The organism is Dechloromonas sp. ZY10, assembly GCF_041378895.1.
Lineage (GTDB): Bacteria > Pseudomonadota > Gammaproteobacteria > Burkholderiales > Rhodocyclaceae > Azonexus > Azonexus aquae.
Window position 1 is genome coordinate 613,440 of the sequence record NZ_CP144212.1, and the last position, 57,671, is coordinate 671,110.

At 63.9% G+C, this 57,671-nt stretch carries 47 protein-coding genes (2 of these 47 cut by a window edge); 21 read left to right on the top strand and 26 right to left on the bottom strand.

Annotated elements, in window-relative coordinates:
* Positions 1-1,128, bottom strand: partial view of a M3 family metallopeptidase gene (locus VX159_RS02865; protein WP_371324484.1) — the 5' portion only. 930 nt of this gene lie to the left of the window's left edge; 1,128 of the gene's 2,058 nt are visible here — the first part of the coding sequence; it begins with the start codon at positions 1,126-1,128; the stop codon falls past the left edge of the window.
* Positions 1,129-1,198: 70 nt separating this feature from the next.
* Positions 1,199-1,972, bottom strand: coding sequence for a DUF2189 domain-containing protein (locus tag VX159_RS02870; protein WP_371324485.1), 774 nt, complete (start codon positions 1,970-1,972; stop codon positions 1,199-1,201).
* A 100-nt stretch (positions 1,973-2,072) separates the two neighbouring features.
* Here VX159_RS02870 and VX159_RS02875 point away from each other — a divergent pair, with 100 nt between their 5' ends.
* Positions 2,073-2,543 carry a hypothetical protein gene (locus tag VX159_RS02875; protein ID WP_371324486.1) on the top strand — a complete coding sequence of 157 codons (471 nt, stop codon included), beginning with the start codon at positions 2,073-2,075 and terminating at the stop codon, positions 2,541-2,543.
* Between the two features lie 677 nt (positions 2,544-3,220).
* Here the strand turns inward: VX159_RS02875 and VX159_RS02880 are convergent.
* The 7 genes from VX159_RS02880 to VX159_RS02910 form a co-directional block, all read right to left on the bottom strand.
* On the bottom strand, positions 3,221-3,556 hold the full coding sequence (locus tag VX159_RS02880; RefSeq protein ID WP_371324487.1) for a hypothetical protein: 336 nt from the start codon (positions 3,554-3,556) through the stop codon (positions 3,221-3,223).
* A 22-nt stretch (positions 3,557-3,578) separates the two neighbouring features.
* Positions 3,579-4,511 carry a phosphoribosylaminoimidazolesuccinocarboxamide synthase gene (locus VX159_RS02885; protein WP_371324488.1) on the bottom strand — a complete coding sequence of 311 codons (933 nt, stop codon included), beginning with the start codon at positions 4,509-4,511 and terminating at the stop codon, positions 3,579-3,581.
* Positions 4,512-4,548: 37 nt separating this feature from the next.
* On the bottom strand, positions 4,549-5,862 hold the full coding sequence (locus VX159_RS02890) for a DUF3422 family protein (protein ID WP_371324489.1): 1,314 nt from the start codon (positions 5,860-5,862) through the stop codon (positions 4,549-4,551).
* Positions 5,863-6,427: 565 nt separating this feature from the next.
* On the bottom strand, positions 6,428-7,492 hold the full coding sequence (gene fba, locus VX159_RS02895; protein ID WP_371324490.1) for a class II fructose-bisphosphate aldolase: 1,065 nt from the start codon (positions 7,490-7,492) through the stop codon (positions 6,428-6,430).
* Positions 7,493-7,538: 46 nt separating this feature from the next.
* Positions 7,539-8,972, bottom strand: coding sequence for a pyruvate kinase (pyk, locus tag VX159_RS02900; protein ID WP_371324491.1), 1,434 nt, complete (start codon positions 8,970-8,972; stop codon positions 7,539-7,541).
* A 108-nt stretch (positions 8,973-9,080) separates the two neighbouring features.
* Complete coding sequence (locus VX159_RS02905) at positions 9,081-10,265, bottom strand: phosphoglycerate kinase (RefSeq protein ID WP_371324492.1); 1,185 nt, start codon at positions 10,263-10,265, stop codon at positions 9,081-9,083.
* Complete coding sequence (locus VX159_RS02910) at positions 10,262-11,347, bottom strand: type I glyceraldehyde-3-phosphate dehydrogenase (protein ID WP_371324493.1); 1,086 nt, start codon at positions 11,345-11,347, stop codon at positions 10,262-10,264. Before VX159_RS02910 ends, VX159_RS02905 begins: the two co-directional genes overlap by 4 nt.
* Positions 11,348-11,516: 169 nt before the next feature.
* On the opposite strand from VX159_RS02910, the gene VX159_RS02915 reads away from it, so the two are divergent.
* Positions 11,517-13,736, top strand: coding sequence for an ATP-binding protein (locus tag VX159_RS02915; protein WP_371324494.1), 2,220 nt, complete (start codon positions 11,517-11,519; stop codon positions 13,734-13,736).
* 130 nt (positions 13,737-13,866) lie between these two features.
* On the opposite strand, the gene gap is transcribed toward VX159_RS02915, so the two are convergent.
* The 4 genes from gap to VX159_RS02935 all read right to left on the bottom strand — a co-directional run bounded on the left by gap (position 13,867) and on the right by VX159_RS02935 (position 20,793).
* Positions 13,867-14,895, bottom strand: a complete 1,029-nt coding sequence (gene gap, locus VX159_RS02920) for a type I glyceraldehyde-3-phosphate dehydrogenase (RefSeq protein ID WP_371324495.1) — start codon at positions 14,893-14,895, stop codon at positions 13,867-13,869.
* 33 nt (positions 14,896-14,928) lie between these two features.
* Complete coding sequence (gene tkt / locus VX159_RS02925) at positions 14,929-16,932, bottom strand: transketolase (RefSeq protein ID WP_371324496.1); 2,004 nt, start codon at positions 16,930-16,932, stop codon at positions 14,929-14,931.
* 207 nt (positions 16,933-17,139) lie between these two features.
* Positions 17,140-18,153, bottom strand: coding sequence for a class 1 fructose-bisphosphatase (locus VX159_RS02930; RefSeq protein WP_371324497.1), 1,014 nt, complete (start codon positions 18,151-18,153; stop codon positions 17,140-17,142).
* Between the two features lie 162 nt (positions 18,154-18,315).
* Entirely contained in the window at positions 18,316-20,793 is a 2,478-nt protein-coding gene (locus VX159_RS02935; protein WP_371324498.1) for an EAL domain-containing protein, read from the bottom strand.
* Positions 20,794-20,954: 161 nt separating this feature from the next.
* Here VX159_RS02935 and VX159_RS02940 point away from each other — a divergent pair, with 161 nt between their 5' ends.
* Genes VX159_RS02940 through VX159_RS02955 form a run of 4 tightly spaced genes read left to right on the top strand, consistent with a single transcriptional unit; the run spans position 20,955 to position 24,825 of the window.
* Positions 20,955-21,695, top strand: coding sequence for a 16S rRNA (uracil(1498)-N(3))-methyltransferase (locus VX159_RS02940; RefSeq protein WP_371324499.1), 741 nt, complete (start codon positions 20,955-20,957; stop codon positions 21,693-21,695).
* Positions 21,696-21,698: 3 nt separating this feature from the next.
* A complete protein-coding gene (gene pap / locus VX159_RS02945; protein WP_371324500.1) occupies positions 21,699-23,207 on the top strand; it encodes a polyphosphate:AMP phosphotransferase in 1,509 nt (502 codons plus the stop codon).
* Positions 23,204-24,523, top strand: a complete 1,320-nt coding sequence (gene argA, locus VX159_RS02950) for an amino-acid N-acetyltransferase (RefSeq protein ID WP_371324501.1) — start codon at positions 23,204-23,206, stop codon at positions 24,521-24,523. The genes pap and argA overlap by 4 nt, the downstream gene beginning before the upstream one ends.
* Before the next feature lie 29 nt (positions 24,524-24,552).
* Positions 24,553-24,825: an oxidative damage protection protein gene (locus tag VX159_RS02955; protein WP_371324502.1), complete on the top strand. Its 273-nt coding sequence runs from the start codon at positions 24,553-24,555 to the stop codon at positions 24,823-24,825.
* Between the two features lie 75 nt (positions 24,826-24,900).
* Here VX159_RS02955 and VX159_RS02960 read toward each other — a convergent pair whose 3' ends face one another.
* Both VX159_RS02960 and VX159_RS02965 read right to left on the bottom strand, forming a co-directional pair.
* Complete coding sequence (locus VX159_RS02960) at positions 24,901-28,200, bottom strand: PAS domain S-box protein (RefSeq protein WP_371324503.1); 3,300 nt, start codon at positions 28,198-28,200, stop codon at positions 24,901-24,903.
* A 13-nt stretch (positions 28,201-28,213) separates the two neighbouring features.
* Positions 28,214-29,365, bottom strand: a complete 1,152-nt coding sequence (locus VX159_RS02965) for a two-component system response regulator (protein ID WP_371324504.1) — start codon at positions 29,363-29,365, stop codon at positions 28,214-28,216.
* 194 nt (positions 29,366-29,559) lie between these two features.
* On the opposite strand from VX159_RS02965, the gene VX159_RS02970 reads away from it, so the two are divergent.
* Positions 29,560-31,392, top strand: coding sequence for a GGDEF domain-containing protein (locus VX159_RS02970; protein ID WP_371324505.1), 1,833 nt, complete (start codon positions 29,560-29,562; stop codon positions 31,390-31,392).
* Between the two features lie 163 nt (positions 31,393-31,555).
* A complete protein-coding gene (locus tag VX159_RS02975; protein ID WP_371324506.1) occupies positions 31,556-31,861 on the top strand; it encodes a hypothetical protein in 306 nt (101 codons plus the stop codon).
* A 298-nt stretch (positions 31,862-32,159) separates the two neighbouring features.
* Here VX159_RS02975 and VX159_RS02980 read toward each other — a convergent pair whose 3' ends face one another.
* Positions 32,160-33,845 carry a methyl-accepting chemotaxis protein gene (locus VX159_RS02980; RefSeq protein WP_371324507.1) on the bottom strand — a complete coding sequence of 562 codons (1,686 nt, stop codon included), beginning with the start codon at positions 33,843-33,845 and terminating at the stop codon, positions 32,160-32,162.
* A 160-nt stretch (positions 33,846-34,005) separates the two neighbouring features.
* A complete protein-coding gene (gene rpiA, locus VX159_RS02985) occupies positions 34,006-34,674 on the bottom strand; it encodes a ribose-5-phosphate isomerase RpiA (RefSeq protein WP_371324508.1) in 669 nt (222 codons plus the stop codon).
* Between the two features lie 228 nt (positions 34,675-34,902).
* Here rpiA and VX159_RS02990 point away from each other — a divergent pair, with 228 nt between their 5' ends.
* The 11 genes from VX159_RS02990 (at position 34,903) to VX159_RS03040 (ending at position 44,727) form a co-directional block, all read left to right on the top strand.
* Positions 34,903-35,337, top strand: coding sequence for a hypothetical protein (locus VX159_RS02990; RefSeq protein WP_371324509.1), 435 nt, complete (start codon positions 34,903-34,905; stop codon positions 35,335-35,337).
* A 121-nt stretch (positions 35,338-35,458) separates the two neighbouring features.
* A complete protein-coding gene (locus tag VX159_RS02995) occupies positions 35,459-36,460 on the top strand; it encodes a PstS family phosphate ABC transporter substrate-binding protein (RefSeq protein WP_371324510.1) in 1,002 nt (333 codons plus the stop codon).
* 75 nt (positions 36,461-36,535) lie between these two features.
* Positions 36,536-37,486, top strand: a complete 951-nt coding sequence (pstC, locus tag VX159_RS03000; RefSeq protein WP_371324511.1) for a phosphate ABC transporter permease subunit PstC — start codon at positions 36,536-36,538, stop codon at positions 37,484-37,486.
* A 1-nt stretch (position 37,487) separates the two neighbouring features.
* A complete protein-coding gene (gene pstA / locus VX159_RS03005; RefSeq protein WP_371324512.1) occupies positions 37,488-38,423 on the top strand; it encodes a phosphate ABC transporter permease PstA in 936 nt (311 codons plus the stop codon).
* Between the two features lie 14 nt (positions 38,424-38,437).
* Entirely contained in the window at positions 38,438-39,214 is a 777-nt protein-coding gene (gene pstB / locus VX159_RS03010) for a phosphate ABC transporter ATP-binding protein PstB (protein WP_371324513.1), read from the top strand.
* A 37-nt stretch (positions 39,215-39,251) separates the two neighbouring features.
* A complete protein-coding gene (gene phoU / locus VX159_RS03015; protein ID WP_371324514.1) occupies positions 39,252-39,941 on the top strand; it encodes a phosphate signaling complex protein PhoU in 690 nt (229 codons plus the stop codon).
* Positions 39,938-40,624 (top strand): phosphate regulon transcriptional regulator PhoB, encoded by a 687-nt coding sequence (gene phoB, locus VX159_RS03020; protein WP_371324515.1) that lies wholly within the window; start codon positions 39,938-39,940, stop codon positions 40,622-40,624. Before phoU ends, phoB begins: the two co-directional genes overlap by 4 nt.
* A gap of 3 nt (positions 40,625-40,627) precedes the next feature.
* Positions 40,628-41,920 (top strand): phosphate regulon sensor histidine kinase PhoR, encoded by a 1,293-nt coding sequence (gene phoR / locus VX159_RS03025; protein ID WP_371324516.1) that lies wholly within the window; start codon positions 40,628-40,630, stop codon positions 41,918-41,920.
* 143 nt (positions 41,921-42,063) lie between these two features.
* Positions 42,064-42,639 (top strand): DUF4337 domain-containing protein, encoded by a 576-nt coding sequence (locus VX159_RS03030; RefSeq protein ID WP_371324517.1) that lies wholly within the window; start codon positions 42,064-42,066, stop codon positions 42,637-42,639.
* Positions 42,640-42,735: 96 nt separating this feature from the next.
* The gene (locus VX159_RS03035; RefSeq protein ID WP_371324518.1) at positions 42,736-43,530 is read left to right on the top strand and encodes a UDP-2,3-diacylglucosamine diphosphatase; all 795 of its coding nucleotides are present in this window, start codon (positions 42,736-42,738) and stop codon (positions 43,528-43,530) included.
* Positions 43,531-44,727, top strand: a complete 1,197-nt coding sequence (locus tag VX159_RS03040) for a glycosyltransferase (protein WP_371324519.1) — start codon at positions 43,531-43,533, stop codon at positions 44,725-44,727.
* On the opposite strand, the gene VX159_RS03045 is transcribed toward VX159_RS03040, so the two are convergent.
* From VX159_RS03045 to glyQ, 9 genes are all read right to left on the bottom strand, one after another.
* Positions 44,713-48,102 (bottom strand): PAS domain S-box protein, encoded by a 3,390-nt coding sequence (locus VX159_RS03045; RefSeq protein WP_371324520.1) that lies wholly within the window; start codon positions 48,100-48,102, stop codon positions 44,713-44,715. The two genes, VX159_RS03040 and VX159_RS03045, sit on opposite strands and share 15 nt — an antisense overlap.
* 27 nt (positions 48,103-48,129) lie before the next feature.
* Positions 48,130-48,918 (bottom strand): ABC transporter substrate-binding protein, encoded by a 789-nt coding sequence (locus tag VX159_RS03050; protein ID WP_371324521.1) that lies wholly within the window; start codon positions 48,916-48,918, stop codon positions 48,130-48,132.
* Positions 48,919-48,984: 66 nt separating this feature from the next.
* Positions 48,985-49,599 (bottom strand): hypothetical protein, encoded by a 615-nt coding sequence (locus tag VX159_RS03055; RefSeq protein WP_371324522.1) that lies wholly within the window; start codon positions 49,597-49,599, stop codon positions 48,985-48,987.
* Between the two features lie 60 nt (positions 49,600-49,659).
* Positions 49,660-50,043: a lactoylglutathione lyase gene (gene gloA / locus VX159_RS03060; protein ID WP_371324523.1), complete on the bottom strand. Its 384-nt coding sequence runs from the start codon at positions 50,041-50,043 to the stop codon at positions 49,660-49,662.
* A 51-nt stretch (positions 50,044-50,094) separates the two neighbouring features.
* Complete coding sequence (locus VX159_RS03065) at positions 50,095-50,772, bottom strand: M48 family metallopeptidase (RefSeq protein ID WP_371324524.1); 678 nt, start codon at positions 50,770-50,772, stop codon at positions 50,095-50,097.
* Between the two features lie 40 nt (positions 50,773-50,812).
* Positions 50,813-51,565 carry a lysophospholipid acyltransferase family protein gene (locus VX159_RS03070; RefSeq protein WP_371324525.1) on the bottom strand — a complete coding sequence of 251 codons (753 nt, stop codon included), beginning with the start codon at positions 51,563-51,565 and terminating at the stop codon, positions 50,813-50,815.
* Positions 51,562-52,113 carry a D-glycero-beta-D-manno-heptose 1,7-bisphosphate 7-phosphatase gene (gene gmhB / locus VX159_RS03075; protein WP_371324526.1) on the bottom strand — a complete coding sequence of 184 codons (552 nt, stop codon included), beginning with the start codon at positions 52,111-52,113 and terminating at the stop codon, positions 51,562-51,564. The genes VX159_RS03070 and gmhB overlap by 4 nt, the downstream gene beginning before the upstream one ends.
* Before the next feature lie 75 nt (positions 52,114-52,188).
* Positions 52,189-54,312: a glycine--tRNA ligase subunit beta gene (gene glyS / locus VX159_RS03080; RefSeq protein WP_371324527.1), complete on the bottom strand. Its 2,124-nt coding sequence runs from the start codon at positions 54,310-54,312 to the stop codon at positions 52,189-52,191.
* Position 54,313: 1 nt separating this feature from the next.
* Entirely contained in the window at positions 54,314-55,255 is a 942-nt protein-coding gene (gene glyQ, locus VX159_RS03085) for a glycine--tRNA ligase subunit alpha (RefSeq protein WP_371325484.1), read from the bottom strand.
* 154 nt (positions 55,256-55,409) lie between these two features.
* Between glyQ and VX159_RS03090 the strand changes: the two genes are divergently transcribed.
* Positions 55,410-56,030, top strand: a complete 621-nt coding sequence (locus tag VX159_RS03090; RefSeq protein WP_371324528.1) for a TetR/AcrR family transcriptional regulator — start codon at positions 55,410-55,412, stop codon at positions 56,028-56,030.
* Positions 56,027-57,671 carry the 5' portion of a PEP/pyruvate-binding domain-containing protein gene (locus VX159_RS03095; RefSeq protein ID WP_371324529.1) on the top strand. The gene runs 1,112 nt beyond the window's last position, so 1,645 of the gene's 2,757 nt are visible here — the first part of the coding sequence; it begins with the start codon at positions 56,027-56,029; its stop codon lies beyond the right edge, outside the window. Before VX159_RS03090 ends, VX159_RS03095 begins: the two co-directional genes overlap by 4 nt.

Consider the following 57,671-nt stretch of genomic DNA (forward strand, 5'->3'; position numbering starts at 1 on the left):
TTCGATCACCTGGAACAGCCCGGCGATCACCTTGGGTTCGGTGAAATACTGCTTCACCTCCTGCTCGGAGAAGGCGTAGCGCGCCTGCAGCAGTTTTTCCGAGACATAGGCGGCGTCCCAGGGCTGGAAGTCGGCGATGCCGAGTTCGTCGCGGGCAAAGGCCAGCAGTTCGGCCATGTCTTTCTCGGCGAAGGGCTTGGCCTTCTTCGCCATGTCGCGCAAAAAGGCGAGCACCTGCGCCGGGGTGTCGGCCATCTTGGGCTGCAGCGAGACTTCGGCGTAATTGGCAAAACCGAGCATCTGCGCCTCTTCCTGGCGCAGTTCGAGCAGGCGGCGCATCACCGGCGTGTTATCCCATTCCGGCTTGGAACTGCCGTCGCTGAATTCGGCGGCGCGGGTGGCGTAGGCGCGGTACATGCGGGCGCGCAGATCGCGGTTGTCGGCGTATTGCAGCACCGGGCCGTAGGAGGGCGCGTGCAGGGTGAATTTCCAGCCTTCGACTTCAGCCTTCTCGGCCACTTCGCGCGCGGCGTCCTTGGCGTAATCGGGCAGGCCGGCGAGTTCGGCCTCGTCGCTGACGATCTCGGCGTGGGCGTTGGTCGCGTCGAGCAGGTTTTCCGAGAACTTGGCCGACAACTGCGACAACTCTTCCATGATCGCCTGGAAGCGCGGCTTCTGTTCTTCCGGCAGTTCGGCGCCGGAGAGGCGGAAGTCGCGGATCTCGTTATTGACGATTTTCTGCTGTGCCACGGTCAACGCGGCAAAATCGGCGTTTTTGCGCAGCGCCCGGTATTTGTCGAACAAGGCCAGGTTCTGCCCGAGTTCGCTGTAAAAGCGCGAAATCTCCGGCAGCATCTCGTTGTAAGCCTCGCGCCAGGCGGGAATGTCATTGACCGAATGCAGGTGGCCGACCACGCCCCAGGCGCGGCCCAGGCCTTCCAGCCCATCGGACAGCGGCGCGGCAAAGTCGGCCCAGGTGGCCGGCGTGGCGTCGCCGGTCAGGCGTTCGATCAGCGCCCGGCCGTCGGCCAGCAGTTGGGCAATGGCCGGTTTGACGTGCGCCGGCTGGATCAGGTCAAAGCGGGGCAGGTCGGAAAAATCGAGCAGCGGATTGTGGTTTTGAGTCATGGTCTCGAAGCAATGAAAACGGGCGGTCACCGCCGCCCGCAGCGTGTTGCGTGGGGTGAGGAATAGCGGCTTATTCTACTAGGTCGCGATAGGCATGCCATGAGGCATGGCCGAGAATCGGCATGATCAGTACCAGCCCGAACAGCAGCGTGGCAAAGCCGAACAGCGTCAGGTCGACCAGCAGGAAGGCCCACAGCGCCAGAGGCCCGGCGTTATGGGTGCACACCCGCAGGCTGGTCAGCATCGCCGTCGCCACATCGGTGTCGTGGTCGAGGATCATTGGTACCGCGACCACGCTCAGCGCAAAGACGAACAGTGCCAGCATCCCGCCCGCCGCCAGCCAGGCCAGCGTGAACGCCAGGTGCTCGCCGCTGAGCAGAATGTCGCTGAGGTAGGCGCTGGCCTGCCCCGGGGTATCAATTGCGACCAGCGCAAAGGCCACCGCCGACACCCGCTCCCAGAACAGCACCAGCAAGCTCACGATCAGCCCGAAAAAAGCCAGCGACTGGCCGTTGCGGCTGAAGCAGCGCAAGGAGTCGATGAACAGCAGCTTCTCGCCCAGCGCCCGGCTACGGCTCAATTCATACAGCCCGGCCGCCAGCAGCGGCGCGACCAGAAAAAAGCCGGAAACCGCCACCGACAGCAGGTGCGGATGATTGAGCAAGGCGAGAATGATCAGGTCGCCACCGAGCGCGAACAACAGCCCGTAAGCCAGCGACGGCAGCGGATTCGCCCGCACATCCTCCCAGCCCTTCTTTAGCCAGACCAGCGGCTGGCTAATGGGGATTTGCCGGATCACCGGCAACGGTAGCCCGTGGGCAGGCAAGTCGAAACGGGGATGCATGGCGGTCTCCTCGGTCGGGGTGGTAGGGGTTGGACCGGGGAGAGGGGGAGGGGTTCAGTGGGGGGGGCAATTGGCCAGAAGTGGCCTGTGGATATGCGATATGATTTACTCTTTTCTTGGGTGCATAATTCCGATGGGAACGTGGAAAAAAATATTGCTCTGGTTAGGTGCTGCCGTGGTTTTGAGTTTCGGCGGTTGTATTGCCATCATGGAATATTTGTTTTCTGACATGTGCGCAAACACTGTCTTTGACCAAGTTCAGTCACCCAGCGGGAAATACAAAGCGGTGCTGTTTCAAATTGATTGCGGTGCCGCCACAGATTTCAACTCGCAAGTCGTTATCGTAGATGGTGGTTTTGATACATCAGAACCAAAATCTCTTCCCAAAAGCTTTTTTGTGGCTGACAGGGACCATGGTCGAGCCCCGGCCGGTCTTACCCGAGGGCCAGAAGTAAAACTAACTTGGCTTTCAGATGAGCGGCTTGAACTGCAGTATCACCAATTTGCACGCATCTTCCGTTCGGAAAGCGACCAGCGCGGGGTTGCAGTCAAGTACATAACTTTTCAATAAGCCATCAATATCGGCTTGGGGTTGCTCGAGAAAAGGGGTTAGGTTGATTTTTCGACCCAACCTAGCAGGGCAAGGGAAAATGCCGTGAAAATTACGGTTTTTTGCGGTTGACCGTGGCGTAGGGGTTGGGCCGGTGGGTTTGGTGTTTTGCAGCGGGAAATGCTGGTTTCCGCGCCTGACGCGCGGGCGTACTTTTCTTGTCTTGCCAAGAAAAGTACGCCCGCTGCGGCGCCCGGCTTTGCCGGGTGCTCTGCGCTGCTCGGACGGTCGGGCGGTTCGCATGAACTCGCCTGCGGCTCAAACAATGCGAACCGAAATCCCCCGCCCGTCCTGCGCTGCTCGACGCCGCAGAGGGCCGGGGGAAAAACGTCTCGAAGTTACGGTCGACGGGAAAAAATGATGCTTTTCCCGGTCGACCGTAAAAACCAATCAGCTGCATTTTTTGCTCCAACCTTTCCGCCGCGACGCCTCTGGGTCCCATGTGGGGCGCCGAGCAACGCAGGCGGGCCGGGGGATTTCGGCGAGGACTGTTTGAGGCCCGTAGGGCCGAGTTCCGCAGCCGCGCCCTGAGCGATGCTACGCATCGCGAGGAAGTACTCTTGGGGTGCCCGGCTCGACGAGTAGCGCAGGGGAGTCGGCGCAGCCGACCGCGTAGCCTGGGGCGCCTTTTAGCTGCGCTAGCAATAGCCTTTGGCTACTTTCTTTTGGCGAAGCAAAAGAAAGTAGGCCCGCCGGTCAACGGCGGAAGCCAGCGCCTGCCAGGCCGCCAAGCTTTCTGCCGCCGCATGGCAGGTCGCCCGAGAGCCCGCAGATTCAACGAGAAAAAGCGAGAAAAGAGGTCCGGTTGATTTGTCGCCCCAACCTATCAGGGCAAGGAAAAATGCCTCGAAATCACGGTCGACCGCAAAAAAGGGCGTTTTTTCCGGTTGACCATGGTCGACAACCTGAGGAGGCCACCAGCGCAAACCGTCGGCTCGCCCCCAGAATGAAAAACGCCCGCAGCAAGCGGGCATTTTTCATTGCAGCGTTAGTCGCTTACAGCGTCTTGCCGGTCAGCTTTTCATACGCCTCGATGTACTTGGCGCTGGTGCGGGCGATGACTTCGGCGGGGAGTTGGGGGCCGGGGGCGACTTTGCCCCAGTCCAGGGTTTCCAGGTAGTCGCGGACGTATTGCTTGTCGTAGGAGGGCGGGTTCTTGCCTTCTTCGTACTGGTCGGCGGGCCAGAAGCGCGATGAGTCGGGGGTCAGGGCTTCGTCGATCAGGTGCAGGGTGCCGGCGCCGTCGATGCCGAATTCGAACTTGGTGTCGGCGATCAGGATGCCGCGCCCCTTGGCGTAGACCGAGGCTTCTTCGTAGAGGCGCAGGGCGGCGATGCGGGCTTCGTCGGCGAGCTGGGCGCCGTTCTTGCCGGTGCCGGCCAGCGCCTCGGCGAGTTCGGCGGCGCAGTTGGCCTGGGCGACGGCGAAGGAGACGTTTTCGTCGTGGTCGCCGACGGCGGCCTTGGTCGCCGGGGTGAAGATCGGGGCCGGCAGCTTGGCCGCCATCTTGAGGCCGGCGGGCAGGGCGATGCCGCAGATGGCGCCGGTTTCCTGGTAGTCCTTCCAGCCCGAGCCGATCACGTAGCCGCGGACCACGGCCTCAATCGGCAGCGGCTTGAGGCGCTTGACGACGACGGCGCGACCGCGCACCTGTTCGCGTTCGTTCTCGGCAACCACCGATTCGGGATCGACGCCGGTCAGCTGGTTGGGGACGATGTGGCCGAGCTTTTCGAACCAGAAGTTGGCGACGGCTTGCAGCACTTCGCCCTTGCGCGGGATCGGGTTCGGCAGGATCACGTCGAAGGCGGACAGGCGGTCGGTGGTGACGATCAGCAGCTTGTCGGCGTCAACGGCGTAGATGTCGCGGACCTTGCCTTTGGAAAGGAGCGGCAGGCTGGTGATGGTGGATTCGAAGAGCGGAGCGGTCACGGTCGTGGTCCCGAAAAGGCAAAAGCGAAATTATAAATCAGTGTGCGCCCGCGTCTTCGGCGGCGAGCTTTTTGCGCATGCGGCGGGTGCCCCAGGCGACCAGCCCGGCGATCAGCGGGATCGACGCGGCGGTGATCAGGTCGGTGTTGAGGTGGTGCAGATCCTTGGTGCCCTTGGCCAGGTATTGCACCAGCTGCGAGCCGTAGTAGGTGAGCACGACCACCGACAGGCCTTCGACCGCTTCCTGCAGGTGCAGCTGCAGCTTGGCGCGGCGGTTCATCTGGCCGAGCAGTTCCTGGTTCTGGCGCTCCAGTTCGATATCGACGCGGGTGCGCAAGAGTTGCGAGTTGCGCGCGACGCGGGCGGAGAGTTCTTCCTGGCGGCGGCTGATTGCCTCGCAGGTGTTCATTGCCGGCAGCAGGCGGCGTTGCATGAATTCGGCAAAGGTCGGCAGGCCGGAAATCCGTTGTTCGCGCAGTTCTTCAATGCGCTGCATGACCAGCCCGTGGTAGGCGCGGGCGGCGCCGAAACGGAAGGTGGTGCGCGCCACCGAATGCTCGACTTCGGCGGCCAGGCGCGACATGTTGGCGAGGATGTCGCGCTCGTCGTCGCCGCCCTTGGCCAGGCCGATCCGGTCCATCAGCGCGGCGAGTTCCTTTTCGCCGGTGTACAGCCACTTGCTGACTTCCTTGGCCACCGGCAGGCCGAGCAGCGCCATCATCCGGTAGGTTTCGATCTCGACCAGGCGCTGCACGGTGCGCCCGGCCTGGCGCTGGGTCATGCCTTCGTTGATCACCAGAAAGCGCGAGAAGCCGTTGTTGATCTTGAAGTCGGTAAAAATCCACGCCGTGTTGTCGGCCACCCGCGAGGCGACCATGGTCCGCCCATCCGGGCTGAGCCCGGCGAGCACGCTGTCGGGCGGCAGTTCGTCGGCCGCGCGCATTTCAACGTGGGTGGCGACGATCAGCTTGCCGGGAATGCCCTTCAGCCATTCCGGGTTGACCGCGTCGAAGGCGGTGGCTTCCGGGTCAAGTTCCTGCCCCGGCATCAGTGGCTGGAAGAAGGTGTAGCTGGAAAACTCGGTATGCAGTTCCCAGCGCATGCGGAAGGCGCCGGTTTCGATCAGCACGTGCGAATCCGAACTGTCGATGGCGGTGCACACATGGCCCTGGCAGAGCTTGGAGAGATTTTCCTTCTCGGCCTGGGCGACGGTCGCGCTGTGCTTGAACACCAGGTGCGAGACCAGCATCGCGCCGAGCAGCGGAATCGGCGGACGGGCGTGGAACTCGTTGTTCAAGCGTTGACGCAGGGGGTGTTCTTCCAGATCGGCGAGGAGCAGGCGCGGGTGCATGGCGTGGCGGGTGGTGTGGGTGGAGGGAGGCGGGCTGCAGGGCGCTGTGGTTTTTTATGTTGCGCTGCAGCAGATTGTAGCCGAAGCGCTGGATTGCGCCAGCCAATGTGACGGGAACTTTTCAGCGGCACAGTTGCCGAATGCGCCCCCAACAATAAACTCAACGGAGAAAAACATGGACGAACTGTCCTCCCTCGGCATGGTCTTCACCGGCCTGATCCTGGTGCTGGCTGTGACCATGGCGATCAAGCTGGCTTCGCGCAAGGCTTACCACTAAGTCGCTGCCGTACCGACTTGCCGTGCCGGTCGCTCCGGCCGCCGCAGGTAAAAGCCCCGCGCTGGCAACAGTGGCGGGGCTTTTTGCCTTGTGGGCTGGTCGACCGTGGAAACCGCCCGCCAGCAGTCGATTTGGCGCCAACCGGTACAGGTGAGATTGCTGCAAGCGTCGAATTGGCTACCGCAAACAAAAAATGCCGCTCACCGTGACGGGAGCGGCATTTTTACGGTCGACGCCGAAAAACGGCGGATTTGAGCGGCCGCTTTGAGCGACCGCGACCCGACCGGCTTATTTGACGATCTGGTTCAGCTCGCCCTTGGCGTAGCGTTCGGCCATCTTGTCCAGCGACAGGGCCTTGATCTTGCTGGCGTTGCCGGCGGCGCCGAAGGCTTCGAAGCGGGCGACGCAAATCTTCTTGGCGGCTTCGCGGGCCGGCTTGAGGAAGTCGCGCGGGTCGAACTTGTCCGGGTGCTCGGCCAGGTAGCGGCGGATGGCGCCGGTCATGGCGAGGCGGATGTCGGTATCGATATTGACCTTGCGCACGCCATGGGCGATGCCCTTGACGATTTCCTCGACCGGCACGCCGTAGGTTTCCTTCATGTCGCCGCCGAATTCGCGGATTTCGGCGAGCAGTTCCTGCGGCACGGAGGAGGAGCCGTGCATCACCAGGTGGGTGTTGGGGATGCGGGCGTGGATTTCGGCGATGCGGTCAATGGCGAGGATGTCGCCGGTCGGCTTCTTGGTGAACTTGTAGGCGCCGTGGCTGGTGCCGATGGCGATGGCCAGCGCGTCGCAGTTGGTCTGCTTGACGAAGTCGGCCGCCTGCTCGACGTCGGTGAGCAGGTCTTCGCGGGTCATGTGGCCTTCGGCGCCGTGGCCGTCTTCCTTGTCAGCCTTCATGGTTTCGAGCGAGCCGAGCACGCCCAGTTCGCCTTCGACCGACACGCCGATGGCGTGCGAGAACTCGACCACCTTGCGCGTCACTTCGACGTTGTATTCATAGCTGGCAACGGTCTTGCCGTCGCCCATCAGCGAACCGTCCATCATCACCGACGAGAAGCCGGACTTGATCGCGGCCATGCACACCGCCGGGTTTTGGCCGTGGTCCTGGTGCATCACGATGGGAATGTGCGGGTAGGCTTCGAGTGCGGCCAGGATCTGATGGCGGAGGAAGGGCTCGCCGGCGTATTTGCGGGCGCCGGCCGAGGCCTGCATGATCACCGGCGCGTCGACCTGGTTGGCCGCTTCCATGATCGCCCAGACCTGTTCCATGTTGTTGACGTTGAAAGCCGGCAGACCGTAGCCGTATTCGGCGGCATGGTCGAGCAGTTGGCGCATCGAGACGAGCGGCATGGGAGACTCCTGTTCAGTTCGTATTCGGTTAATTCGTTATTTTAGCTTAGTCCAGCTGGTGCTCGCCGACGCGGACGATCTTCAGCGTATTGGTGCCGCCGACGGTGCCGATCGGTTCGCCGATGGTGAGCACGATCAGGTCGCCATGTTCCACCACGCCGCGTTCGATGAGCAGGGCTTCGGCTTCGGCCAGCAGGCGGTCGCGGTCGGTATGCTGCTGCGTCATCAGCAGCGGATAAACCTCGCGGTAGAGCGCCATGCGGGCGACCGATTCGGCGTCCGGGGTCAGCGCGTAGATCGGCACGCCGCAGTTGAGACGGCTCATCCACAGCGCGGTCGAGCCCGACTGGGTCAGTGCCGCGATGGCCTTGACCTTGAGATGGTGCGCGGTCCAGATCGCAGCCATCGCAATCGACTGGTCGATGCGGGTGAACACCCGGTCGAGGAATTCGCGGTCAAGCGTCACTTCATGCGAGCGTTCGGCTTCGATACAGATTCGCGCCATCGATTCGACGGTGTCGACCGGGTACTTGCCGCTGGCGGTTTCGGCCGAGAGCATCACCGCGTCGGTGCCGTCGAGCACGGCGTTGGCCACGTCGGAGACTTCCGCGCGGGTCGGCACCGGCGAGTGGATCATCGATTCCATCATCTGCGTCGCGGTGATGGTCAGCTTGTTGCGGTCGCGCGCCATGCGGATCATCTTCTTCTGCAAGGCCGGGACCGAGGCGTCGCCGACTTCGACCGCGAGGTCGCCACGGGCGACCATGATCCCGTCGGAGGAGTCGAGGATTTCTTCGAGGTTTTCGACCGCTTCGACGCGCTCGATCTTGGCGATCAGCACCGCCTGGCTACCGGCGGCGCGCAGCAGCTGACGGGCCATGTACATGTCGGCGGCGCTCTTGGGGAAGGAGACGGCAACGAAATCGACACCGATCTCGGCAGCGGTCTTGATGTCGTCCATGTCCTTGGCGGTCAGCGCCGGCGCAGTCAGGCCGCCGCCCTGGCGATTGATCCCCTTGTTGTTGGAGAGGTCGCCGCCGACCAGGACGCGGGTGTGGATTTCCTGGCCGCGCACGCCGAGCACTTCCAGCTTCAGCCGGCCGTCGTCGAGCAGCAGGATGTCGCCGAAGCTGACGTCCTTGGGCAGGTCCTTGTAGTCGAGGCCGACACGCTCCTGATTGCCCAGTGCGCAGGCCGCATCGAGGATGAATTTGTCGTCGATGGCGAGCGTGATCTTGCCTTCCTCGAACTTGCCGACACGGATCTTCGGCCCTTGCAGGTCGCCGAGGATGCCGACGGTGCGGCCGCGTTTGGCCGCTGCTGCGCGAATGCCTTCGGCCCGCGCCTTGTGGTCGGCAGCGGTGCCGTGGGAGAAATTCATGCGCACCACGTCGATGCCGGCATCGACCAGGCGTTCGAGAACTTCCGGCGACGACGAAGCGGGGCCGAGGGTGGCTACGATCTTGGTGTGGCGGCTCATGTCTACTCCCTGTGTCTGTTTGTTTTTTGCTGTTGTGGATGGTTGACCGTGATTTTTACGGTCAACCATCGGAAAGGCCGAAAATCAGGGCCGGAAATAGGCTGCAACTCAGCCCTTGGCGCGCTCTTCGAGCACGGCAATCGCCGGCAGGACCTTGCCTTCGAGGAATTCGAGGAAGGCGCCGCCGCCGGTGGAGATGTAGCCGATGTCGTCGGCGATGTGGAACTTGGCGATGGCAGCCAGGGTGTCGCCGCCGCCGGCGATGGAGAAGGCTTCGGAGTGGGCGATGGCCGAGGCCAGCATCTTGGTGCCGCCGGAGAACTGCGGCAGCTCGAAGACGCCGACCGGGCCGTTCCAGACCACGGTGCCGGCGTTGGCGATGATTTCGGCGAGGCGGGCAGCGCTCTTCGGGCCAACGTCGAGAATGCGGTCGTGGGCGGCAACGTCGTCGACCGAGATCTTGTTGGCGCGGGCCAGGGCCGAGACTTCGTCGGCGACGACGACGTCGGTCGGCAGCGGCACTTCGGCGCCGCGTTCCTTCATCATGTCCATGATCGCGTGCGCTTCCTTGACCAGATCGGGTTCGGCCAGCGAGTCGCCAATCCGCTTGCCGGAGGCGAGCAGGAAGGTGTTGGCGATGCCGCCGCCGACGATCAGTTGATCAACCTTGTCGGCCAGCGACTTGAGGATGGTCAGCTTGGACGAGACCTTGGAGCCGCCGACGATGGCGACCAGCGGCCGCTTGGGTTCGTGCAGGGCTTTGCCCAGCGCGTCGATCTCGGCGCCCATCAGGATCCCGGCGCAGGCGACCGGCGCGAACTTGGCAACGCCGTGGGTGGTGGCTTCGGCGCGGTGGGCGGTACCGAAAGCATCGTTGACGTAGATGTCGCAGAGCTTGGCCATCTTCTGCGCCAGTTCTTCGTTGTTTTTCTTCTCGCCCTTGTTCACCCGGCAGTTTTCGAGCAGCACGACTTCGCCCGGTTTGACTTCAAAACCGCCGTCGACCCAGTCCTGGATCAGGCGGACCGGCACGTGCAGCAACTGGCCAAGACGGACGGCGACCGGCATCAGGGTGTCTTCGTGGCGCAGTTCGCCTTCGGTCGGGCGGCCGAGGTGGGAGGTGACCATCACTGCCGCGCCCTTTTCCAGGCAGTACTTGATCGAGGCCAGCGAGGCGCGGATACGGGTGTCTTCGGTGATATTGCCGGCTTCGTCCTGCGGCACGTTGAGGTCGGCGCGGATGAAGACGCGCTTGCCGGCGACGTCGAGGTCGGTCAGTTTGATGACGTTCATGGAAAACTCCTGTGCGGTTGATCGGTGTTGTTAGCTTGAGTGCCGAGCCAGAGCTGCGACCAGTGGTCGGCCAGTTCCAGCATCCGGTTGGCGAATCCCCATTCGTTGTCGAACCAGACGAACAGATTGAGCAGGTGTTGGCCCGAGGTCCGGGTCTGGCTGCCATCGACAATCGCCGAATGGGGGTCGTGGTTGAAATCGATCGAGGCGTGCGCGGCCTCGGAGTAGGCGACCAGCCGTTTCAGCGGGCCGTGGCTGGCGCTGGCCAGCAGGTCATTGACGGCGGCGGCGTTGACCGGGCGGGCGGTGATCAGAGTCAGATCGATGGCCGAGACGTTGGTGGTCGGCACGCGGATCGCCTTGGCCTGGACGCGGCCGGCGAGTTGCGGCAGGAAGCGCTCGACGCCGCGCGCCAGCCCGGTCGATACCGGAATGATCGACTGCATCGCCGAGCGGGTGCGGCGCAGGTCGTCATGGTGGTAGCCGTCGATCAGCGGCTGGTCGTTCATCACCGAGTGCAAGGTGCTGAGCAGCGCCTGTTCGATGCCGATTTCGCGGTCGAGCAGGTCGAGGATCGGGACAATCGCACTGGTCGTGCACGAGGCGGCGGAGACCAGGGTTTCACTGCCGTCCAGAGCGTGCTGGTTGAAGCCGGCAATGATCGTGGCGTCGATGTCGTCGGCACTGGCGCCGGGATGCGAAAGGAGCAGGCGCGGGCAGCCGGCAGCGGTAAAACGTTCGAGTTCGGGGCGTCGACCGTAAATGCCGGAGCACTCGACGACGAGGTCGATGCCCGACCAGTCCACTTCCTCCGGGCGGCGGCCATGGCTGATCCGGAGATGGTGGCCGGCTATCTGCAACTGCCCGTCGATGACTTCGACACTGGCGGGGAAACGCCCATGTGTCGAATCGTAGCGGGTCAGGTAGGCCATGCTTTCCAGATTGGCCGGCTCGTTGATGGCAACCACCTGCAGCGGCCGGTGGGTGGCGGTTTCGTGCAATGCCCGCAAAAAGCAACGCCCGATGCGGCCATAGCCGTTGATGGCCAGGCGTGGGGCTGGGATGGGGGGCAAATTCGGCACGGGTCGGTCTCGCTGGACAGGCAGGAGAGAAAACAGTCCGGCATTCTACCGCGAGGCGCCCGGACTGCCCATGCTCCGGCCCGTCTTGCGCGCCTTTTGCCGGCTTTCCAAGCTAGAATCCGTACTCCATCGCAACTATGTCTTTTGGCCAGGGGAATCTAGGGAATCCATGCCGCCCAGCCGTGCTGCCATGCTTCTTGCCCGTTATCGCCCGAGTGCCGTGGTGGCTGCCATCGGCGGCCTGCTCGCGCTGCTGCTGTGCGTGGGTGCGGGCGGACTGATCTGGTACTTGCGGGCGGCCGCGATTGCCGACTGGAAGGTCGAACTGGGCAATATCTCGCTGACTGTCGGTGAATATGTCGCCCAGTCGCTGGCGCCCGCAGACAAGGTCTTGCAGGGGGTCGAAGAGCGGATTCGCCAGGCAGGGGTTCGTAATGGCGAAGATTTGCGTCGGGCTCTTTCCGGAGAGGAAACACACCGCTTGTTGCGTGACCGGATCGATGGGCTGCCGCAGATTGAGGTACTGGCGATCGTCGATGCACGCGGCTCAACGGTCAATTTTTCCCGCAGCTGGCCGGTGCCGCCGCTCAATATTGCGGATCGCGAACACTTCTACGTGCACCAGCAGGATGCGAAGCAAGGCACTTTCCTTAGCCTGCCGGTACGGGCCAAGGCCAATGGCCGTTGGGTCTTTTATCTCACTCGCCGCCTGAACGATACCCAGGGACGCTTCATGGGGGTGGTGCTGGTCGGCCTGTCGGTCGATTTTTTCGAGCAGTTCTTTGGCCGCATCCATCTCGGCGAAGGCGCGTCGGTATCGATGCTGCGCCGCGATTTCCGCTATCTGGCGCGCTGGCCGCATAACGACGAGGTGCTCGGCAAGGAAAACCGCAAGGGCTCCTCCTACCAGGTGATCGAGGTCCAGAAACTCAAGGCGGCAACCGTGCTGACCGAGGGCGAACGGATCGCCAGCGGCCTGAGCAGCGATCCTCGGATGGGGGCGCCGCGCTTGCTCGACCATTTTCCGGTGATCGTCAATGCAACGATCACCGATGGCCTTTACCTCGCGGCCTGGAAGCGTTCGGCGCAGGGAATCGTGGTTGGCGCCGGGGTGTCCTTGCTGCTGTTGCTGCTGGGGGTGGTCTGGTTGGTTCACCTGCTGCGCCAGCGCGAAGAGGATGCCGCACGCCTGCTGCAACTGAAAGAGGAGGCCGAGGCCGCCAATGTGGCCAAGAGCCAGTTCCTGGCCACGATGAGCCATGAAATCCGGACGCCGATGAACGGCGTGCTCGGCATGGCTCAGTTGCTGCTGATCGATGATCTGCCGGCTGAGGACCGGCGCGAGTGCGCTGAAACCATCGTCAGTTCTGGGCGTAGCCTGTTAACTTTGCTTAACGATATTCTCGATTTTTCAAAAATCGAGGCCGGTAAGGTCGAGTTGCTGGACGAAGAGTTCAAGCCCCGGGTTTTGCTTGAGGAAACGGCATCCCTGTTTGCGCCGCTGGCGGCACGCAAGGGGCTGCAATTCGAGGTTGCCTGGCTGGGCGATGATCGCGGTTGGTATCGCGGCGATCCGCTTCGCTTGCGGCAGATGTTGTCCAATCTGATCAGCAATGCGATCAAATTTACCGACCGGGGGATGGTCCGGGTGACCGCACGGATGCGGGGGCCGAATGCCGGCGAGGAGGCTGCGGAGCTTGAAATGGCGGTCAGCGATACCGGTATCGGTGTCGCTTCCGACAAGATTGGCCTGTTGTTCCAGCCGTTCGTCCAGGCCGATAGCAGCAGCACTCGTAAATATGGTGGAACCGGCTTGGGCTTGTCGATTGTGCGCAGTCTGGCGCATTTGCTCGGTGGCCAGGTCGGGGTGGAGAACCTCCCCGGGCAGGGGGCACGTTTCTGGTTTACCGTGCGGTTGCGGCCGGAGCCTGGACATGTGGAGCATTGCCCTGAGCATCCCGCAGAGGGGCGGTCGGTCGGTCTGGCTGCTGCCGAGCGCAAGCTGTTGCTGGTTGAGGATGATCCGGTCAACCAAGCGGTGGTGCTCGGCATGCTGGAGCAACTCGGGCTGTCAGCCTATCTTGCCGAAAACGGCCGCGAAGCGCTGAGCCTGCTGCAGTCCGGACTGCGTCCGGCGCTGGTGCTGATGGATCTGCAGATGCCGGAAATGGATGGGTTGATGGCGACCCGTGCCCTGCGTGAGTGGGAGGAGGCCAACGACCTGCCGCCATTGACCGTGGTGGCGCTGACCGCTGCCGCTTTCCCGGAGGATCGCAGCCGCTGTTTTGCCGCCGGGATGGACGATTTTCTGGCCAAGCCGGTCGGGCTCAATGAGCTCTCGGCGATGCTCGCCAAGCACCTGCCGGAAGGCCTGAGCCAGCCCGAATAGCTTGTGTCAGGCCGGGGCGGGCAACTGCCGGCGGGAAATCCGCCAAATTCACGGTCGACCGTGGAAACCAGCGAAAAAGCATAAAAAAACCGCCGGCAAGGCGGCGGTTCCGATTGGCTGTGGCCAGTGCTTACTTGGCGTTCATCCAGGCGCGGGCGGCGTCGAGCATGCGGCAGGAGTAGCCCCACTCGTTGTCGTACCAGGCCAGGACCTTGACCAGGGTCGAACCGTCTTCAGCCTTCAGCACGCGGGTCTGGGTCGCGTCGAAGGTCGAGGAGACGGTGGTGTGGTTGAAGTCGGAGGAGACCAGCGGCTCGGTGTTGACGGCCATCACGCCCTTGAGCGGGCCGTTGGCGGCAGCGGTCATCAACGCGTTGATTTCGTCCTTGGTGGTTTCGCGCTCGGCGGTGAAGGTCAGGTCGACCAGCGACACGTTGATGGTCGGGACGCGCAGGGCGAAACCGTCGAACTTGCCGACCAGTTGCGGCAGCACCAGGCCGACGGCCTTGGCGGCACCGGTCTTGGTCGGGATGATGTTGGCGGCAGCGGCGCGGGCGCGGCGCAGGTCCTTGTGGCGGACGTCGACGGTGACCTGGTCGTTGGTGTAAGCGTGCACCGTGGTCATCAGGCCGGACTTGATGCCGATGTTGTCCGACAGGATCTTGGCGACCGGAGCCAGGCAGTTGGTGGTGCAGGAAGCGTTGGAGACGACGGTCATGCCGGCGGTCAGCGCGTTTTCGTTAACGCCCATGACGATGGTGGTGTCGACGTCGTCGCCGCCGGGGGCGGAGATCAGCACGCGCTTGGCGCCTTGCTCCAGCAGGGCTTGCGCCTTGGCCTTGGTGGTGTAGGCACCGGTGCATTCGAGCAGCACGTCGACGCCGTGGTCGGCCCAATTGACGCCCTTCGGGTCCTTGGTCGAGTAGAAGGCGATCTTCTTGCCGTCGATGATGATGCAGTTCTCGCCTTCGGTCTCGACCGAGGTGGTGAAGCGACCGTGGGTGGTGTCGTACTTCAGCAGGTGGGCGTTGGTCGCCAGATCGCCGGAAGCGTTGATCGCGACAACTTCAAACTCGTTCTGCAGGCCTTGTTCGTAAATCGCGCGCAGCGTGCAGCGACCGATGCGACCGAAACCGTTGATTGCAACCTTGATAGCCATGAATGTATTCCTCTCTGCGGGTGAAGTCTGAAATCAGGACAGCAGTGCCTTGGTCGTGGCGACGACGTTGGCGACGGTGAAACCGAACATCTCGAACAGCTGGCCGGCCGGGGCGGATTCGCCGAAGCGGTCGATGCCGATCACCGCGCCATGCAGGCCGACGTACTTGCGCCAGAAGTCGGAGTGGGCGGCTTCGATGGCGACGCGCGGCAGGTGGCTGCCGAGTACCGACAGGCGGTAAGCCTTGTCCTGACGGTCGAAGACGTTGGTGCAGGGCATCGAGACGACGCGCACGGCGATGCCTTCTGCAGCGAGCGCAGCTTGCGCGTCCAGCGCCAGCTTGACCTCGGAACCGGTGGCGATCAGCACCGCCTTGGCTTCGGCGGCGTCGGACAGGATGTAGCCGCCCTTGGCGATCTCGGCATCGGCAACATTCTGGGTCACGGTCGGCAGGTTCTGGCGCGACAGGGCGAGGATGGACGGGCCATCTTCACGGTCGACCGCCGAAATCCAGGCAATTGCGGTTTCGGTCGCATCGGCCGGGCGCCACACATCCAGGTTCGGGATGATGCGCATCGACGGGATGTGCTCGACCGGCTGGTGGGTCGGGCCGTCTTCGCCGAGGCCGATGGAGTCATGGGTGTAGACCATGATCTGGCGCTGCTTCATCAGCGCTGCCATGCGGATCGCGTTGCGGGCGTAGTCGGAGAAGACCAGGAAGGTCGCGGTGTAGGGAATCAGGCCGCCGTGCAGCGCGATGCCGTTGGCGATCGCGGTCATGCCGAATTCGCGCACGCCGTAGTAGCAGTAGTTGCCGCCCTCGGTGCGGGTGACGCCCTGGCTGCCCTTGACGAAGGTCAGGTTGGAGCCGGCCAGGTCGGCCGAACCGCCGAAAATTTCCGGTACCGCCGGGACCAGCGCGGCGATGGCATTTTGCGACGCCTTGCGGGTGGCGATGTTCTCGGCCTTGCTGCGGCAGGTGGCGATGTATTCGGCCTTGGTGGCGGCCCAGGTGGCCGGAAGTTCGCCCTTGATCACGCGGCGCTCGAACTCGGCAGCCAGCGCCGGGAAGGCGGCGCGATAGGCGGCAAAGCGTTCGTTCCAGGCAGCTTCAGCGGCAGCGCCGGCTTCCTTGCGGTTCCAGGCGGCGTAGACTTCGGCCGGGATTTCGAAAGCCGGGTGCGGCCAGCCGATGTATTCGCGGGCAGCGGCAATTTCATCCTTACCGAGCGGTGCCCCGTGGCAATCGTGCGAGCCCTGCTTGTTCGGCGAGCCGAGACCGATGGTGGTCTTGCAGCAGATCAGGCTGGGCTTGTCGCCGACGGCTTGCGCGGCCTTGAGCGCGGCTTCGATGGCGGCGGCGTCGTGGCCGTCAACGCCCGGCACCACGTGCCAGCCGTAGGATTCGAAACGCTTGGGGATGTCTTCGGTGAACCAGCCTTCGACGTGGCCGTCGATGGAGATGCCGTTGTCGTCCCAGAAAGCGATCAGCTTGCCCAGGCCGAGGGTACCGGCCAACGAACAGGCTTCGTGCGAGACGCCTTCCATCAGGCAGCCGTCGCCGAGGAAAACGTAAGTGTTATGGTCGACGATGGTATGGCCGGGTTGGTTGAATTCAGCCGCCAGCACCTTTTCGGCGAGGGCGAAACCGACGGCATTGGTGATGCCCTGGCCGAGCGGGCCGGTGGTGGTCTCAACGCCGGGGGTGTAGCCATATTCCGGGTGGCCCGGGGTGCGGGCGTGCAGCTGGCGGAAATTCTTGATGTCGTCGATGGTGACGTCGTAGCCGGTCAGGTGCAGCAGCGAGTAGATCAGCATCGAGCCGTGGCCGTTCGAGAGCACGAAGCGGTCGCGGTCGGCCCACTTGGGGTTGGCCGGATTGTGCTTGAGGTTGCGGCGCCAGAGGACTTCGGCGATTTCCGCCATGCCCATCGGGGCACCCGGGTGGCCGGAGTTGGCTTGTTGCACTGCATCCATGGCCAGGGCGCGAATCGCCCCCGTCAAAGGATTGAACTTGGGAGGATTGCTGACGCTCATGGGACTGAATCCGGGCTGCAAAAAAAGCGAATTATCCGGTAAAAGCCACGCTTTGTGTAGGGCGGCCAGCGTCTTGCTCCCTGCCGGAGAGGGCAGGATTGCTGTCACGGAGGGCGTCGGGAGGGGGATTGGGGTGACGAGGCCGGGGGCTGACGGCCTCGTTGCAGGGGGTGCGGCGGCCGGTGTCGGCCGCGCTCGGGGGGGCGGTCAGCCCTGGTGGTAGCCGGTCACCCGCTCGACTTCGGTCTTCGAACCGAGAATCACCGGTACCCGCTGGTGCAGATGCTGCGGTGCAATGTCGAGAATCCGCTGATAGCCAGTGGTGGCGGCGCCGCCGGCCTGCTCGACCAGAAAGGCCATCGGGTTGGCTTCGTACATCAGGCGCAATTTGCCGCCTTTGTCGCGGACCTTTTCGTCCATCGGGTACATGAAGATGCCGCCACGGGTCATGATCCGGTGCACGTCGGCAACCATCGAGGCCACCCAGCGCATGTTGTAGTCCTTGCCCAGCGGCCCGGTCTTGCCGGCGACCATTTCGTCGACGTAGCGCTTGACCGGTGCTTCCCAGAAACGCTGGTTCGACATGTTGATTGCGAATTCCTTGGTTTCGGCCGGAATCTGCACGTTTTCCTGGGTCAGCACGAACTCACCCAGTTCGCGGTCGAGAGTGAACACCGCGACGCCGGCGCCGAAAGTGAGGACCAGCAGCGTGGTCGGGCCGTAAACGGCGTAACCGGCGGCAACCTGCGCGGTGCCCGGCTGCAGGAAAGCCTGTTCGGCAGCGGCTTCACTCGACAGGTCGGCGCCATCCGGACACTTGAGTACCGAAAAAATGGTGCCGATCGAGACATTCACGTCGATGTTCGACGAGCCGTCGAGCGGGTCGAAGGTGAGCAGGTAATTGCCCTTGGGGAAACGGTTGGGGACCAGGTGCGGCAGGTCCATTTCCTCGGAGGCCATGGCGGCGAGGTGACCGCCCCATTCGTTGGCTTCGAGCAGGATTTCGTTGGACAGCACGTCGAGTTTCTTCTGGGCTTCGCCCTGAACGTTGTCGCTGCCGGCTTCGCCGAGCACGCCGCCGAGCCCGCCCTTGCCGATGGCAATCGAGATCGCCTTGCAGGCACGGGAGACGATTTCGATCAGGAACTTGAGATCGGACGGAATGCGGCCGTGCTCGCGTTGGGCTTCGGTGAGATAACGTGCCAGCGTGCGCTGTGCCATGGGAACTCCTTGAGTGGGCAGGCTCGCCGGCTGATTTTTGCCGGAATCGCGAGTCGACCGTGGAAAAGATGAAAAAAAGGCGGGGAGACTGGATAAATCCGCCGTCGCGGACGAATGGAGGCGGATTTTAACGAATCCGCCGGCGCGGCGCACCCGCAGCGCTCAGGCCGGGGCCCGTGCGTGCAGGAAGGCAAAGGCGGCGGCGCTGGTCAGCGGCTTGCTGAACAGATAGCCCTGGACCTCGTCGCAGCCGTTGCTGCGCAGCAATTCCAGCTGGTCGGCAGTTTCGACCCCTTCAGCGATCACGTTGAGGCCCAGCGAATGCGCCAGGGCGATGGTGCCGAAGGCGATGGCGCGGTCGTTGAGATCGTGCTCGATATCGGCAACGAAGGAGCGGTCGATCTTCAGATGGTCGATCGGGAAGCGTTTGAGATAGGCCAGCGACGAGTAGCCGGTGCCGAAGTCATCGACTGCCAGGGTGACGCCCATCCGGCGCAGCCGCTGCAGGATTTCGATGGCTTCCTCGGGGTTTTCCATCACCGAGCTTTCGGTGATTTCAAGTTCGAGCAGTTCGGCCGGCAGGCCGGATTCGGCCAGTGCGCCGGCAACACTCTCGCAAAAATCTCGGCGCCGCAATTGCCGCGCCGAGACGTTGACCGCCACCCGCATCGGCTGCAGACCGGCATCGAGCCAGTGCTTCATTTCACGGCAGGCGTTGCGCATCACCCATTCGCCTATCTCGACAATCAGCCCCATTTCTTCGGCCACCGGGATGAAGCGTGCCGGCGAGATCATACCGTCGCTTGGATGGTGCCAGCGCAGCAGTGCTTCTACCCCGGTCGGCCGGCCGCTGTCGCCAGCGAACTGCGGCTGGTAGGCAATGGCGAATTCGTTGCGGGCAATCGCATGGCGCAGCTTGCGTTCGATATCCATGCGCTCGCTTGCCGCCTGGTTCATCTCGGCGGCGTAGAACTGGTAGTTGTTCCGCCCCGCAGCCTTGGCGTGGTACATCGCGGTGTCGGCATTTTTCAACAGCGAGTCGGCATCGGGGCCATCGTCGGGGAAAATGCTGATGCCGATCGACGGGCTGGTGTGCAACTCGTGGGTGTCGACCTGCACCGGCGTGGCCAGCGCCGCAATGATCTTGCTGGCGACCAGCGCCGAATCCGCCGGCGTGCTGATTTCCGGCAGCAGGATGACGAACTCGTCGCCTCCCAGGCGGGCGACGAAGTCGGTTTCGCGGATGATGTTGGACAGCCGGCAGGCGACTTCGCGCAGCAGTTCGTCGCCGACCGGGTGGCCGAGCGTGTCGTTGATGATCTTGAAGCGGTCGAGATCAAGGAACATCATCGCCAGTCGCCGCTCGTAGCGGCGGGCTTCGGGCAGCAACTGGGCGAGGCGGATGGCCAGCGCCATCCGGTTGGGCAGGCCGGTCAGCGGATCGTGCTGCGCAATATGGCGCATGCGTTCCTCGACTGCCTTGCGCTCGGTGATGTCGGCCAGGATCCAGATATGGTGGGTCGGATTGCCGGTATGCGGGTCATCCACCCGGCTGACGCGGATGCCGGCCGGGAACTCGTCGCCTCCTTTGCGGGCAATGTCGGCTTCCCCGCTCCACAGGCCGCGCAGGCCCACCTGTTCGCGCAGGTGTTCGCTCGATTCGTCGGCACTCAGCGCGATCAGCCCAAAAATGTCATGCCCGACCAGTTCGTAAGTCGCATAGCCGGTCATTTGCATCATCGCCGGGTTGATCGAGACGATCCGGTGCGCTTCGTCGGTGACCACGATGCCGGCAGGCGTGTGCGTGAACACCTTTTGCGCCAGTTGTTCGCGTTCGGCGCTGGCCCGGCGTTCGCTGATGTCGGTGTAGATGGTGACGAAGCTGCCGTCGGGCAGCGGCACGCCACGGACATCGAGGGTCTTGCCGTTGGGGCGGGTACGTTCGAAATGATGCGCTTCGTGCTTGCTGGCGCGGGCCAGCAGCGAGCGGACGATGGCTTCGCAGTCCCCCGGTCCGTATTCGCCGCGCGCAGCATTGAAGCGGAAGAGCTTCTCCATCGTCACCGGCGCGTCATTGAGCAGGGCATCGGGCAGATCGAGCAGGCGGGGAAATTCGCGGTTGTGCAGGGCCAGCGTCTGCTGGCTATCGAACAGGCTGACCGCGCTGGGAATGCTTTCGATCACCGTGTTCAGCAGGTCGTGGTGGGTGCGCAGCTTTTCTTCGGCGGCCTTGCGTTCGGTAATGTCGGTATAGGTGGTGATGAAGCCGGCGAGAACGCCGTCAATGTACAGCGGCTCGCCCTGCACCAAGTGGGTGCGGCCATTCGGGCGGGTACGCTCGAAACGGTGGGCCTCGAATTTTTGCGCCAGTTCGGTGATCCGGGCCACGTGCTCGGCCGGGTCGCCCGGCCCGTATTCGCCGCGCTCGGCCGGGATGCGGATCAACTCGGAGAAGTGCACCCCTTCATAAACCGCGTTGGCCGGCAGGTTGAGCACCTCGACAAAGCCGGCGTTCCACACCCGGAGGTAGAGGTTTTCGTCGAAAACACTGATCCCTTGCGGCATGCTGGCCAGGATGGCACGCAGGTAAGCCTGCCGACGCCGGTGGTCGTCGCCGGGCAGCGGAGTGTTATCGGGCATGGTCACGAACTGAAACGGCCTAGGTTTATTGTTGTCTGCGGCCAATGATAGCCGATGCTGTTGCCGCCGGCCATGCACTGAGCGAGGGCATCGAATCGCTAGTCGCGAAAATGCGTGTCCCGGTCTCCGCTTGCCGGTAATTTCGCCGCATAATACGGCGGATGAATCAGCCTCGTTTTTATTGCCGCGAGCCTCTGGCGCCGGCTGCCCATATTGAACTGCCGGAGCCGGTGGCGCGGCACGCGGTACGCGTGCTGCGCCTGGCGCCTGGTACTGAAATCACCTTGTTCGACGGTCGCGGCGGCGAATATCCGGCGCAACTGAGCCGCATCGAAAAAGACCGCGCCTATGCCGTGCTCGGCGACTGGCGGGAGACCGAGTGCGAATCGCCGCTGGCGGTGACGCTGGTGCAGGCGGTGCAGGCCGGCGACAAGATGGACTTCACCATTCAGAAGGCCGTCGAGCTCGGGGTTGGCGGCGTGGTGCCGGTCGATAGCCGGCGCAGTGTCGTCCGCCTGGCTGGCGAACGGGCGGCCAAACGGGTAGCCCACTGGCAGGGCGTGGCCGCTTCGGCCTGTGAACAGTGCGGTCGCAATCAGGTGCCGCCGGTGACCCAGATCGAAAAGCTGGAGCACTGGCTGGCCCGCCCGGCAGCCGCCGGAACCTTGCGCCTGATGCTGTCACCGACGGCGACGCAGACGCTGGCTGATCTGGCGCCGGCGAATCGGATTGAACTGCTGATCGGCGCCGAAGGGGGGCTTGATCCGCAGGAAATGCTCGCGGCGGAACAGGCGGGATTCCAGGCCGTACGCCTGGGGCCGCGCGTGTTGCGCACCGAAACGGCGGGACTGGCGGCGCTGGCGGCGTTGCAGGTCCTTTGGGGAGACTTCAGGGAGGGGTAGGGAATGTTCGAATCCGCAGAGCTGGGCCACACCATCGACAAGGAAACCTTCAAGCGCGAAGTGCCGAAGCTGCGCGCCGAATTGCTCGATGTGCAATACGACATGCTGCAAAAAAAGGAGTTTCCGGTCGTTATCCTGATTTCCGGGGTCGACGGCTCGGGCAAGGGCGAAACCATCAACCTGCTGTATTCATGGATGGATCCGCGCCACATCTCCACCCTGGCTTTCTCGGCGCCGAGCGACGAGGAGCGTTCGCGTCCCTACATGTGGCGTTACTGGCGGGCGTTGCCACCCAAGGGCAAGGTCGGCATCTTTGCCGGCTCCTGGTACTCACAGCCGATCACCGACCGGATTCGCGGCGAAATGCGGCGCTCCGACCTCGACCAGCGGCTCGACGACATCAACCGTTTCGAGGCGATGCTGGTCAACGAAGGCGCGCTGGTCCTCAAGTTCTGGTTCCATCTGTCGCACGACGGCCAGAAGAAGCGGCTCAAGGCGCTGGAAAAGGACCCGCGAACGGCCTGGCGGGTGACCAAGGAAAGCTACGACCGGCTGAAGACCTACGACAAGCTGCAGGATGTCGCCGGCCACGTGCTGCGCGTGACCAACAGCGCGCATGCGCCGTGGATTATCGTCGAAGGCACCAATGATGAATACCGCTCGCTGACTGTCGGCCGCATCGTGCTTGATGCGATGAAGCGCCGCCTGCAGCAGGAAGGGCGGCAGCAGGTGCCGGTGGCGCCGCCGATCGTGCATGCCATTGACCAGAAAAACGTGCTTTCCGAGCTGGATCTGACGCAAAAGCTGGCGAAGAAGGAATACGCGCAACAACTCTCGCATTACCAGGCCAAGTTGTCGGAACTGGTACGGCGGCCGGAGTTTGTCGACAAGCATTCGCTGGTCCTGGTTTTCGAAGGTTCGGACGCAGCCGGCAAGGGCGGCAGCATCCGCCGCGTCGGTGCCGCGCTCGATGCGCGCCAGTACCAGATCGTGCCGATTGCTGCGCCGACCGAGGAAGAACGCGCCCAGCCTTATCTCTGGCGCTTCTGGCGGCACATGCCACGCACCGGCCGGGCGACGATTTTTGACCGTTCATGGTACGGTCGCGTCCTCGTTGAACGGGTCGAGGGCTTTTGCTCCAACGCCGACTGGCTGCGCGCCTATGCCGAGATCAACGATTTCGAGCATCAGCTCGACGATGCCGGCGCCATCGTCGTCAAGTTCTGGTTGCAGATCAGCGACGACGAGCAGTTGCGCCGCTTCAAGGAGCGTCAGGATACCGAGTTCAAACGCTTCAAGATCACCGACGAAGACTGGCGCAACCGCGAAAAGTGGAACGACTACGTGGTCGCCGTCTGCGACATGGTCGACCGCACCTCGACCGGGCAGGCGCCATGGACTCTGGTCGAAGCCAACGACAAGAATTTTGCCCGTGTCAAAGTCCTGAAAACCATTTGCGACAGGATCGAGGCCGTACTCAAGCAGGAAGAAGGGAAAAACAGCAAATCATGAGCGATACCGCCTACGACGAGAACTTCGTCGCCTGGTTCCGGGCCGTCACCCCGTACATCAACGCCTTTCGCGGCCGCACCTTTGTCATCGCCTTCGGTGGCAAGGCGGTGCAGAGCGAGTTCGCCAAGACGCTCGCCTACGACGTCAATCTGCTGGTCGCGCTGGGTATCCGCCTGGTGCTGGTGCATGGTGCCCGACCGCAGATCGAGGAAGAGTTGCGCGAAAAGAACCTGGAGTCGAAATATCATCGTGGCTACCGCGTGACCGACGCCGAGGCGCTCGATTGCGTGCTCGACGCGGTCGGCAGCGTCTATCTCGAAATCGAGGCGATGCTGTCGCAGGGCTTGCCCAATACGCCGATGGCCAACAGCCGGATTCGCGTGATCGGCGGCAACTTCATCACCGGCCAGCCGATCGGCGTGCTCGACGGGATCGACATGCAGTACGCCGGCAAGGTGCGCAAGGTCGACGCCGAGGGGATCAACGCCCAGCTCGGTCTTGGCAATATCGTGCTGCTCAACTGCGAGGGTGCGTCACCGACCGGCGAAATCTTCAACCTGCAGATGGAAGAGGCGGCCGAAGCGGTGGCGGTGGCGATCAAGGCCGACAAGCTGGTGTACCTCACCGACAGCCGTGGCGTCACCGACCAGAGCGGCGAACTGCTCGACGCGATCACCGCCGATGAGGCCGACGATCTGATCAAGGACGGCGAATGGCTGTCCACCGACTTGCGCCGCTACCTGCCGTGCAGCGTGCGCGCGACCCAGGCTGGCGTCGGCCGGGTGCACCTGATCGGCTTCGAGCAGGACGGCGCCTTGCTGCGCGAGTTGTTTACCCACGACGGCGTCGGTACGGTGATCACCCGCGAGTCGCTGGAAAACATCCGCGAAGCCAAACCGGACGATATCGCGGCGCTGATTGCGCTGATCGAGCCGATGGAAGAGGAGGGCATCCTGGTGCACCGGCCGCGCGAACTGCTCGAACGCGAAATCGATCATTTCTCGATCATGCTGCACGACGGCATCATCGTCGGCTGTGCCGCGCTCTACCCGCATTCCGAGGACGAAGCCGAACTGGCCTGCCTGGCGGTTAGCCACGATCACCGGGAATGGGGTTACGGCGAGCAGTTGATGAAGCGGATCGAGCGGCGGGCCCGGCGGCTCGGCATCAAACGCCTGTGTGTGCTGACCACGCGCACCGAGCACTGGTTCGTCGAGCGCGGCTTCAAGCTTGGCACGGTCGACGACCTGCCGGCGAAAAAACGCGACATGTACAACTATCAGCGGCGCTCCAAGGTCCTGTTCAAGACCTTATAATCCACCGCCTCAACCTGAAGGAGTGTTCCATGACCCGCATGGTCAATTGCATCAAGCTCGGCCGCGAAGCCGAAGGTCTCGACCGTCCGCCCTATCCCGGCGCACTCGGTCAGCGCATTTTCGAGCAAGTCTCGAAGGAAGCCTGGCAGCAGTGGATCAAGCTGCAGACGATGATCATCAACGAAAACCGTTTGAACCTCGTCGATGCCCGCCATCGCAAGTACCTCGCCGAGCAGGTCGAGAAGCATTTCTTCGGCGAAGGTGCCGACCAGATCCAGGGCTACGTGCCGCCGGCTGCCTGATACTACTGGCCGCTATCCGGAAAAAAGCACCTGCGGGTGCTTTTTTCCATTTTTCACGGTCGACCGTGAAAAAAACTACATTTCCTGCCCCAAGGGCGATTCCTGGCGGCAAGGCGGCTTCAGGTACTGGTCGATTTCCTTTTCCAGGTCAATGCAGGCAGCCAGTAGCTCCTCGGCCTTGCCTGCGAGCGCCGGGCAGGCTTCGTAGGCGCATTGTTCGGTTTCTCCGGCCAGTTCGGCCAGCGGCTGCGCGGCCAGGGTTGCGGTACACCCCTTGAGTCCATGCGCGATGCGACCGACAGCTTGACGGTCGGAGGCCGCAAGCGCTTGGCGTAGGTCGGCAATGCCGCTGTTCAGGGTAGTGCATCCGGCTTTCAGTAATCGCTCGATGAAGTCCGGTTTGCTGGCGTAGCGGGCTTCCAGCACCGGCCAGTCGATCCCCGGTGGCACCGGCGACGCAGATGCGGGCTTGTCCGGGAGCGCGGCTTGAGCGGCGGCGGAGGCGTGCTGGCGGGCATGGCGAAGCAGAACATGCACCAATTGGTTCTGGTCCAGCGGTTTTGTAATCTGGTCGAGCATTCCGGCCGCGAGGCAGCGTTCCCGTTCCTCGGCCAGGGCGTGTGCCGTTTGTGCTACGACCGGCGGCGCATCGGCAATCTGGCGGATCGCCCGGGTCGCGGCGCAGCCATCGAGTTCCGGCATCTGCACGTCCATCAGCACAATATCGAAATCGCGGGGGGTCGCCCGGATCCGGTTCAGCGCTTGCAGACCGTCGCTGGCCGACGTAACCGTTGCGCCTTCCGCGAGTAGCATTTCCTCCACTACCAGCCGGTTAACCTCGTTATCGTCGGCAACCAATACCCGCATTCCGGCCAGGCGCCGGCTGCCGTCGCCTCCGGCAAAGGCTGCGGCGGGCGGGGTCGGGAGCCCGTCGGCGAGAGGGCTGGGCAGCCGGACGATGAACTCGGTGCCGCGACCGACTTCGCTGCTGACGCTGATCTGCCCGCCCATCAGTCCGACCAGGCTGCGGGTAATGCTCAGGCCGAGCCCGGTGCCGCCGTAGCGCCGGGTGGTGCTGCCATCGGCTTGCTCGAACGGCGCAAACATCCGTTGCAACTGTTCCGGCGGAATTCCGATACCACTGTCGCGGACCCGGATTTCCAGTTGTTCGCGATAACTCAGCTGTAGCTGAATGCTTCCCCGTTCGGTGAATTTCACCGCATTGGCAATCAGGTTCAGCATGATTTGCGAGATGCGCAACGGGTCGCCCAGGCACGGGACTGCCAACTCGGGGGCGCAGTCCACCGTCAGTTCCAGGCCCTTGTCGCGGGCGCTTTCGGCCAGCATGGCGGCAGTCGATTGCGCCAGCGGCGGCAGGAGTACGGGAACGTGCTCGATCTGCATCTTGCCGGCTTCGAGCTTGGACAGGTCGAGGATGTCGTTGATGATGCCGAGCAGCAGGCGGCCGGAGTCGAGAATCCGGCCAAAATGGCGCTGCATTTGTGGCTGGCGGTCGCTTTGCCGGAGTCCGATCTGGGCCGTACCGAGAATCCCGTTGAGCGGGGTGCGAATCTCGTGGCTCATGTTGGCGAGGAACTCCCCCTTGGCCCGGGCCAGCCTTTCTGCCTCGGTACGTGCTGCTTCGCGGGCCAGGTCGGCTTCGCGCTGGGCGGTGATGTCGGTGAAGCTGACCACGCAGCCGATTTCGTGGCCGTCGAGAATCAATGGCCGGCTTTCACAACGGGCCGGAAAGTCGTAGCCGGCGGCATGGCGCAACATCGTTTCGCCGGCGAAGCCGGTAGTGCCCGGGGTCAGAGGGTGGTCGGGAATATCGCCGGGTAATAGCTGGCAGTCGTGCAGCGAGCGCCCGACCAGAGCGGCCGGTTCCTGACCAAGCATGATCGCGCCCGAACGGTTGATGAACAGGATGCGGCCCTGCTCGTCGATGCCATAAAGACCGGCTGCGCTGGAATCGAGGATCAGCTGGATTTTTTCCCGCGATTCCTCAAGTGCCCGGGTGCGGCTGCGCACCTCTTCCTCCAGCCGCTGCTGCTGGGCCTCCAGCGCTTGCTTGGCACGCCGGCGTTCACTGATGTCGCGCTTGATGGCGATGAAGTAGCTGACCTGGCCTCCGCTGTCATGGAAGGGGGTAATCGATTGTTCCTCGTAGTATTCGGAACCGTCTCGCCGCCGGCTGCTGGTTTCTCCCCGCCACAAGCGTCCTTCGAGCAAACCGTGCATCAGGGCCTCGTAGAAGTCCGGCTCAGCCTGCTGCCAGTAGTCGAAATCGTGGTAGCGCCGACCGATGGTCGCGCTTTTTGGATAACCGCTCAGCCGGTTGTAGGCCGGGTTGGCCCAGACCACCTTGCCGTCCACGGCGGCGATCAGGATCGCGTCGTCGCTCGCCTTGAGCGCTGCGGATTGAAGATGGAGCAGGGTTTCGACGGCTTTTTGTTCGGTGACATTGCGGATGCACAGCGAGACCCCGACGACTTGCTGCCCGGCGCTGCGCAGCGGTGCAATGGTGAACGTCACGCTGATTTCTTCGCCCAGCTTGCTGCGGGCCGCACTTTGGTGGCGCAGTACGGTTTCCCCCCAGATTGCCTGGCGGACCTTCTGGGCCAATGCCTGCGGCGAAGGAAGTCCGAGCAGGGTTTCTACTGGCTGGCCGACCGCTTCCTCGACAGAACATCCGAACAATTGCTCGGCCGCCGGATTCCAACTGCTGACCCGGCCTTCGCGATCACAACTGACCAAGGCATCTTCCGATGCCGCGACAATTGCTGACAGCCGGTCGCGCATCTGCTCCCAGCGTTTGCGCTGCTCGATCTCGCGTACGCAGACGAACAGATGGCGGCGTCCGTGCAAGGTGAAGCCCACGGCACTGGCCTCGATTTCGCAATAGCTGTCATCGGCGCGCCATTGAGTGGCCTCGAAAGTGCTCGGCTGGTCGAGCGAGAGGTAGCCCTGGAGCACGCCTTCGGCGACTTCGCTCGCAGACCATTCGCGGATCCAGCCAGAAACGTGGCGGCCGAGCAGGTCCGGTCGGGAACGGCCGAGCATCCGGCAGAACGAATCGCTGGCCTCGATGACCTGGCCGTGCTCGTTGAGGATGTAGATCCCGTCGCTGGCCTGGCTGAGAAACAGGCGGAATTTTTCCGCTTCGTGGCGGCATGCCCGCAGCTTGCGGCCAATCAGGCAACTGATTGCGGTTACCAGAGCCAGCAAGGCCAGACTGAACGGTAGAAGTTCGTGCAGGCTAAAGCTGCGAGTCGGCGTGGCAACGATTTCTGCGTGCAGCGACCAGGCCGTTGCCGACAGGCACAGCAGGTTGAGCAGTAGGAGCAGGCCTGCGAGCGGTTTTATTGGGCGCATCGGCGTAGCTGATTCAGAACAGTTCGACGCTGGGCGCGTTGCCAGGCGCAGCCAGCGATTGAAGGACGCTGGCAAAGCGGCGGTCAAATTCGACTCCTTGTTCAAAAAGAGTGAGAATCTGCTCGGCATGCTGGCGCAGGATGCTGCTGATGCGGCTTTCCTGGGCATCGGTCAGCCCCAGCGCGTAATAGGCCTTTTCAACCCCTTCGACCAGATTTTGTAGCAGGATGCGGGTATCGATTTGTTGTGTGCGATAGCCCTCGCGCAGATCTTCGATTGCACTGTGGGCAGCGCTGCTGGCAATTTGCAACGCTTCTGCTCGGCCAGCCGATTCTCGACGCATGGCAATGGTTTCGACGATGCTGTTGGCACCTTCCGTGAGCAGCGTCAGATGATCCTGCAGCCGATTTACCGTGGTGTCGTCGGCAGGCAGGTTGTTGACGACCAGACTGAGTGATGGCGCATTGATCGCTAGACATCTGCGGAAGCGGAAGGCAGAACCGAGTGGTTCAATGTTGTCGAGTACCGAGTCTTCGAGAGGGCTAGCAGGGCCGTGTGGGTTGCGGCTGAGTTGTCCGTCTGGCAGGCGCAACCGGACCAGGCAGTCAAGATCGTAGGCACTGGTGGTCTGCAGCAAGCGGTCGGCGAGTTCTGGATAATCGCTGCAGTTGAGGGTTTCGCGGACGAAATCGAGCAGGATGCGGCCTTGTGCGATGTCTGCCTGGCAGGATTTGGCCGTTTGCTGCAAGGCTAGCCTTTCCTGTTCCAAATGCTCCTGGCGAGACTTCTGGGCAATCGCCAGAGCGACCTTGCGCTGCAGGATCGGCGGGTCGAACGGCTTGATCACAAAGTCGCTGCCGCCGACATCGTAAGCGTGCAGCCGGTCCTCCAGGCTTTCGCGGCTGGAGATGAAGATGACTGGTGCCTGCGAGTGTTCGCGAAACATCGCACAGGCTTCGAAGCCGTCGCAGCCGGGCAGGCCGATGTCGAGCAGCAGCAGGTCCGGATTCAATTCGTCGAGCATGGCCAGGCCGGCTTCTGCCGAGGGGAAGCAGATCAGGCGATAGTCGTCTTCCAGTGCGAAATGCAGGGCTTCAACGATGGTCGGGTCATCCTCGATGACTAGAATCTGGGCGGGCAAGGCAGGGTTCATCGGGTTGTCCATGTTGGCGTATCGGCGTATGGGGTGGCGAGTGGCTGCATTTGAGCAGGAACCGATGACAGACTGGTGACGGCCTGCCTCTGGCGGAGGAGCGCGGCGGATGGATCGGCAGGATGCAATCGAAGTGTCAAATAACTGAAATACTGTTTCCCTAAAGTGGTTGGCTCGTTTCATGCACTTCGTGTCCAGGAGGGACCATGCTTATCGAACACGCCACCGCCGTCGCCGAAATTCACCGCATCGTCGAAGAGGGTTGGCTGCATCCGGTTTTCCAGCCGGTGGTCGATTTCCGTTCGCGCACCATTCTGGGCTATGAGGCCTTGATCCGTGGGCCACAGAACAGCCCGCTGCATCGGCCTGATATGCTCTTTGCCGTGGCTCGCCAGAACGGTCTGGCCCTCGACCTTGAGCATGCCTGCCGCGAAGCCAGCCTGCGTGCCTTTGCCCAGTTACGCCTGCCGGGCAGCCTGTTTCTCAATGTCTCGCCGGAGTCCTTGCTCGACTTTCGGCTGCTGCATACCCAGTCGCGCGAAACCATGCAGGAATTGGGGATCGCGCCCAACCGGGTAGTCATCGAACTGGTCGAGAATCAGCGCTTCGACGACCTGCCGGGGATTGTCGAGGCACTGACGCACTATCGCGGCCGTGGCTTCCAGATCGCCATCGATGATCTGGGCGAAGGCTTCTCGAACCTGCGGATGTGGTCCGAGTTGCGTCCGGAGTACGTCAAGATCGACAAGCATTTCATCAACGGTATCGCCGACGACCGGGTCAAGTACCACTTCGTGCGTGCCATGCAGGATATTGCCGAGGTCTGCAATGCTTCGCTGGTGGCCGAGGGGGTCGAACGTCTGGAGGATTTCGTTTGCCTGCGCGACATGGGGGTTGCCTGCGCCCAGGGCTATTTCATCGCCAAGCCGCTGGCCGACCCCGCCCATCAGTTGCCCGCCGCAGTCAGCCAGGCCTTCGGGCAGCAGCGGGCTTCGATGAGCACGCTGGCCGGCGGCCCCGGCAAGCTGCCGACCGCGCTCAACCTGCTGCGGGCGATCGAGCCGTTGCCGATTGACGCTTGCAACGATGTGGCGATCGCCCGCTTCGAAGCGGATCCGGATCTCGACGTGTTGCCGGTGGTGAGTCAGGGCATGCCGGTCGGGATGATCAACCGGCACAGCCTGATCGACCGCTTTGCCCGGCCCTTCCGGCGCGAACTGTTCGGACGGAAGAGTTGCGAACTGTTCATGGATCCGGCGCCGCTGATCGTCGATCAGAATGCCAGTATCCAGGAACTGGCGATGATGCTGTCGCTGGCGCCCAAGCATTACCTGCTCGATGGCTTCATCATCACCGGGGAAGGCCGTTATCTCGGCATCGGGAGTGCGCACGACCTGATGGCGACAATTACCGAAATGCAGATTTCGGCTGCCCGTTACGCCAATCCGCTGACCCAGCTGCCGGGCAATGTCCCGATCAACGAACATATCGACCGGATGCTGGCCGCCGGCAAGCATTTCGTCGCGGCCTATATCGATATCGACAATTTCAAGCCGTTCAACGATACCTTCGGCTATCGCCGGGGCGACGACGTGATTCAGACCCTGGGGCGGCTGCTCAACGACAGTGTCGACAGCAAGCTCGATTTTGTCGGTCATATCGGCGGCGACGATTTTTTCGTGGTCTTTCAGAGCGAGGACTGGGAGCAGCGCTCATGGAACCTGGTCCGCCAGTTCACCGAGGCGATGGCGGTGATGCTCAGCCTGGAAGAGCGGGCGCAGGGCGGTTATCTGGCCGAGAACCGCAAGGGCGAACTCGGCTTCCAGCCGTTGCCCTCGCTGTCGGTCGGGGTGGTCAAGGTGACCCCCGGCGAGTGCGAGTCGCATCGTGAGGTGGCGGCGGCCGCCTCGGCAGCCAAGAAGCAGGCCAAGAAGCGTTCGCGCGAGCAACTGGCGGACAGTATCCAGGGTGCTGTGTTCGTCGAACGCCGCCGCCTGCAGGCGTATGCCGAGGGTGGAACGCCCCGTCTGCTCAACTGAGTGATGGCTGGCGGCTTTGCCGCATTGACCGAGAGCCGGCCCGGGGCCGGCTTTTTCATATTCCGGTCGTGCCGGTGCAGTCTCCCTGCCATCAGCGGGAAATACCCGGATGGGATGATGCGGGCAGAACAATTCTGTACCCGTAACCAATCGGAGAACTGCCGTGACACAGCACCTTGAATCTTGCCGCCCCGCCAACCACCGCCACCATCGCGACCGCCTGGCGCAGCCCCGCCGCGAGCCGGGGCGGGCCGCCTGGCCGGCTACGGTTCCAGAGGGGAAAACCCCGGCTTTACCGGCCTTAGGGGCAGCAACCCCGCTCAGCAGCGAACTGTGGACGCAGCTATGCGCCATCGAGAGCGAAGCCGAAGCACTCGACCGAGCCTTGCGCCGGGCCTGGTATGTGGTCGGTGGCCTGCTTCTCCCCTGCGCCGGCCTGCTGCTGTATTCGCTGGCATTGCCGCACTGAAGCGGCGGAGGCTGGTTGGGGCGTCCCCAGCCCAGGCGTGAGCAGGTAGTGACCGGCAAGGGATCGCCGGATTCTGGCCTCGGTCGCCGTTTCCGGCTGCCTTGCAGGCGCTGCATCACCTGCTTGCCACTTGCGGCCGGGTCCGGCGCCGCCCAGGGCCGTGCAGCTCAGGCCTGGGCGCCGAGCATTGGGCTGGTGCCTGGAGTAAGGAGCGCCCCCGGGCGCGCCGGGGGAAGCCCGTGAATTTGCGTTCTGCCACGGTCGACCGTGGAAATTGCTGCTTTTCCTCGCGGCCGGCTCAGACTGCGAACTGGGCAGTCGCCTGCTGCAGGCGCTGGGCCATGGCGGCGACGGCGCTGGCCGAAGACGAGGAAGCGCTGGCGGCGTCGGCGCTGGCGTGGATCATCTGTGCCACCCGCTCGGTATGGCGGGCGATCTGTTCGGCGGCCTGGCGTTGCTCGTCGAGGGCTTCGACGATTTCGTCGGCGGCGAGCAGCGAGTGCTCGCAGCTGGCTTCGATCTCTCCAATCGCGCTGTCTGCCCGTCCGGCCAGTTCGGCGCCCCGGCGGGCGCGTTCGGCGGTGGCGGCGACGGCGCAGGCAGTCTGCTGCGCGGTCTGATCGAGGCGGGTGACCAGTTGCTCGATCTTGGCCGTGGTGTCGGCAGTGTGATTGGCCAGCTTGCGCACCTCGTCGGCAACCACGGCAAAGCCGCGTCCGGCATCGCCGGCGCGGGCCGCTTCAATCGCTGCATTCAGCGAGAGCAGGTTGGTCTGTTCGGAAATGCCCTTGATTTCCTGCGCGAAGCGGGTGATTTCCTGGGTGTGCTGCTGCAGGCTGTTCATCGCACCGGCGGCAGCATGGGCCTGGCCGGAAATGGCGCCGATTTCCTGGATTGCCTCCTGAATCACCGTACCGCTTTCGCCGGCCTTGCGCCGGGTGGCACGGCTGGCATCGGCGGCGGCGCCGGCACTGTCGGCCATGGTTGCGATGGCCACGGTCAATTCCTCGATCCCGGCGGTGATTTGCGCGGCGGCATCGCTCTGCTCGCTGCTCGCGTGCGCTACGGCGGTCGCCGAACTGCTCAGCGCGCTGGCGTCGCCAGCGGTTTGTTCGGCACCCTGCTGAACTTCGCCAATCAGCGCGCGCAGCCGTTCCTGCATCGCAATCACCGAAGCGACCAGCGAGTCGGCGGCGGCCTTGCCGCTGTGCAGTCCGAGATCGAGCTGGCCGCTCAGGTCGCCGTCGGCAACCCGGCGGGTGGCAGCAACCACCGGTTCCAGGTCGCCGCCCAGCCGGACCAGCAGGCGCTGGCCGATCAGCGTTGCCACGACCAGCGCAACCACCACGCCGAGGACGCCGCCGGCGATCAGGGCCTGGGCGATTTCGCGGTAGCGCTGGCTGGCCGTGCTTGAGGCCGCTCCGACGCTGGCCGTGCTGCGCTCGGCAATCTGCTGTGCGGCGCCAGTCAGGGCGTCGAGCAGCGGCAATTCGCTGCCGCGCAGCGCGGCATCGACCATCACCGCGTATTTCGGCATCCCCGGCTCGTTTTCGCTCAGTACTTCATCGTAGAGCTGGTGCAGGTTTGCTGCCTGTTGTTGCAGGGCCGGCGCCAGTGCCGCAACGCTGCCCGTCTCGCGGCTGGCCAGTTGTTGCAACTGCTGCTGCAGTTCCTGGCGGGCTGCGGTGAACTCTGCCCTGGCCTTGTCGAATTCGTCAGGCATGTGGTTGCGAATCAGCATGTCCTTGAGCGCGCGCACTTCATTTTGCGCCGCGTTGCGTGCCGCAGTGACATGTCCCTGCAGCCGGGTCGAATGTTCGACGGCGGCAGCTACCTGGGTGATTTCATCGCGGAAGGTGGCCAGCGCAAACAATGCGGCAGCCAGCAGCAACAGGCCGAACAGCGCACTGCTGCCGGCCATCAGCAGCAGGCGGGTGCGCACGGAAAGCGTGCTGGAGCGGGAGGCAGTGCGTGATTTGGGCATGATTTGAGAATTCTGCAAAAGATGGTGAATTCTCGAATTGCCGTGTTACACCCCGATTGCAGTTTATCCCTGAGATTTTCAGGGTTTTTCACGGTCGACCGTGCGTAAAGCAAAAAACCCGGCACTGGCCGGGTTTTTTTGCCTGGAGGCAGAAGGCAGGTCAGCCGCTGCGGCGTACGCCTTCGGCGGTCCCGAGCAGCAGCACGTCGGCCGGGCGCAAGGCGAACAGGCCGTTGGTGACGACGCCGACGATCTGGTTGATCTCGGCTTCGAGGGCCTTGGGGTCGGCGATCTGCAGGCCGTGCACATCGAGAATCTCGTTGCCGTTGTCGGTGATGAAGCCGGTCCGCAGTTGCGGCCGGCCGCCAAGTTTCTCCAGTTGCCGGGCAACGTGGGCGCGGGCCATGGGAATCACTTCGACCGGCAGCGGGAACTTGCCCATCACGGCGACCTGCTTCGAGCCGTCGGCGATGCAGACGAAGGTCCTGGCGACCGCAGCGACGATTTTTTCGCGGGTCAGCGCGCCGCCACCACCCTTGATCATGTTCAGCCCGGCATCGACTTCGTCGGCGCCGTCGACATAAACCGGGATGTCGCTGACTTCGTTGAGGTCGAAGACAGCAATGCCGTGGCTCTCCAGGCGTTTGCGGGTGGCTTCGGAACTGGCCACGGCGCCGCGGTAACGGTCCTTTTGCCGGGCCAGCGCGTCGATGAAGAAATTGGCGGTTGAGCCGGTGCCGACGCCGACGATGCAGCCTTGCGGTGCATTTTCGGCGACATAGTCGGCGGCGGCCTGGGCTACGGCCTGTTTCAGTTCGTCTTGGGTCATGATCGGGGTCCTGCGGCAAGGGCGGCATTTGAGAGTGGTGGCAATTTTACCGGCAAACCCGGTGCCGCCGGCAGTCGCGCGGCGAATTGCGCTGGTCATTGAGGCCGGCGGCCGGTGTCAGCCATAGCTTGTCATACGGCTTGCCGGGCGATGGCGCTACACTAGGCGTCTGCTCCGCAAGCGTATTTTGCGTTTGCCGGAGAGCAGTCGTTTTCAGGGAGATGATCTATGCAGAGCGAAGATTCTGCGCCGCCGGAAGCCATTCCGGAAAAGCCTTTGCGGCGGCGGGCGGCAAGTGCCGAGGGTGTCTTGCAGCGGCAGCAGCAGGCCCTGGCCGAGGCGTTGGCGCTGGCCCAGTCGATCGATTATCAGGCCCAACCGGCGATCCCGCCGGAACTGCTGCCGCGCGGCAAGGCGGCCAAGGGGCGCAAGCCGGAATGGGTGCGTGGCCGTTATCGCCTGACCCCGGCGGAGCGCCGCCAACTCGACGAACTCAAGGTCCATGCCCGCAGTCTCGAACTCAAGGTGCGCAAGAATGAACTGCTGCGCGCCGGCCTGTTGCTGCTTGGCGCGCTCAACGAAATCGAGCTCAAGGCGGTATTGCTGCGGATCGACGGGGTTACCCGGGTGCCGGCGTCTGGCTCCCGGAAAGGCCGACGCTGAGCGGCTCCGGGGCTTGCTGACGGCGGGATTGCCGAATTGTTACAGCCTGTCATTTGACTGTAACAAAGCCTGCGTAAGCTGCATGGCAATCCAGTTCATCTTCAGCAGAGGAGTACCCCGAATGTCGCACAAGCATACTGTTGCCCGTTTCCTCGCCCTCGCCGGCGTTGCCTTCTTCGGTGCCCAGGCCGCTCAGGCCCAGGTGATCAAGATTGATGGTTCCTCGACCGTCTATCCGATCACCGAGGCGGTTGCCGAGGAATTCCAGAAAGCCAAGAAAAACGCAGTCAAGGTGACTGTTGGCATCTCCGGTACCGGCGGTGGCTTCAAGAAGTTCTGCCGTGACGAAACCGATCTGTCGAACGCTTCGCGTCCGATCACCAAGAAGGAAATGGAAGACTGCAAGGCCGCTGGCGTCGAGTACGTCGAAATGCCGGTCGCTTTCGATGCGCTGACTGTCGTCATCAATCCCAAGAACAGCTTCCTCAAGGAAGCCACCGTCGCCGAACTGAAGGCGATGTGGGAACCGGCCGCTCAAGGCAAGGTCACCAAGTGGAACCAGATCAATCCCGCCTGGCCGGATCAGCCGATCAAGCTGTTCGGCGCCGGTGCCGATTCCGGAACCTTCGAATACTTCACCGAAGCCATCGTTGGCAAGGCCAAGTCTTCGCGCGGCGACTACACCGCTTCCGAAGACGACAACGTGCTGGTCCAGGGTGTCTCGCGTGACGTCAATGGCATCGGCTACTTCGGCTATGCCTACTACGCCGAGAACATGGGCAAGCTGAAGGCCTTGCCGATCGTTCCGCCCAAGGGGGGCGCGGCCGTTTCACCGTCCGAGGAGTCGGTGATCAAGGGGACTTACCAGCCGCTGTCGCGTCCGATCTTCGTCTATGTCAAGGCCAAGTCCTTGCAGAAGCCGGAAGTCCAGGAGTTCATCGAGTTCTACATGAAGAACGCCGCCAAGCTGACCAAGGAAGTCAAGTACGTGCCGCTGCCGTCGGCCGCCTACACCGGTAACCTGGAGCATGTGAAGAAGAAGAAGTACGGCACCGTCTTCGGTGGTCAGAACGAAGTCGGCATCACCATCGAAGAGCTGATGCGCCGCGAAGCCAAGATGTAAGGTCGCCGCTTATTCCGTGACCTGCTCGCGCCCCGGCGGCTTGCCTGCCGGGGCGTTCATACAGGAATTCTGTCCATGAATTCGCAAGCCATGTCTGCCAAAAATACCAACGATCTGCCAGTAGTCAGTGACCGCCTGGCGCATAACGCGATGCGCAATGTCAGCGAGCGCATCATCGAGGGGTTGCTGTTCGCTGCGGCCGCCGTTTCCGTGCTGACCACGATCGGCATCGTCTATGTGCTGGTATCGGAGTCGATACAGTTCTTCGCCAATGTGCCGCTGATCGACTTCCTGACCGATACGCAATGGACGCCGCTGTTCGATGACGCCCACTTCGGGATCATGGTGCTGATTTCCGGGACCCTGGTTTCCTCGACGGTCGCCCTGGCCCTGGCGGTGCCGATGGGGACGGTGATTGCGATCTATCTGTCGGAGTTCGCCGACAGCCGGGTGCGCGAAGTCGCCAAGCCGATCCTCGAATTGCTGGGCGGGATTCCAACCATCGTCTTCGGCTATTTCGCGCTGTTGATGGTGACGCCGCTGCTGCAGAAGATCTTTCCCGAACTGCCGGGCTTTTCGCTGCTGTCGGCCGGCCTGGTGATGGGGATCATGATCGTTCCCTACATTGCCTCGTTGTCCGAGGATGCCATGCGTGCGGTGCCGATGAGCCTGCGCGAAGGTGCCTACGCGATGGGGGCGACCCGTCTGCACACCGCGCTGACGGTGGTAGTGCCGGCAGCTTTTTCCGGCCTCGCCGCGTCCTACATCCTGGCGATCTCGCGTGCCGTCGGTGAAACCATGATCCTGGCGGTGGCTGCCGGGATGCAGCCGAACCTGACCTGGAACCCGATGGAGCCGGCTGCGACGATCACCTCCTACATCGTGCAGGTGGCGCTCGGCGATCTGCCGCACGGTTCGATCGGCTATCAGACCATCTTTGCTGCCGGCCTGACGCTGATCCTGATCACCCTGGTGTTCAACATTCTCGGCCAGTGGCTGCGCCGTAAATTCCGCGAGAACTACTAAGATGCAACAAACCGCATTGACCACCGAGCAGATCCGCGCGCTGATCGCCCGCGGCAAGCTCAAGGACACGCTGTTCAAGGCCCTGGGGGTACTCTTCCTGGCGATTGGCCTGGCGGTGATCCTGCTTCTGGTGATCGACATGGTCGAGAAAGGCTCCGAGCGTTTCACCGTCGATTTCTTCTTCAACTTTGCATCGCGCCGCGCCGCGCAGGCCGGCATTCTCTCGGCCTGGGTCGGTTCCTTGCTGGTGATGCTGGTCACCGCTGTCGCTGCGGTGCCGATTGGCGTCGCTGCCGGCCTCTATCTGGAGGAGTACGCCAAGCGCAACTGGATCACCGAGATCATCGAGATCAACATCACCAACCTGGCGGCCGTGCCGTCCATCGTTTATGGCCTGCTGGCGCTCGGGATCTTCGTCTATCAGTTCGGTTTCGGCCAGAGCATCCTCTCCGCCGGCCTGACCCTGGCACTGTTGATCCTGCCGATCGTGATCGTGTCGACCCGCGAGGCGATCCGGGCGATTCCGGCAATGATCCGCGAAGCCTCGATGGGCTGTGGCGCGACCCGCTGGCAGACTTGCCGCTATCACATCATTCCCTATGCCATGCCCGGTATCCTGACCGGCGTGATCATCGGCCTGGCCCGTGCCATCGGCGAAACCGCCCCGATCATCACCATCGGCGCACTGACCTTCATCGCCTTCCTGCCGCCGGCGCCGTTTGCCGAAACCGGCGAGGGCGTGGCCGGACTGTTCGACTGGGTGATGTCGCCCTTCACCGTGATGCCGATCCAGATTTTCAACTGGACTTCGCGTCCCGACCCGGCGTTCGAGATCAACGCTGCGGCCGCCGGCTTCGTGCTGATGGTGATGGTGCTGACGATGAACGGCGTCGCGATCTGGCTGCGCTACAAGATGCGCAAGAACATCAAGTGGTAACAAGGATTAAGAACATGCAAAACGATAACCTGACGCTCAAGGCCGAAGCTCGTAACCTGAACTTCTTCTACGGCGAAAACAAGGCCCTCAAGGGCATCAACATGCCGATCTACGACAAGAAGGTCACCGCGCTGATCGGTCCTTCCGGCTGTGGCAAATCGACCTACCTGCGCAGCTTCAACCGGATGCACGATCTTTACCCCGGCAACCGTTACGAAGGCGAAATCCGCTTTTACCCGGACAACACCAATCTGCTCTCGCCGGATGTCGATCCGATCGAAGTGCGGATGCGGGTCGGGATGGTTTTCCAGAAGCCGAATCCCTTCCCCAAGTCGATCTACGAGAACGTCGCCTATGGTTTGCGGGTGCGCGGTGAAAACAACAAGCGGGTCCTCGATGACAAGGTCGAGCATGCATTGAAGGGGGGGGCGCTGTGGGATGAAGTCAAGGATCGTCTGCACGACCTGGCCTCAAACCTCTCCGGCGGCCAGCAGCAGCGCCTGTGTATCGCCCGCGCGCTGGCGACCGATCCCGAACTGCTGCTGTTCGACGAGCCGACTTCTGCGCTCGACCCGATTGCCACTGGCGCGATCGAGGAACTGGTGCACGAACTGAAAAAGCGCGTCACCATCCTGATCGTGACCCACAACATGCAGCAGGCGGCGCGGGTGTCCGATTTCACCGCCTACATGTACCTCGGCGAACTGATCGAGTTCGGCAAGACCGACGAGATCTTCATCAAGCCGCAGGACAAGCGTACCGAAGACTACATTACCGGCCGAATGGGCTGATTTTTACCTGTTTTGCCGCGATTTCAAGGAATACAGCATGAGCGAAAGCCAACATCTCTCCAGCCAGTTCGACGAAGATCTGGCGCGTTTGCGTACGCACGTCCTGCAGATGGGCGGCCTGGTCGAAACCCAGCTGGCGGCGGCGATCGAAGCCTATGCCGCAGGCGAAACTGCAGCCGTCAAGGGGATCGTGGATAACGACCGCAAGGTCAACGACCTGGAAAAGGCAATCGACGACGATTGCGCCCACATCATCGCCAAGCGCCAGCCGGCAGCTTATGACCTGCGCCTGGTGCTCGGCATCAGCAAGATCGTTACCGACCTGGAGCGGGCCGGCGACGAGGCCAAGAAAATCGCCAAGGGCGTGCAGCGGATTTACGAAAATGGCCATTTTCCGACCCAGTACGGCGTCGGCATCCGTCATATCGCCGATGCCGCGCTGGCGATGATCCGCCAGTCGCTCGACGCCTTTGCCCGCCGCGACGTGGTCCAGGCGCAGAGCGTGATCAAGGCTGACAAGGACATCGACGTCGAATTCAAGTCGATCATCCGCCAGCTGATCACTCACATGATGGAAGATCCGCGCACCATCACCACCTCGATCGACATCATCTCGATTGCCCGTGCCATCGAGCGTATCGGCGATCACGCCAAGAACGTTTCCGAACAGGTGATCTTCATCGTCGAAGGGCGCGACATCCGCCACCTCAAGGAGGCCGCCAAGTGACACCGACGATTCTGGTGGTCGAGGATGAGCCGGCGATCCAGGAACTGATCACCATCAACCTCAAGCACGCCGGTTTCCTGGTGGTCCGTGCCGGCAGCGCCGAAGAGGGCGATTCGGCGATCCGCGCCGCCTTGCCCGACCTGGTGATTCTTGACTGGATGCTGCCCGGCCAGTCCGGTGTCGCGCTGGCCAAGAAGCTGCGCGGCGACGAGCGGACCCGCGAACTGCCGATCATCATGCTGACGGCCCGGGTCCATGAAGAGGACAAGGTCCAGGGGCTGGAGGCCGGAGCCGACGATTACGTGACCAAGCCCTTTTCGCCGAAGGAACTGGTCGCCCGCGTCCGTGCCGTGCTGCGCCGCAGGGCGCCGCATCTGGCCGGTGAAGCGGTCGAGGTCGGCGGCCTGTCGCTGAACCCGGCGACGCACCGGGTACTGGCCGGCGAGCAGCCGATCGAACTCGGACCGACCGAATTCCGCTTGCTGTTTTTCTTCATGACGCATCCGGAACGGGTGTATACCCGTGCCCAGTTGCTCGACGAAGTCTGGGGCGACCACGTTTTCATCGAGGAACGCACGGTCGACGTCCATATCCGTCGCCTGCGGGCGGCGCTCGAAGCAACCGGGCACGACCAGCGGGTCGAGACGGTGCGTGGCACCGGCTACCGTTTTCGCGGAGCCTGAACGATGCGTGCGCAACTGTTCCGGGTGCTGGTGCCGATTCTCGGCGCGGCATTGCTGGCCTGGCCGGCAGGTTACTTTGCCGGGGCCTGGATCGGCTGGGCGCTGTTCAGCCTGGCGCTGGTCGTGCAATTGCTGTTCCAGTTGCGCAATTTTTCCCGTCTTGAGCGCTGGTCGCGCAATCCGGTGCTCGATGCTTCGCTCGAAGGCGAAGGTGACTGGGACAATGTGTTCGGTCGCCTCTACCGTCACGAGAAGGAAATGCGCGGGGTGATCGCTCGCCGCGATGCCGAAATCTCGATGCTGATCGCTGCGGCGCAGGCACTGACCGACGGCGTGGTCCTGCTCGACCGTAACGACAACATCCTGTTCTGCAACCATACCGCCGAAGACCAGCTGGGGCTGCGCATCGCCAGCGACCGGGGGCAGGCGGTGGTCAACCTGGTCCGCCAGCCGGAGTTTGCCGCCTATCTTGAAGGCCGCGACTTCAGCAAGCCACTGACCCTGCGTTCGGACCGGATCAAGGATCTGGTACTCTCGATCTACATCATTCCCTACGCCGAGAACAACCGGCTGATGCAGGTCAAGGACGTGACCCAGAGCGAGCGGCTTGACCGCATGCGCCGCGATTTCGTGGCCAATGTCTCGCACGAATTGCGCACACCCTTGACGGTGCTGGGCGGCTTCATCGAAACCCTGCAGGAAATCGAGCTTGATGCCGAGGCGCAGGCGCATTACCTGCAGCTGATGGGCGAACAGTCGAAGCGGATGCTGACCATCGTCCAGGATCTGCTCACCCTGTCGTCAATCGAGGCCTCGCCGCCGCCGGCTTACGAAAGCATCGACATGGCCAGCCTGCTCGACAAACTGCAGCGCGATGCCGCCGCCTTGTCCAACGGTCGCCACCAGATCGTGCTCGATAGCGATGGCTGCGGCGACCTGCGCGGCGCCGAAGGAGAACTGGTCAGTGCCTTCGGCAACCTGGTCGCCAATGCCGTCCGCTATACGCCGGAAGGTGGCACGGTGCGGATTTGCTGGCGGGCCGATACCAACGGCGGCGAATTTGCTGTCGAAGATAGCGGGATCGGCATCGAGCCGCAGCACATCCCCCGCCTGACCGAGCGTTTTTATCGGGTCGATCGCGGCCGCTCCCGCGATGCCGGCGGCACCGGCCTCGGCCTGGCCATTGTCAAGCACGCCCTGAGCCGCCATCAGGCCCGGCTCGAAATCCGCAGCCAGCCGGGCCATGGCAGTCGTTTCGCAGCCGTTTTCCCGGCCAGCCGGATCAGCGGCGTCTGAAACCCCGGCCAGACACGGTCGACCGGAAAAAAGAGCATTTTTCCCGGTCGACCGTAAATGAGTCGGGCTGGCATGTTCCTGGCTCGCTCCGGTTAAAATCCGGCCCCGCATTTGCTTAATCGATACCCCTACAGGAGCACTCCATGTCCGGTCACGGTTTTCACGTCCACGGTCCGCACGATCATGAAATCGAACATGCCGCCCAGCACGGCGGCGACAGCTTCACCTCGCGCATTGCGGTAACCACCGCCATCCTGTCGACGGTCGGCGCGATCTTCGGCTACATGGGCGGCCATACCCAGAACGCCGCGTTGCTCTACAAGAACGAAGCCGCGATCCAGAAGACCTCGGCATCGAACCAGTGGAACTACTACCAGGCCAAGAGCAATAAGCAGAACCTGGCCGAACTCTCGATCACGCTGACCAGCGGCGAAGTGCAGGAGCGCTACAAGAAGGAAGTCGAGCGCTACAAGGAAGAAAAGAAGGAAATCAAGGCCGAGGCCGATAAGCTGGAAGCCACGGCCAAAGAGTTCGACAAGAAGAGCGAGCAGGAAATGCACGTGCACGAGCGCTGGGCGCTGGCGACCACGCTGCTGCAGATCGCCATCGCCTTGTCGGCGATCGCCCTGCTGACCAAAAAGCGCTGGCTGCTCGGTGCGGTCTATGGCGCTTCGGCGCTCGGCGTCGCGGTCGGAATCATGGGTTACCTGCACCTCTAAACCGCCAGCCGGCGACCGCTGCGCTGGGCGGCGGTCGTCACCGGGGCGTCATGGCGCTGTCACCGGCGCTTCATCTGCCCCGGCTATCGTCGCGGCATGCCTCATGTCCGCACCCTGTTTCTTTCCGATATCCACCTCGGCACGCGCGCCTGTCAGGCCGAGCGGCTGGTCGATTTCCTCCGCGAGTACAGCGCCGAACAGACCTGCCTGATCGGCGACATCGTCGATTTCTGGGCGATGAGTCGCGGCATCTGCTGGACTGCGGCGCAGAACACCGTGGTCCAGAAGCTGCTGCGCCGCGCCCGCCACGGCGAGCGCATCGTTTTCATCCCCGGCAACCACGACGAGGCGCTGCGCGACTACTGCGACACCGCCTTCGGCAATATCGAGGTGGTCAGCGAAAAGGTGCACCAGACCGCCGACGGCCGTCGTTTCCTGCTCATCCACGGCGACGTTTTCGATCAGGTGACACGCCATCACCGCTGGGTCGCGCTGCTCGGTGACAAGGCTTACGACCTGCTGGTGCGGCTCAACCACTGGCTATCGTGGGGGCGGCGCAAGCTGGGGATTGCCGGCTACTGGTCGCTGGCCGGCTACGCCAAGCGCAAGGTCAAAACGGCGCTCAATTTCATTTTCGATTTCGAGGAATCTGCGATCCACCATGCCCGGGAGCGCGGGCTCGACGGGGTCATCTGCGGTCACATCCACTGGGCGCAGATTCGTGAGATCGGCGGGCTGACCTACGTCAATTGTGGCGACTGGGTCGATTCCTGTACCGCGATCGTCGAGCATCTCGACGGTCGCCTCGAACTGGTGGCCTGGGGCGGGCGGCAGCCGGCCTTGCCGCCCGATGCGCCGGCGCCCGGGCGCCGCCAAACTGCGGAGGTTTGAATGCGGGTCTTGATGGTTTCCGATGTTTATTTTCCGCGTATCAACGGGGTGTCGACGTCAATCGAAACCTTTCGCCGCTGTCTGGCGAACGAGGGAGTCGAGGTGCGGCTGGTCGTGCCGCAATACGGCGACGAGGCCGCCACGCCGGACATCCTCCGGGTGTCTGGGCGGCCGGTCCCCGGCGATCCCGAGGATCGCCTGCCCGGCTGGCGGGCGATGCAGCAGGCGGTGATGGCGGCGGCTGCCGATTGCGACCTGATCCACATCCAGACGCCCTTCGTGGCCCATTACGCCGGCTTGCGCGCCGCCCGCAGGCGGGGCTTGCCGGTGCTGGCGACGTATCACACCTTGTTCGAAGCATATGTCGAACACTATGCACCGGCCTGGCTGCGGCAGCTGGCAGCTCCTGGCCTGCGCGCGGCGGCTCGGGCGCTGTCGCGGCAGCAGTGCAACCAGCTTGATGCCCTGGTGGTGCCCTCGACGCTGATGCGCGAGCGCCTCGAGAGCTACGGTGTCGATACGCCAATTTCGGTCCTGCCGACCGGGATTCCTCTCGATCAGTTTGCTACCGGCGATGGTCCCGCTTTTCGCCGGCGGCATGGAATTCTCCCGGAGCAACCGCTGGCGCTCTACGTCGGGCGGGTCGCGCATGAAAAAAACATCGATTTTCTGCTGCGGGCGATGCCCTTCGTTCAGCAGCGCTGCCCGCAGGCCTTGCTGCTGATTGCCGGCGAAGGGCCGGCGCTGCCGGCATTGCAGCGCCAGGTGGCGGCTGCCGGCTTGCAGCGGCAAGTACGTTTTGTCGGCTATCTCGATCGCCGGCAGGCGTTGCCCGATTGCTACGCGGCGGCCGATGTCTTCGCTTTTGCTTCGCGTACCGAGACTCAGGGCCTGGTACTGCTGGAGGCAATGGCGGCTGGTTTGCCGGTGGTGGCGCTGGCCGAGATGGGAACGGTCGATATTCTCGGCAGCGGGCGCGGCTGCCGGGTGCCGCCGGACGAACCCGCCGCCTTCGGTGCAGTCCTGGCCGACTGCCTCAAGCTGCCGGCGCTGCGCCAGCAACTGGGGCATGAAGCAAGGGTGCTGGCCGGCGAATGGTCGGACCAGGCGATGGCGGCCCGGCTGGCTGCGCTTTATCGCGGGCTCTGTACCGAGCCGCGCCGCAAGCCGTTACGGCCGCTGTCAGTCGGCGTCTGAGATGGGGGGGCGGCGCCCGGCCGCCGACCAGCGGGCGAGCATTTCTGCCAGTTCATCGCGCCGCACCGGCTTGGCCAGATAGTCGTCCATCCCCGCCGCCAGGCAGTTTTCCCGGTCGCCGGTCATGGCATTGGCGGTCATGGCGATCACCGGGATCGTACGTGCTGCCGTACCGGCAGCGCCGGCTCGCAACTGGCGAGTAGCTTCGAATCCATCCATTTCCGGCATCTGACAATCCATCAGGACCAGATCGAAGGTTTCCTGTGTCAGGCATTGCAGCGCCTGGCCGCCGTGCTCGGCATGACTGACTAGGCAGCCGAGTTTGTCGAGCAATGCGCCGGCCACCTTGCGATTGACTGCATTGTCCTCGACCAGCAGTACCCGCAGGCCGGGGCGTGGTTCGTTGGCGGATTCTGCGCGGGGGGGCGCGTCGGCAAGCGCCTGACCGGTGGCGAAGGGCAGCACGAAGCTGAAGATGCTGCCTTTGCCGGGGCTGGAACTGACCGAAATCCGGCCGCCCATCAGCTCGATCAGGCGATGGCAGATCGACAGGCCGAGACCGGTGCCGCCAAAGCGGCGGGTGGTTGAGGCATCGCCCTGGAAGAAGGGCGAGAACAGGCCGGCGACTACCTCCGGCGGCATGCCGATGCCGGTGTCGCGAATCCGGCAGTGGAGCAGGCATTGTCCCGCAGTCGGCATTTCGGCCCGGAGATGGATTTCCACCTCGCCGCTGGCGGTGAATTTGATCGCGTTGCCGACCAGATTGAGCAGGATTTGCCGGAGTCGGCCGGGGTCGCCCAGCAGTGCCGGCGGCAGGCTGCCGTCGACGCGGGGGTGGAGGTCGATACCCTTGGCCTCGGCCTGGTTGTGCAGCAGGCTGGTGATGTCGTTGAGCAGGGCCGAGGGCGAGAAGGCAATCTGTTCGAGCAGCAGCTTGCCGGCCTCGACCTTGGAAAAATCGAGAATGTCGTTGATCAGTCCGAGCAGGCCTTCGGCGCTGCGCCGGATGGTTTCGGCGTAGTCTTGCTGCTCGCTGTTGAGCGGACTGCCGCGCAGCAGTTCGCTCATCCCGATGATGCCGTTCATCGGGGTGCGGATTTCATGGCTCATGTTGGCCAGGAACTGGCTCTTGGCAACGTTGGCGGCTTCGGCCTCATTGCGTGCCTGTTCGAGTTCCTCGACAAAATGCTGGCGTTCAAGGAAGGCCTCGGCCCAGCGTGCCAGCAGCCGCAGGAATTCAAGATCGGAGGGGTCGAAATCGTGGTCGCGCGGATAGGGCGAGGAAAAATTCAGGGTCCCGTACAGCTGCCCGCCGACCTGGATCGGGATGCCAAGGTAGCAGGCCAGGCCAAATTCGCGGTAACAGGGGTGTTCCCCGCCGGCATGGAGGCGGGCATCGGCAATCGCCAGCGGTGTGTCGCGGTGCAGGGTATCCCGGCAATAGGTGCGGCCGAGCGGAAACTCCTGGTTGTCCTGCAGGGTATCGGGCGGCGAGACCTGGGCTTCGATCCGGTAGTGGTCGCGCGTTTCGTCGATCTCGCTGATGATCCCGTAGTCGAGATGGAGGTGGTCGAGCGCGACCCGTAGCGCTGCCCGCAAGGTTTCGCGCGGCTCCAGTCCGGTCAGTGCGACGATGTTGTTGAGTGCATGCAGGGCCGCCAGCTGTCGTTGCAGGCGCAGTGCCTGCAGTCGCTGTTGCGAAATGTCCTGCTTGATCGCGACATAGTGCGTGGTTTGCCCGGTTTCGTCGTGGATCGGCGCGATCACCGCGCTTTCGTAGTAAATCTCGCCATTCTTGCGCCGGTTGATGAATTCGCCGCGCCAGACTTCGCCGGCAGCGAGCGTGGCCCACAGGCTGCGATAGGTTTCCGGTGGGGTCAGGCCCGATTGCTGCAGGGCCGGATTGAGGCCGCAAACCTCTTCGGAGCCATAGCCGGTGACTGCCTCGAATGCCGGGTTCACGTATTCGATGGCGGGCTCGAGGTTGGTGATCGCGATGCTTGCCGGGCTTTGCTCGACGGCGCGCGAGAGGCGGCGGATCAGGCTGTCGCGACGGCGTTCCTCGGTGACATCCTCGAAAATTCCGACGTAGTGCGAAAGAGCGCCGTCACGGTTGCGGACGCTGGAAATGCTCAGCCACTCGTCGATCAGGTCACCGTTTTTGCGCCGGTTGGTGATCAGACCCTGCCATAGCCCCTTGTCGTTGATGTCCCGCCACATTGCCGCGTAAAAGGCCTGGTCATGCTGGCCAGAAGAAAAGACCCGGGGTGTGCGGCCAAGCAGTTCTTCCGGCCGATAGCCGGAAATCTGCTCCATGCGCGGGTTGACCGTGACAATCCGCTGCTCGGGATCGGTCACGATGATGGCGTTGCTGCTCTGCTCGAAGACCCGTGCCGCCAGTTTGCGTTCATCCTGCAGCCGGGCTTCGGCCCGCAGGCTGCGGCGCAGCCGGGCAATCAGCAGGCTGGTCAGCAGCAACAGCGCCAGCAGCGCGCTGCCGGCCAGCCACAGGGTATTGCGTGCAGCCTCCTGCCATTCGGCCAGCGCCCGCTCGCGGTCAACGGTGACGGCGACGAACAGGGGATAGCTGCGCGAAGCGCGATAGACCGACAGGGTTTCCCCGTCGTCGCGGCTTTCTTCGGCAACGTCGCGCAGTTCGTTGAGCAGCGCGGCATCGAGGAAACGGCTGCCGATCGCCAGGCGTTCGTCGCTGGCCAGCGCCAGTTGTCCGCTCTGGGTGGCGATTGCGACCCGGGTCAGGCGCGGATCGATGTGGCGCTGGATGCGGTTGAGCAGGTAGTCGGGGTTGACCGCCGCCAGCAGCCGCAGGGTGCGACCATGAACCTGCGTCTGCAGTTGTGCCGGGAGTAGTGTGACTGCATCCCCGGGGGCGCTGGCCGCAGGGGTCAGCGCTTGCGCGTCGGCCAGGTCGCGGCCGGCGTGTGGCGGGCCGAGGCGGAGAAAATCGGCGGCCTCGTCGCCCCGGGGCAAAGGGTGGTAGTCGGCCGGCGGCAGTTGCCGACCAACGTTTTCGGGGCTGGAACTGGCAATGATCCGGCCCTGTGCGTCGAATAGCGACAGCGAGCGGAGGAACAGCAGGCGGCGGCGGACATGTTCGAGTTGCTGTTCGTTGCCGCCGCTGTCAGCCAGGGTCTCGGCCAGCCCGCGCAGGCTGATTTCGGTCAGGTTGAGAGTCTGCGTCAGTTGATCCTCGAACAGCGTGGCCAGTTGCCGGGCTGCTTCGCGGTGGCGGGTCAGGGCCTCCTGGCGCAGGGTGTAGAGATTGCTGCCGACGCCGATCACCACGCTGAGCACCAGCAACACCTGCAACCCGATCAGGAGCAGGGTCAGCTTGCGTTGCTGACGATGATTCATGCCATGGCTTTCATGTCCGGATGCGGCTTAGTTGAGCAGGGCAATCGGTAGCAGGTCGTGGCGTTCGGCGGCAGCCTTGAGCTCGCCGTTGCGCCGGGCCTGCAGCAGGTATTGTTCGACCCGGCCATGCCAGCGGTCGTCGCCGGGGCGCAGTGCCCACGCGTAAGGGGTCACATGATAGACCCCGTCCGGGCGGATTACCCGGGCCCAGTCGGTAGTCTTGAGCATTCGCCGGCTGAACGGGTAGTCGGTCATGAACACATCGGCGCGGCCGGACTCGACTTCCTGCTCGCGGGCTTGCGGGGTGTCGAAGACCTTGAGCGTTGCCGCTTTCAGCTTGTCGCGCATCACCGGTTCGTGCAGCGTGCCCTTGGCCACCGCCACTACCACCCCGGGTTTGTCGATGTCGGCCCAGCTCTTGATCCGGCGGTTGCTCTGGCTGGTGATGGCGAAAATATCACTGGCCAGGTGCGGCTGGGTGAAGCGCAGTTTTTCCTGGCGTTGCGGGGTGATGCCAATGGCGAACATGGCGATGTCGCAGCGGTTTTCGAGCACATCGGGAATCAGCCGGGCAAACGAACTGTCGATGAATTCAAGGCCGACGCCGAGGTCGCGGGCCAGGCCCTTGGCCAGGTCGACGTCGATGCCGGTCAGCTGGCGGTTTTTCGGGTCGCGGTAGCTGATCCCGAAATAGTCGGGCCAGACGCAAACCCGGAGGGTTTTGTCGGCAAGGATACGGTCAAGCTGGCTGCGGACCTCGGCGACGGCGGAGGCACTCAGCAACAGGAGCAGGCTGGTGGCAAAGAGGCGACGCATGGTGGACGGAAGGAGTTGAGTTTCCCGATTTTAGCAGAGCTGACAAATGCCCCGCCGGCGCCTCCGTCAAGCAAGAGACAGCAGGCCCGGGTAAGCCTCGGGCTGGCACAGGATGCGCTCAACCCGCTGTTGCCACAGGCTGGCGAACAGCCGGCGCTGCTCCTCGCTGGCTTCGCCGGCGAGGATGCCGGCGAGCAGCACCCCGGTCTGCGGGTGTCCCGGGACTACCGCCAGATTGAACTGGCAGGCGACCGCCTGGCTCGTATCGCAGCGGCGGAATCGCAGTTGCTGCACGCCGTTTACCCCGAATTGCAGCAGGCTGCGCCGTCGGTGCTGGCCGCCCAGTCCGTGAAAACCGCCGTTGCCGGCGGCCCCGGTGAGCAGGCCGGCTATGCTGGCGATCACTCCTGCGACCCCCGCATCTTCGCAATCGCCCAGCGCGACCTCGATCTGGCCGCGCTGCGGAGGTGATTGCGGGTACAGCGCGGTCAGTGCGCGAGTGGTGCTCAGCCAGGCTATTGCGACCGTCGGGCAGGCATGGCCGGCCAGCCGCACCGCATCGCTGAAGCGGTAGTGCAGCAAGCCATCAACCGGCGCGCCGAGTAGTTCGGCGAGCGGGTCATAGAGCGTGATGCCGGGGATACGGGAGAAATAGTCGGGAAAATGTTCGTGCAGGCTCATGGTGCTGACTCCTTGCCGAGCATTGTCCGCGCCGGTCGCCGCTCCCGGCTTTGATCCGCGTCAGGCGCGTTCGATCAGCTCGATCTTGTAGCCGTCCGGGTCTTCGACGAAGGCGATCACGGTGCTGCCGTGTTTCATCGGTCCGGCTTCGCGCACCACCTTGCCGCCGCGCGCCTTGATCTCGGCGCAGGCTGCGGCCGCGTCCGGCACCGCCAGCGCGATGTGGCCGTAGGCATTGCCCAGTTCGTAGCTGGCGGTATCCCAGTTGTGGGTCAGTTCGAGCACGGTATTGGCGTCTTCATCGCCGTAGCCGACGAAGGCCAGGGTGAACCGGCCCTCGGGGTAGTCCTGACGGCGCAAGAGGCGCATGCCGAGGATTTCGGTGTAGAAGGCGAGCGAGCGGTCGAGGTCGCCGACGCGAAGCATGGTGTGCAGGATGCGCATGATGAAATTCAGTCAGTGATGAAAAAAACAGGTGGCCGGGAACGGCTGGCTTCAGCCGGCAAATTCCGGCAGTTGTCGCCCCAGGCGGCGCAGTTCGGCGCGCCGTGCCTGCCAGTCGGGACAGGCTGCCGCGACATGGGACCAGAAGCGCGGGCTGTGGTTCATTTCGTGCAGATGCGCGAGCTCATGGATCACCACGTAATCGCCGAGCGCCGCTGGCAGCAGCAACAGCTTCCAGTTGAGCATGATCGTCGCCTGGCCGTTGCGGCGGCTGCAACTTCCCCAGCGGGTGCGTGCCGACGACAGGCGCAAGGGCGGGGCGGTAACCCCGAGCAAGGGCGCCAGCGCCTGCAGCCGGGCGCCGAAATGCTCGCGGGCGAGCGCCTGCAACGCGGTTTTCAGGCATTTTTCGGCGTTGACCGTGGGTGTGGTGCGCAATTGCAGCGTGCTGCCGTCGACTTGCCAGCTGGCACGGCCGGCGGTTGCGATACTCACGGTCAACTCGCGGTCGAGGACAAAAATCCGGGCGCCGTCGTGCAGCGCCAGTGGCGCCGGCGGCGGGCGCTCGCGCCAGGCGGCGAGCTTGTCGAGCACCCATTGCTGGTGTTGTTGCAGCAGGCTTTCGATGTCGCCGATGCGCGCCCGCAAGGGCGCGGCGACGAGCAGGCCGGCGCCGTCGATGCGCAGGCCGGTACTGCGCCGGCGGCTACGGCGCAAGCGGTAGCGCACGCATTGGCCAGCCAGGACAATCTGCCGTTCGGGCAGGGCCTCAGGCGTTGGCAGCGACTTGCTCCGGGTAACGGTGCGGCGAAATCCGGCGCATCTCGGCTTCGATCCAGGCTTCGGCGCGGCGATTGACCTCGGCCTCGCTCATGCCGGTGGCGTCGAAGGCCGGGCCGATACTGACCGTAACCTCGCCCGGGCTCTTGATGAAGGCCTGGCGCGGCCACAGTTCGCCGGCGTTGTGCGCGACCGGCACCACCTTGCAGCCGACACGGGTTGCCAGGTAGGCGCCGCCGGCCTTGTAACGCTTGGTCTGGCCCGGCGCAACGCGCGTGCCTTCGGGGAAGATGATCACGTAAAAGCCTTGCTGCAGCCGCTCGCGGCCCTGGGTCACGACCTGGTCGAGCGCTTCCTTGCCGGCGGCGCGGTCGATCGAGATCATTTTCATTGCTGCCAGACCCCAGCCCACGAAGGGCACCTTGAGCAGTTCCTTCTTGAGCACGAAGACGCAGTAGGCGCCGTGCGGCACGTAGTCCTGCAGGGTCATCGTTTCCCAGGCCGACTGGTGCTTGGCGAGGATCACGCAGGGCTCCTGCGGCATGTTTTCAAGGCCGATCACGCGTGGGCGGATGCCGAGGATGTGTTCGACGCCGAACTGCGTGCCGAGCCGCCACAGCTTGCCCAGGCGGTAGCCCCACAAGCCGCGCAGGGTCAGCGCGCCGACGATCACCAGCGGCGCGGTCAGCACCGACCAGAGCAGCGCATAGAGCATGAACAGGGTGGAACGGAGCAGCTTCATGCCTTGCCTTTCGCGAGCAGGGTGTCGACCACGGCAGCGAGGTCGGGGTAAATCTGAGTGCCTTCCGGCAGATTGCCTTCGGCCTGGGTTTTTTCACCCTTGCCGGTGAGTACCAGCATCGGCTGGCAGCCGAGCACTGCCGAAGCCTGCAGATCGCGCAAGGAATCGCCGACCGCCGGCACGCCCTTGAGGTCGGCGTTGAGGGTTTCGGCAATGCGCTTGAACATGCCTGGCTTGGGCTTGCGGCAGTCGCACTTGGAGTCGGCGGCGTGCGGGCAGTAGAAAATCGCGTCGATGCGCCCGCCGACCGCAGCCAGCGCCTTGTGCAGCTTGCCGTGGATGGCGTTGAGGGTATCCATGTCGAACAGGCCACGCCCGACGCCGGACTGGTTGGTAGCGATCACCACGCGGTAACCGTTCTGGTTGAGACGGGCGATGGCTTCGAGGCTGCCGGGAATCGGCTTCCATTCGGCCGGGCTCTTGATGAACTGGGCCGAGTCGAAGTTGATCACTCCGTCGCGGTCGAGGATAACGAGCTTGGTGGGCATGGGCGGCAGGCGGAAAAGGGACGGGGGGCAGCGGGGAAAAACAGCCGGGCGGCATCGGCCGCCCGGCAGCGGAGCTTACTGCAGACGCGAAATGTCGGCGACCTTGTTCATTGCCGCGTGCAGCTTGGCCAGCAGGCCCTGGCGATTGGCGCGCAGCGCCGGGTCGTCGGCATTGACCATGACCCCGTCGAAGAAGGCGTCAACCGGCGCGCGCAGCGCGGCCAAAGCGGTCAGTGACTGGGTGTAGTCGCCGGTGTCGAAAGCGGCGTCGGCCTGCGGCACGACCTCGACCAGCGCTGCGTGCAGCGCGGTTTCGGCGGCTTCGACGAAGAGCGCCGGATCGACGCGGGCTTCGACCGTGCCTTCGATCTTCTTCAGGATGTTGCCGACCCGCTTGTTGGCGGCGGCCAGCGCGGCGGCTTCAGGCAAGGCCGAGAAGGCGCGCACCGCAGCCAGGCGCTTGGGAATGTCGCCCAGGCGCTGCGGCTGCTGGCTGACCACGGCATCGACTTCCTGCGCGCTGTAACCCTGCTCGCGCAGGTTGCCGGCCAGGCGTTCGTAGATGAAGGCGGAGAGCGCGGCGGGGTTGGCCTGGAAGCCATCGACGCCGGTGAACTGCGCGAAGACGCCGTTGAGCAGGCGGTCGAGCGGCAGCGCCAGATCGTTCTCGGCGAGCATGCGGATCACGCCCAGGGCGTGGCGGCGCAGTGCGAAGGGGTCCTTGTCGCCGGTCGGGATCTGGCCAATGCCGAACATCCCGGCCAGGGTTTCCAGCTTGTCGGCCAGCGCAACGACGACGCCGACGCGGCTGCGCGGCAGGCTGTCGCCGGCAAAGCGTGGCTTGTAATGGTCTTCGATGGCATCGGCGACCTCGGCCGGCAGGCCGTCGTGCTGGGCGTAGTAGCGGCCCATGATGCCCTGCAGTTCGGGGAATTCGCCGACCATGTCGGTGAGCAGGTCGGCCTTGGCCAGCAGCGCGGCCTGTTCGGCCTGCTTGGTCAGTTCGCCGCCGCCGAGTTCGTCGGCAATCGCGCGGGCAATCGCGGCCACACGCTGAACGCGCTCGCCCTGAGTGCCCAGCTTGTTGTGATAAACCACCTTGGCCAGGCCGGGCAGGCGCGATTCGAGCGACTTCTTGCGGTCCTGGTCGAAGAAAAACTTGGCGTCGGCCAGGCGCGGGCGGACCACGCGTTCGTTGCCGCCGATCACCGCACTCGCATCTTCCGGACGGATGTTGCTGACCACCAGGAACTTGTTGGTCAGCGTGCCGGCCGTGTCGAGCAGCGGGAAGTACTTCTGGTTGGCCTTCATGGTCAGGATCAGGCATTCCTGCGGCACGGCGAGGAATTCCTCCTCGAACTGGCCGATCAGCACGTTCGGACGTTCGACCAGCGCGGTCACTTCGTCGAGCAGCGCGTCGTCCTCAATCGGCTTCAGATCAGCACCGGCCTGGGCGGCGGCAGCGGCCAGCTGGCGGGCGATCTCGGCCTTGCGCTCGGCGAAGGAGGCGATCACCGAACCGTTGCGGAGCAGGGTTTCCGGGTAGCTGTCGGCGTTGGCGATGATCACCGGATCGACGGCGGCTTCAAAGCGGTGGCCGTGCGTCTGGCGACCGGAGTTGAGGCCGAGCACCGAAACCGGCACCACTTCGTTGCCGTGCAACGCCAGCAGCGCATGCGCCGGACGCACAAAATTGACGCTGCTCCAGCCGTCGGCCAGCTGGTAAGTCATCACTTTGGGAATCGGCAGCGCCGCCAGCGCGGCTTCGATCGCCTTCTGCAGGCCTTCGGCCAGCGTCGCACCCTTGGCCAGGCTGTCGTAGAACAGCACCTCGGCCTTGCCGTCGTTCTCGCGGCGCAGGCTGGCGACGGCGGCAGCGTCGGCACCCAGTGCCGCCAGCTTCTTGAGCAGCGCCGGCGTGGCGTTGCCGGTGGCGTCGAGGCCAACCGCAACCGGCATCAGCTTCTGCACCACCGGCTTGTCGGCGGCGACGGCGGCGACATCGGTGACATGCGCGGCCAGCCGGCGCGGCGAGGCGTAGGCGGTGACTGCTGCGGTCGACGGTGCCAGACCGGCATTTTTCAGCGAGTTGGCCAGCGTCGTGGCAAAGGCATCGCCTAGCTTCTTCAGCGCCTTGGGCGGCAGTTCTTCAACAAAAAGTTCGACGAGGAGATTGGCAGACAAATTCGGGGCGGTCATATCAAGCAGCTTTCTTGGCGTTCTGTTCTTCGAGCTTGGCCAGCACGTCGGCGGCCCAGTCCTTGGGCGCCATCGGGAAACCGAGGCGGGCGCGCGAGTCGAGGTAGGCCTGGGCCACTGCGCGGGCCAGGTTGCGGATGCGGCCGATGTAGGCAGCGCGCTCGGTGACGGAAATCGCGCCGCGCGCGTCGAGCAGGTTGAAGGTGTGCGCGGCCTTGAGCACTTGCTCGTAGGCCGGCAGCGCCAGTTGCGCGCCCATCAGGTGCTGCGCCTGCTTTTCGTGCGCGCCGAAGGCGGTGAACAGGAAATCGGCGTCGGAGTGCTCGAAGTTGTAGGCCGACTGCTCGACCTCGTTCTGGTGATAGACGTCGCCGTAAGTCAGGCCGTCGGTCCAGGTCAGGTCATAAACGTTCTCGACGCCCTGCAGGTACATCGCCAGGCGTTCCAGACCGTAGGTGATTTCGCCGGTGATCGGCTTGCAGTCGATGCCGCCGACCTGCTGGAAGTAGGTGAACTGGGTCACTTCCATGCCGTTCATCCAGACTTCCCAGCCCAGGCCCCAGGCGCCCAGGGTCGGGTTTTCCCAGTCGTCCTCGACGAAACGCACGTCGTTCTTCTTGAGATCGAAACCGAGGGCTTCGAGCGAACCGAGGTAAAGCTCCAGGATGTTGTCCGGCGCCGGCTTCAACACCACCTGATACTGGTAGTAGTGCTGCATACGGTTCGGGTTCTCGCCGTAGCGGCCGTCCTTGGGCCGGCGCGACGGTTGCACGTAGGCGGCCTTCCACGGCTCGGGGCCGATGGCGCGGAGGAAGGTGGCGGTATGGCTGGTGCCGGCGCCGACTTCCATGTCGTAGGGCTGGAGCAGGGCGCAACCCTGCTGGCTCCAGTACTGCTGCAGGCGCAGGATGATTTCCTGGAAGGTGGGCTTTTTCGCGGACATTGGGCTGGTGCTCATCGGATGCACTCGATCTTGATTCGAAACTTTCGATTTTACTTGGTTTTTCCGACCGTCGTCAGCGCGTTCGCCATGCTTGCAAAATAGTGAACGACGTTCAATAATTAACGTCGTTAATTTATTTGGCGAGGTGACAGCGATGCAGCAGGCAGACTCCGGGCAGGAAGAGGGCGGGCGCCGCGAGCGCAAGCGTTTGCAATTACTCGACCGACTGGCCGAGACTGCATGGGCGCTGTTCGCGGCTGAAGGCTTTGCGGCGGTGACGATGGAGCGGATCGCGGCCGAGGCCGATGTCTCCAAGGTGACGCTGTACAAGCATTTTCCGGCCAAGGAAGCCTTGCTGCGCCATATCTTCCACGCCGAGTTGCGTGCCGCGTGGCCGGCGATCCAGCCGGAATTGGCGCGGGCGGCGCCGGGGCGGGCGCGGCTGGCGCGCTTTCTCGAACTGCAGGCAGCGTGGTGCGAGAGCCGGCGCGACTTCCTGTTGCCCTACGTCCGCTACCGCCTTGCCGACCAGCGCCTGCCGGCGGAGGGGCGCGAGCGCAGCGGGATGGACCGGATTTTTGGCGAGTTGATCGCGCAGGGGCAGGCGGCCGGCGATTTCCGCGCCGACCTGCCGGCCGAGTGGCTGGCCATGCACCTGCAGTTCGCGCATCTGGCGACCATGCTGCGCTGCCTGGCCGATCCGGGTTTGTCGCTGGCGCAGGAGTTTGCGCGGATGCTCGACCTGATTTGCGGCGGTCTGGAGCGGCGGCCATGAGCGAACGGTGCAGCGACGCATTGGCCTTGTACGACGCCGCCCGCGCGGCGCGGGCCGCTGCCGCCGAGGTTGGCGGCAAGGGGCGGCAACTGGGCATCCTGCGCGAGCGCGGCTTGCCGGTGCCGGATTTCTTCGTGATCCCGGCTGCGTGGAGCCGGCTGGCGGCGCCCGGCGGCGGGCAATCACTCGCTGGCACTGCCTCGGCGACTGGGGGAGCGACCGGGGGGGCGACCAATTCGGCAGAGGCCGGTGTGCCGCCGGCACTGGTCGACTTGCTGCACGCCGAACTGGCGGCGCGCGGCTGGTTGCAGACGCCGCTGGCGGTGCGCTCGTCGGCGGTTGGTGAGGACGCGGCGGCGGCATCGTTCGCCGGCATCTTCGTCTCGCGCCTGAATATTTGCGGTTTGCCGGCGTTGACCGTGGCGGTCGGCGAAGTGTGGGCATCCTTGCAGGCGCCGGCTGCCGTGGCCTATCGCCAAGGGTTGCGGCTGGCCGGTGACACGGCGATGGCGGTGGTGGTGATGCCCTTGCTGCCGGCGGTCGCCGCCGGCATCGGCTTTACCTGCGACCCGCGCAGCGGCCGCGAGGACCGCATCGTCGTCCATGCCAACTGGGGCTTGGGCGAAACGCTGGTCGGCGGAGAGTGCGCCGGCGACGAGTACCTTTTTGCCGAAGATACGACCGATGTCTGGCGCCTGCTCGCCAGCCGGCCGGGGGCCAAGCCGCTGCAGGCGCTGCCGGCCCCCGGCGGCGGAACCGAGCGGCGGCCGGTGGCGGCCGGGCAAGTCACGGCGCCGGTGCTGAACACCGCGCAGGCCGAAGCGCTGGCGGCGCTGCTGCGCGATGCGGCGGTGGCCTGCGATTTCGTCGCGCCGTTTTACGATCTGGAGTGGGTCTGGGATGGCGCGCAGTTCTGGCTGACCCAGGCCCGGCCGGTCACCCGGCGGCCGCATTACACCTACGCTGCGCTGCGTACCCAGCCGGCGATCTGGACGCGCGGCAACACCTGCGAGGTGATGCCGGAGCCCTTGCAGGCGATGGATTGGAATTTTTCCCGGCACGGCTGCAACGATCTGCTGGAGCAGGGCTGGAAACTGGCCGGCGCCACGCTACTGCCCGGCATCCAGCGCGCCGGCCTGATTGACGGCCGGCTCTATCTGGAGGCGGCGATCCTGCAATGGGAGGCCTGGGACGGCATCGGCCTGCTGCCGGCGCGCTTCAATGCGCTGATGGGCGGCCACCAGCCGTGCATCGCTACCACGCCGCCGAGCTGGCGGCAGCGCCTGCAACGCAGCGGGCGGCTGCTGACCTACCTGCGGCGGGCGCCGGCCTTTGCCCGCCGCGGCGATGCCGAGGTGGCGACAGCACTGGCCATTGCTCGCGAACTGCGGGCGCGGACCTTGCCGGCTGAGACCGACGCCATCGTCGCTTTGTTGCAGCGGTTGCTGCAGCCGGCGCGCGAGTTCGTCGGGATGTTTTTTCTGCAAGGCTCGGGCGGCGGCAGCCTCAATCTCCTGCTCGACACCCTGGAGCGCCTCTTCCCCGGCGAGGGGGCGGCGCTTGGCGCGGCGCTGCTGGCCGACGGGGAGCCCAGCGTCACCGCGCAGCAAGGCTACGCCCTGCTCGCGCTGGCGCAGCAGG

Excerpts from the sequence above, each read along its gene's own strand:
- VX159_RS02870 (WP_371324485.1), bottom strand. The coding sequence starts at position 1,972 with ATGCATCCCCGTTTCGACTTGCCTGCCCACGGGCTACCGTTGCCGGTG.
- VX159_RS02875 (WP_371324486.1), top strand. The coding sequence starts at position 2,073 with ATGATTTACTCTTTTCTTGGGTGCATAATTCCGATGGGAACGTGGAAA.
- VX159_RS02880 (WP_371324487.1), bottom strand. The coding sequence starts at position 3,556 with ATGCCCGCTTGCTGCGGGCGTTTTTCATTCTGGGGGCGAGCCGACGGT.
- VX159_RS02890 (WP_371324489.1), bottom strand. The coding sequence starts at position 5,862 with ATGCACCCGCGCCTGCTCCTCGCCGATCTGGAAGAACACCCCCTGCGT.
- fba (WP_371324490.1), bottom strand. The coding sequence starts at position 7,492 with ATGCCGCTCGTCTCGATGCGCCAACTGCTCGACCATGCCGCCGAATAC.
- pyk (WP_371324491.1), bottom strand. The coding sequence starts at position 8,972 with ATGAGCCGCCACACCAAGATCGTAGCCACCCTCGGCCCCGCTTCGTCG.
- VX159_RS02905 (WP_371324492.1), bottom strand. The coding sequence starts at position 10,265 with ATGAACGTCATCAAACTGACCGACCTCGACGTCGCCGGCAAGCGCGTC.
- VX159_RS02915 (WP_371324494.1), top strand. The coding sequence starts at position 11,517 with ATGCCGCCCAGCCGTGCTGCCATGCTTCTTGCCCGTTATCGCCCGAGT.
- gap (WP_371324495.1), bottom strand. The coding sequence starts at position 14,895 with ATGGCTATCAAGGTTGCAATCAACGGTTTCGGTCGCATCGGTCGCTGC.
- tkt (WP_371324496.1), bottom strand. The coding sequence starts at position 16,932 with ATGAGCGTCAGCAATCCTCCCAAGTTCAATCCTTTGACGGGGGCGATT.
- VX159_RS02930 (WP_371324497.1), bottom strand. The coding sequence starts at position 18,153 with ATGGCACAGCGCACGCTGGCACGTTATCTCACCGAAGCCCAACGCGAG.
- VX159_RS02935 (WP_371324498.1), bottom strand. The coding sequence starts at position 20,793 with ATGCCCGATAACACTCCGCTGCCCGGCGACGACCACCGGCGTCGGCAG.
- VX159_RS02940 (WP_371324499.1), top strand. The coding sequence starts at position 20,955 with ATGAATCAGCCTCGTTTTTATTGCCGCGAGCCTCTGGCGCCGGCTGCC.
- pap (WP_371324500.1), top strand. The coding sequence starts at position 21,699 with ATGTTCGAATCCGCAGAGCTGGGCCACACCATCGACAAGGAAACCTTC.
- argA (WP_371324501.1), top strand. The coding sequence starts at position 23,204 with ATGAGCGATACCGCCTACGACGAGAACTTCGTCGCCTGGTTCCGGGCC.
- VX159_RS02955 (WP_371324502.1), top strand. The coding sequence starts at position 24,553 with ATGACCCGCATGGTCAATTGCATCAAGCTCGGCCGCGAAGCCGAAGGT.
- VX159_RS02960 (WP_371324503.1), bottom strand. The coding sequence starts at position 28,200 with ATGCGCCCAATAAAACCGCTCGCAGGCCTGCTCCTACTGCTCAACCTG.
- VX159_RS02965 (WP_371324504.1), bottom strand. The coding sequence starts at position 29,365 with ATGGACAACCCGATGAACCCTGCCTTGCCCGCCCAGATTCTAGTCATC.
- VX159_RS02970 (WP_371324505.1), top strand. The coding sequence starts at position 29,560 with ATGCTTATCGAACACGCCACCGCCGTCGCCGAAATTCACCGCATCGTC.
- VX159_RS02980 (WP_371324507.1), bottom strand. The coding sequence starts at position 33,845 with ATGCCCAAATCACGCACTGCCTCCCGCTCCAGCACGCTTTCCGTGCGC.
- rpiA (WP_371324508.1), bottom strand. The coding sequence starts at position 34,674 with ATGACCCAAGACGAACTGAAACAGGCCGTAGCCCAGGCCGCCGCCGAC.
- VX159_RS02990 (WP_371324509.1), top strand. The coding sequence starts at position 34,903 with ATGCAGAGCGAAGATTCTGCGCCGCCGGAAGCCATTCCGGAAAAGCCT.
- VX159_RS02995 (WP_371324510.1), top strand. The coding sequence starts at position 35,459 with ATGTCGCACAAGCATACTGTTGCCCGTTTCCTCGCCCTCGCCGGCGTT.
- pstC (WP_371324511.1), top strand. The coding sequence starts at position 36,536 with ATGAATTCGCAAGCCATGTCTGCCAAAAATACCAACGATCTGCCAGTA.
- pstA (WP_371324512.1), top strand. The coding sequence starts at position 37,488 with ATGCAACAAACCGCATTGACCACCGAGCAGATCCGCGCGCTGATCGCC.
- pstB (WP_371324513.1), top strand. The coding sequence starts at position 38,438 with ATGCAAAACGATAACCTGACGCTCAAGGCCGAAGCTCGTAACCTGAAC.
- phoU (WP_371324514.1), top strand. The coding sequence starts at position 39,252 with ATGAGCGAAAGCCAACATCTCTCCAGCCAGTTCGACGAAGATCTGGCG.
- phoR (WP_371324516.1), top strand. The coding sequence starts at position 40,628 with ATGCGTGCGCAACTGTTCCGGGTGCTGGTGCCGATTCTCGGCGCGGCA.
- VX159_RS03030 (WP_371324517.1), top strand. The coding sequence starts at position 42,064 with ATGTCCGGTCACGGTTTTCACGTCCACGGTCCGCACGATCATGAAATC.
- VX159_RS03035 (WP_371324518.1), top strand. The coding sequence starts at position 42,736 with ATGCCTCATGTCCGCACCCTGTTTCTTTCCGATATCCACCTCGGCACG.
- VX159_RS03040 (WP_371324519.1), top strand. The coding sequence starts at position 43,531 with ATGCGGGTCTTGATGGTTTCCGATGTTTATTTTCCGCGTATCAACGGG.
- VX159_RS03045 (WP_371324520.1), bottom strand. The coding sequence starts at position 48,102 with ATGAATCATCGTCAGCAACGCAAGCTGACCCTGCTCCTGATCGGGTTG.
- VX159_RS03050 (WP_371324521.1), bottom strand. The coding sequence starts at position 48,918 with ATGCGTCGCCTCTTTGCCACCAGCCTGCTCCTGTTGCTGAGTGCCTCC.
- VX159_RS03055 (WP_371324522.1), bottom strand. The coding sequence starts at position 49,599 with ATGAGCCTGCACGAACATTTTCCCGACTATTTCTCCCGTATCCCCGGC.
- gloA (WP_371324523.1), bottom strand. The coding sequence starts at position 50,043 with ATGCGCATCCTGCACACCATGCTTCGCGTCGGCGACCTCGACCGCTCG.
- VX159_RS03070 (WP_371324525.1), bottom strand. The coding sequence starts at position 51,565 with ATGAAGCTGCTCCGTTCCACCCTGTTCATGCTCTATGCGCTGCTCTGG.
- gmhB (WP_371324526.1), bottom strand. The coding sequence starts at position 52,113 with ATGCCCACCAAGCTCGTTATCCTCGACCGCGACGGAGTGATCAACTTC.
- glyS (WP_371324527.1), bottom strand. The coding sequence starts at position 54,312 with ATGACCGCCCCGAATTTGTCTGCCAATCTCCTCGTCGAACTTTTTGTT.
- glyQ (WP_371325484.1), bottom strand. The coding sequence starts at position 55,255 with ATGTCCGCGAAAAAGCCCACCTTCCAGGAAATCATCCTGCGCCTGCAG.
- VX159_RS03090 (WP_371324528.1), top strand. The coding sequence starts at position 55,410 with ATGCAGCAGGCAGACTCCGGGCAGGAAGAGGGCGGGCGCCGCGAGCGC.